Source organism: Bacteroides intestinalis (genome assembly GCF_003464595.1).
Lineage (GTDB): Bacteria > Bacteroidota > Bacteroidia > Bacteroidales > Bacteroidaceae > Bacteroides > Bacteroides intestinalis_A.
Genome location: NZ_QRZF01000008.1, coordinates 173,015 through 230,685, shown reverse-complemented (window position 1 = coordinate 230,685; position 57,671 = coordinate 173,015). Strand labels below are relative to the sequence as shown.

The window sequence follows — 57,671 nt, the reverse complement described above, 5'->3', positions numbered from 1 at the left end:
TTAATAATAACATATAGACTTTGCCCATTATCAAAATGCTCAAAGAAGTAACTTCTATTAGGATGTGGTTTCGACGATATTTCAATCGACGGATTATAACGAAACACATCATTATAATTCAACTCACTATACTCTACATCTTGCAATATGAATGGAAATAATTTATCAGTATTATTCAACATTAGTACACTATATCCTTTATCATCATCTAGTTGTGGCAGTATTTCATTCATACCCCATAAATCACCAATCATCACCTCACTACCACTTCTTAAGCATTTGGTCGGACATTGATAACACGATGGTCGCAAATACACATCGTACAAAAAGCCACGCATAAACAGGTTCTCAGTAAATGGTTCAGAAACTAAAACAGAGTTTTTTGATCCATTTCCGATAGTTGTAGAGAAGAGCAAAGAAACACTGAATTTTTTCCAGCCTAAACGTTTATCTCTAAACAAAACCTCCTCTATAAAAGCTTTTTTTTCACACTGACGTACAACCGTTTCATCCAGATACATTCGCCAAACCTTCGGACTAGGAACACCATGACAGATAAAATCAACAGTAAGAAGATTATTATATTCCTTCCGTAAGAAACGTTTCAACCCTGCTATCTGGCATGGAGTACCTGAAAACAAAACTTTTTTTCCCTGATCCAAGAATGATTTCGCTTTACTGAAGCAATCCCCCATTCTACTTTGCACATACTTTGACCCCCTAAAAGCAGCCAGTCCGTCTTTTGTAACCGTATAATCATGCACTACTTCCCAATTCTCATTGAATTTTGCACCGAAAACTACACCGCCTTCCCTTATTACAGTTTCTGCCAACACTGTAAAAATGCCACCGGAAGAACTTTTTTTACGGATTACTTCATCTTTGTTCTTTATTGCAAATACTTTTAACGGCTTACGCATAATTCCAGGATAAAGCTCCGGACAAACCTTCTCACATAACCCACAATTAATACAGATATCCTTTTCTATTTCAGGATAAAGAAACCCTTCATTATCCTCATTCATAGAAATACACTGCTTAGGACATATTTGAATACAGGCAGAGCATCCGCAACAGTCACTCTTTATCTTAATATCCAACATTGCGTATAGCTTTTTTCATAAAGTAAACAGGTTTAATCAATATAGGTATATTGATTATATACCTTTTCAATACCTCAGTCATATTTATAACACCTCTTCTTTTTAACAAAAAGAAATATAAATAGAATTCATTTTTCAAGTTATAATGAAATGCCAAGTCACATTTTATATGCAAATATTTATCTTGAACCATTTGGTAATATTCCCGCCTTTTTTCTATCGGCATCGAAATCCTATTCAATGTTTCGAATAGGATTTCTTTTATGCCATCACAACGAATGATACATTTTTCAAATGTATCATCTCCTCGAGACATACTATTTTTATATATAACATAATTATAGAGTGGCAAATCTATAAATGCAAATTTGCATTCATACAATAGCGGTAATAACATTTGATAATTCTGTCCTCTCTTTGCAGGATATATTTCACGCTGAGGATTAACATTCAAAAAAGCGGAAGATCTAACCATATGACATCCCGGACAAAAAATTATATCTTTTTCTAATATATAATCTTCAAATAGACCACATTCCCGAAAACGATTTCTTTTTTTCCCAGTTATATACCCTTTAGGAGATTCTAAATTATGTTCATCAAATAAATATGCATCTGAACGCACTAAATTATAATCAGGATGAGAATCCAAAAATTCTTTTCGTATTTTAATCGAATCTTTGGCCAGAAAATCATCAGCGTCCGGCCAACACAGGTATTCTCCTGTAAAATATTTCAATCCAGTGTTAACTGCACCTCCCAAACCTTGATTTTCTTGATATACATACTTCAAGCTAATTCCTGCATTTTTTAGTAATCGATCGTATGACAATATAACTTCTCTTGTATTATCAGTAGATCCATCATCAATAGTTATCAATTCTATCTTTTTATATGTTTGTTCCAAAATAGAATCAATAAGCCTAAAAAGAACTTTTCCCATATTATAACATGGTACTATTACACTTACTAAACCTTTATTCTCCATCAAATATTTATATTTAATTTCACTTTTGCTTTTTCCTCATTACTCAGTACAAAAAAATATGTAAATAATAGAAGGCAAAAAGATGAAAATAAAGTAATAACAACCAATCTAATAAAGCCTCTTTCCAATTGTAATATCAACCAATAAGAAGAACTATAAGTTACAAAGGCTATGAGCATCCCTTTCACTAACACACCTCGAAAATATGCCACAAACCGAAAATTGGGAACATACAAGTGTAATGTCCACATATTAAAAAGCATTCCACAGAAAACAGCAATCACATTAAATGCAAAAGCAATTTGCGGTTCTTGCCCCCAATGATATGCCACATAAGAAAATGGCAACACCAACAAATAAAGTGTCCCGTTTATAATAGAAGGACGCTTAATTCGTCCTGTAGCATGTATTCCTGTAACGATTACAGAAGAAAGATTAGCAAAAAGATTAAAAAGTAATACATAGCGGCACAACACAACTGTATAAGCGGGAACTATCCCTAACCACAGAGATAATACATATTCTGTTTCGACCAATAGTGGAATGGTAAATAGCAATAACAATATAGTAGTAAATATAGAAGTCTTTTCTATCAGAAAACACATCCGTGTATAGTCTGAAATTGCATAATTCTTTATTATTTGCGGACGAACAGCCATCAATACATTTCCGGCAAAAGCACCGACCGCGCCTTGTACCTGTGTGGCAATTCCACTGGCTGCATTAAGCACTGTTCCAAAGAATATATTCAGTAGAATACTCACTCCCTGTGTACGTACTAACGTACTAAAATTACCATATAAATCCCAACCGGAAAAAGAAAAAATAGGCTTTAGAAACTTCTTATTCCAAAAAAGTTTAAAACGGCATTCTCTCCATGTACGTCTGCTATAAATGACATAAATCATAAAAACTAATATAGCTACCAATAATTGTAACAACCCATAAACAATCAATTTATCAGCAGGAATAATTAGTAGCAGAAAAACTACAAGAAGTTTAAGGCAAACATTCAGTATCTCAACGAAAGCATATACATTCATCCGTTCATTGGACATAATCAACGCTACAGACGGAACTTGAATGACATTCAGCATACCCATTAATATAGTCACCTGATAAATAACATTCGCGGCAAACATTCTATCTGCTGGAAGCACCAGTTTGTGTTGTAAAAACCATAGCCCTATCGTTTCTCCCAATACGAATACACATAATGCAATCAGCAAATGTACCGTGAATGCCGAAGAAAAGACTTTATGCAACCGAACAAAATCTTCTCTACCTATCTCGAAAGACAAAAAACGTGATGTAGCACTACTCATTGATGCATTTAGAAATGAAAACATTGCCACAACCCCACCGACAACATTATATATTCCAAAGTCATCCACTCCCAATGTATTCAATATCACACGTGAAGTGTATAAGGAGATGCACGTGGAAAGCAACATACGTACGTACAAAAATATCGTATTTTTTGCTATTCGTTTATTACTCGATTCCATTTTCTACTATTATTCAATTCTTCCAGTATTCTCCATCCAACATCGAAGTAGTTACAAACAATTATCATTTTGAATCTTAATTTAAGTGCTTACTTCTCAGTTCTTTGTTCACAGAGTTTTATCATCTACAACTCAAAACAGCAACGCAGCAACTTCTTTCCACATCTCCCCGAACTCCTCTTCCGTAGCATACTCATGAAAAGCACTGAAGATGCGAACATAAAAACTCAGCTTAATATCTTTGCCATCCCGAACTCTCGTAATAGGTGCGACGACTGATATGACAGTCTTCACAAAGCTGTTTGATACTTACTCCTAAATTAAGACGGAATTGATTGATATACTCACCTAAATTCTCATGGTCACATGATTCTTCTGTTTCTTCAAGCATGGCTCTCTATAAAATTTAATGTTAAAATTCGATAATTATATTATCAATCGTACCAACATGTTGGTACGATGCTTTTCCCCTTTCTACGTAACTTCACCGCAGATTTAAAAACAACAAGCAATGAAAGCACTAAAAACAACCATTTCCATTACAGAACTGCAAAAAACAATCAAGATATGGAGAAGTCGAAAAATAACAGACTCCACTATACCCAAACTGCTCGATCTATACCTCGGAATGATTGCTTACATGAATGATAAGCACATCTATCCGGTAGAGAACTTCTACGACATCAAGATGTCACTGAGATTTTCCACCACCCAATCACTCATCGAAGCTGTAAAGACGAGTCAGTCTTTCAAATTCATTGTGGACGAGAATCAAAAACAGATTAAAGCCTTTTATTCTCCGCTATGCCACGACGAAAATTCTAAATTAGAGACAAAAGAGGATAACAAAACACCCCAATCATGTTAGCGTCCAATTTTGACGTGTCCCCCAAGGAAAGCCGCCACAAAGCGGTTTCCTTATAAATAACGTCAAAAAGGATATTGATTTTTAAGATTTGTTGTTAGTTCAATCCGATAGTCAAGGGCAATAAATGTTCATAATCCCTACGTCCTTTAACAATTTCGCTGAAAAATCTCTTGAAATAATCCAGCACAGACACACCCTGCATCTTACATGTGGAGATGATGGTATGATATATCGCTGAGACGCGGGCCATCCTGTCACTTCCGAAAAATAACGAGTTCTTCCGCTCACCGGCCAAGGGGCGGATAAAACGTTCGGCAATGGAATTGTCGATTGAATAAGAGCCGTCATTCAAGTAGGCGAACAGCTGAGTCCAGAAAGTATTCATATAATTTATGGCCTTGTCCATCAACTCTCCGCGGGGCGGATGATCATCGCTGAGCAGGACGTCAAGCTTGCTGCGTAACTTTATGATTATTTCTTTGGTCTTTAAATTATTCCGGCAAAGCCTTATCTGTCCGGGGGACAACCTGCCTTCTTCATACTCCCGCTCCAGTTTGTAAAGCTCACCTATCAGCTCCAATATGAATGCGGCATCCTTATCACCGCCCTGTTCAAACGCATACTTGAATTTAGCACGGGCATGAGCCATACAACAGAGATGTTCTATATCGACCATATGGTCATCCAGATACATATAGACATTGTAGCCGTCTGACTGAAGGGCTTTCACCTGACTGTCTCCCAGAATATGCCTCAGGGCATCCCGTCCCCTGGAACCGTCCTCGTAGCAATAGATAACCACTTTGGACAGTCTGTTGACCAGGCACCAGATGTATTTCTTCTTATAGCATCCTTCACGCTTTACCCGGCACCAGGTCTCATCACAGTTCACAATGGAATCCTTTTCCAAACAAGTATTCTTAAGATAACTAATCAGACCGCAGAAATGGGCGGAGCCTTTCTCCAACCAATTGGTCAGGCTCATACGACTCAAATGCATTGACTCACCCGACAACCTGTACATTTCACGATAAAGAGGGGTATCAAGAACATATTTGTTGAAAGCCAGATAAGCAAGGAAAGAACCGGAAGCGTGCGTTCCCGGAACAACGTCAATGATTTCAGGCTGCCCGATGAAAGGGAAATAGCCTTCGTGGATTTTCCCGTCCGGCGTCTTATAGCGGATAACCTCGTAATCATGCTCCACAAGCCTGCTTATCTGCTCATAGGCATATTTACGGAAACGTTTGATGATGATGGCGCCTGCGGGCAGCTGGCGGATATCACTGTCATGACAAACCGTATTGTCGGCACTCATGACACGGTAAGAAAGTCCCTGACGATAAAGACGGGCCTCTTTTGATTTTGTCTCCACGTCCTCTTCCCGCGCGGGAGCCTCACCATGCTGCGGCAAGGAGGAGCCGGGGGATTGGGGAGTACCGTCGAAATCATCCTTGTCACGGGTATGGTCCTCTTCGATCTCCCGCTTCTTTTTATAGATTCCCTTCTGGCTCTTAACACCATAAAGGTTCTTGTTGCGGACTTTTAGCTGCTCTTCCAAGGCTGTTATTTTTGACAACAGATTACTGTTCATCTCTTTATAATCGTCACGCTCTTTTTCTGCGGACATGGCAGCCTTCTGCAAAGACAACAGTTCGTCAACCTTGAACAACAGTTCATCTATCCGGGCCTCGTCACGTCGGATGCGTTCAGCGTCCCGATCACGGGCAGCCATCAGCTCTATTATCATTTTTGATTTTTCCTCCGGAGTCATATCTGAATATGGGTCTTCAAAAGGTTCGGGAGTCTCCTCACGTTCCTTCAGCTTCCTTGCGGAAGAAAGCAGTCTCATTCTTTCAAACTCATTCATATTCAGTAGCTTTGTTGCTTCAAAGATACAAAAAAACAATGAAATAAAAGAATATTTCCGCTACTTTTTACTTGTTAATTATTTGACTATCAACTTTTTAACAACAGGGGATTCCAACAAGAGAATGACATCCTGCCAATTGATTGAATAAATCTTTTCATCACCACTATAGCTTACATGCATAAACTTGTATCCGGGCCTGAAACGTCTCTCAAACATGCTGTAAGACCGTTGATCATAACTGAACAAACGAACCAGGCGTAAATCTTTGGACATCACGATAAAGACATCACCGTCTTCCGGTTCACGATCCAACTGTTGATGGATGATGGATAAGACCTTATCATACTTACAGCGCATATCGTGGAAATCACGGACAAAGAAAAAGCGGTTGAGTCCTGTTATATTCAACATAAGCCCTCCAGTTTCTCTACCAGGCTTTTCAAACCTTCGTAGCTCAAATTCTTCTGACTGATATGAACACCATTGCTCATGCGGATATCCAACAAGATTCGAAGTGCGGTAGGAGAAGGAAGCCGAGTACCCACTTCCGGATTGCGGTCGGGGAGTGGTGAAGACTTTTCCTCCATTCCTGCTTCCGTTGAGGGACCATCAAAAACCTGAACAGGAATTATCTTCTTTCGGGTATCCTTGTACCATTTCTCAAACAGGTTATAAGGTACTTTGTTGGACATACAGAATTTCTCAATCGAAACACCAGCAGGGAGGCCTTCAAATTTGTAGCGCAAAAAAAGACGCTCAAAATCATTGTAACTATACATAAACTTTGCGGTTGATTTAACGAAAGCAAAGTTCTGCCTTTTATAGCGTTTATCCTATACGTCATTTTTGGACGCTAACCCCAATCATCACTAAATTTACCACAAGCTTTTGCACAAACTCTTGCGGTGGATAATATATATAATATATATACTAAAGGGAACTCTTCTGACGAAGAGGTTTCGCCTGAAGGCGAAGCAACTTTAGAAGATAAATCTTCGAAGAAAGATATTATTACAGAAGAATCTTTGGCTGCCGCCAAAGAGTTTTTCCATCTCATCAACAGAAATTCAGCTCAGAAAGCGCAGATACTAACACCACTCATCAACTGGTTCCAGATGCATGAAGGACTTACCCGAAAACACGCGTGCGAAAATCTGGTCTATCTGGTCAATGAATTGCTGATTCCCTATTTCGCAGGACAAGCACGGTTTATGAAGTCGAATCATACCGGACGGCTCTGCTGGTTGAATAATCTACTGAAGTCGGCACACGGACAGCATTTGCTGAATGATGCGGCACGGGGCAGCAGGCAGAAACGGGAACAAGCTGCCCTAGAAACGAAGAAGAACCAACGCGACAATCATCCGGTCAATGAGTTTGAATGGACAGACCCGGAGACGGAAATGAGATTCTACGACGACAAAGATGAAGGGGCGGTGAATATTCCTGCTGATGCGGAGGCAAGACCTGCCGGAAATGCGGTTTGGAATGTGCTGAGCAAGGAATGGGTTTTACCTACCACCTCCCCCTGCGGGGACTCCTCCTTCCGGAAGGAGGAGAATTGAGATCGTTCTGCTTATAAAATCTACATAAATCATAATGAAACCATTTTATTATCTTTCTGACTTTCCCGAACGTAAGAACGCGGGACAGAATTTCGTTGCTGAATGTCCCAAATGCGGGAAAAAACATCTTTCAATTTCTAAAAAGACCGGAGCCTTTCATTGCTTCTACGCCGGATGTGACTTCAACGGAAAGCTGAAGGACTTCTGGGAAGAACGGCCGTACAGCGATTCATCGTTTACCGGCAACATCGGCGGAAACTATACAGGGACAAGCAAAACTACTCGCTACACCGATAAAGAGAATAATGCAGCACGTAGCAACAGCTCAACAATCAGCGGAAAAAGCACATCGGAAGTACCCATGATTCCCGAAGATTATAAAAAGCTCTCACCCGAAGTATTTTCCAAAATCAAACCCTTAACCAATGATCCGGAAACGAATGATCAGGATCAGTTGGCAGCCAGACGATATCTTGCAGACCAAGGTATTTCGTTAGAGAAAGCTATCGAGGCTCGTATCGGGTGTCTCACACACCGCTGCTATGGCAAGGACGATGAGAAAAAGTCCACCGGAACCCAATATCACTGCATCGCTTACGTAAACTATGTAAACGGACAGCCAGTAAATGTAAAATACCGTTCGTGTGATCCGTCAACCATTAAAATTACAAGCGACGAAAACGCAACCGGCACAGAAAATCCCGTCTGTTATACCAAGTTCTGGAGTCAGGATTCACCAACCACCCCTTGCGTACCTTACAATATCGACTGCATCAATCCGCTGCGGGTATCCGAAGATCATATTCCGCGACTGATTGTCACCGAGGGCGAAAAAGATGTACTTACTCTGCAAGAAGCCGGTTATCCCTGCGTTATCAGCGTACCCAACGGTGCTGCCAGCGATTTGGCCAAAACCTTTGAAGCTTTTGAACCCTGGTTAGATCAGGTACGAGACATCGTGATATGCGGAGACCGGGACTTGCCCGGACGTACACTCATCAAACATCTTACCGACTATTTCGGAGCCCGTTGTCTGCTCACCATCCTGCCCGGCGACTGCAAGGACATATCCGATGTACTTGCTACCTATGGCATCAATGTGGTGCGCGAAATCATCGAATCGGCAGAGCCGCAACACACCTCGGACATCATCACTGTAAGCGAACGGACTAGCGAAATTCTGGATGCTCTGCATGGAGAATATGACCACGGCTACAACGTGGGATACGGCCCATTGACGGATCACATCTTTCATCCCACCGATCAGGGCGGACTGATAATCACCACCGGGAAGCCCAACAGCGGAAAGACCGATTTCCTGAACGACCTCACCTGCCGGTTGATGGCCAAAACCGGACGTTACGTCTGCTATCTATCTTTTGAAGTGCCTGATAAGAACAAGCATATCGCCCATCTCATCCAGTTGATGTTGGGCAAAGTAAACACTGCCAATTACACCCGCGAGCAGCTACAACCCATAGTTAGTTTCCTGAACACACACATGGTGCACCTCGACCTGCATGAAATTTCTCCCACCCCGACCAACATCATTGCACGAGCGGACAGGGTGCGACGGACAGCTCCACTGAAATATCTGATTATCGACCCGTACCTCTTCATGGAAATGGAAACGGGACGCTACAGCACCGAAACGCAAGCCATAAAGGCTATGCTAACACAAATGCAGGCATGGGGACGCAACAACAACATTTGGGTAATCATCGTGGCACATCCGCGCAGCCTAAAAAAGCAGAACGGAAAAAACGAACTGGAAGACATAGATATGTACACCATTTCGGGAAGTGCCAACTGGGCCAATCTCGCCGATTTCATCTTTTCCATCTCCCGAATCAAGGAACAGGACCGGAGTTACACCCGACTCGATATGCTGAAAGTTCGCGACCAAGACCTGTGTCAGACAGGAAGCGTACTGTATGTTCGTCAGACTTGCGGACGCTACGATGAACGTGAGTCAGAAGAACAGATCGTGGCTGAAGCACAAGGCAAAATCATGACCAAAGACCGGAATCCTTGGCTTGGAGAAGTTGGAGAAGTGGAGAGTTGAGAATTGAGAGTGAAGGTACTTGCGGCTGCGAAGGCCGACACTTGCGGCTCTGTCAGCCAACACTTGCACAAGTGAACGGTAACGAAGCCGCAAGAATAAAACTCTCAATTCTCAACTTCTTCAAGGTCTCCCCAAATATTCAAAAATCAGGCCGACTTGCTTAGATGTAAAAATCTGCTGAGTCGATCTATAACCTGTTGCCTGCAAAGCAGAATACAACGCTTCATTAAAACGTATCCAGCGAGACAAACGGTTGAGCGCGGAACGCTCTCCTATTTCGGGTGCATAAGCACGCGCCAATTCACTCTTGGAGTAAGGACGCACCGGCCATTCTTCAATGGCAGCATCCGCCCCCTGATCACTCACATTTTTCTTCATTTTCCGATAACTTTTTAGATTCTTTATATGCTATAAAAGTACTAAAAAGTCACCAGATAACACTTATACTGAAGCAGGTTTATCACCGCTCAATGTCACTCATTTTCACACCTCTCAGAGGTTGTATCTTTGACTTGTCGGAAAGAAGAAAAAGTCCTTCCCCGGCAAAAGTTTAATTTTTAATTATTAATTTTTAATTCATCGCTTATGCCACTGAATTACAGTATTGCAATGCTCAAGAATCCTCAGAAGCAGGACGAAGAGCCCAAGGCTTATGCCAAGTCACAAATCACCGGAGAACTGACTCTGAAAGAGTTGGGACAGCAGGTAGCAAGCCAGACCACCGTTAGTAGAGCGGACGTAGCCGCCGTAATCATCTCCACTGTGGAGAATATGATTGGAGGCCTGAGAGCCGGCAAACAGGTGGACTTCGGAGACCTGGGAAAATTCCGGTTACAAATCAACAGTCGTGCGGCAGACACAGCCGAAAAATTCACGGCTGCCAATATTACCGGAGTAAACATCCAATTTGTTCCCGGAGAAGACCTGAAGGACATCTTTGCCGGAATGAGTTTCTCACCCGTACCTACACGTGCAGCAACACGTGCATTGCTCAAAGCTCAGAAGGCAGGGCAGACCACCGTAGATATTTCCGGTTCTTCAAACTCAGGCGGAAAACCTGATGGTGGTGGCGACACCGACGGTGACGGAGGTATTGAAGACGATCCGCTGGGATAGAATATAAAGGCGCAGCCTTTAGAAATTAAAAATGAAAGAATTAATAATGAAAGGCTGCGCTGCCAATCACTTATAACTAATAACTAAATAACAATTCGCATGGAAAAAAAATCAAAATCAACCTGGAGTGTTATCATCAAAGTTGTAATTGCCGTGGCTTCTGCTCTGGCAGGAGTACTCGGCCTTAATGCCTGCATGGCATAAAGGTATGAAAGCAGGCAGTTTCTATCAAAACTATCGGGAGGTACACCTCTTGGTAGTTCATTGTTCGGCAACACGCTGTGACAGACACTTCTCCGTAGAAGCTCTTCGCCGTTGTCATCTGGCAAGAGGTTTTGCAAGCATCGGTTATCATTTCTATATCACACGTGACGGTGAAGTACACATCTGCCGTCCGGTTCATCAAATCGGTGCGCACGCTACAGGATGGAATGATAAAAGCATCGGTATCTGTTACGAAGGCGGACTCAATGAGGAAGGGCAACCGACTGATACAAGGACGTATGCACAGAAATGCTCGTTGCTTGATCTACTACGACAATTGAAAACAGACTATCCACAAGCAAAAATACTGGGACATTATCAACTCAGTACATCTATTCATAAAGCATGTCCGTGCTTTGATGCAAAGAGTGAGTATCAAGAATTATAATCAAACGTCCCATTCTGAATTTAATAGAGTCCCACTGCAGAGAAGCATGATGGGACTCTACTTTACTATATCCAATTATGCCCCAACTTCCTCAAAAGGATAAGGATTCTCCTTGATATACTGTAACTCCTCAATAATCTCAACTTGCTCCAATGTCAATCGGGAAGTCTCCCAACTTGAAATTATAGCATGCGCTTCCTCAGCCAACTTCTCATCGTATACTTCACCATAACAATAAGTCAAAAGACGGACTTTCAAAAGCGAAGGCTTTAGTGTGGGAAGCACTGCAAAACTACGATCCAGCACCTTCTGAATATATTCCTGTTTATGCCCATTATCATACATGGTGGCATTGAAAGCCACTAAAAGCCCCAGACAAAGTTCGGCTTCAGCTTCAGGAGTAGAACCATGCTTTCCATACGAGTTCAGGGCCGATTCATAAACATCACGATTCAGACGGGTGAAATCATCGACATAAATCGGACGGTCATCCTGCCCCAGAGTGAGAAGACTGTGAGCCAGGGAAAATAAGGATGAAACTTGATCACTCATATATTTAATTAAGATTTATAATTTATGATTTATAACACTGAAATCAGTCAGTTATAGGCTCTACCAGCGAAGAGTGGATAAAGGTTGTGGCAACAGCCATGACTCCTTCAATATTCACAACTACGCGACGGTCGCGACGAATACGAACGAACTCACCCACAGCTCCTTCGAAAACACCGCCTATAACGCGCACTTTCTGACCTTTTATCAGTTGAAGTTCGGCCGGTTCCACATAAACAATCGACTCCTCATAGGTACCGGCAACAAGAATAAAACTACGCATCTGACTGTCGGGAATAACAATAGGAAGATGTTGCTCGCGATCCATAATATAGCGCATGGGGATATTCATACCGGCTTTATCTTTTAAAGCATCAATACGCTTACGGGTAGAGCGGATGAAAACAAGATTGTGCACAGCAGGAACAAGCCTACGAATGCGACGACCCTTTTTCACGATATAATCGCGACGCATGGGTATGAAATTCTCAATCTTTTCCTCGTCGAGAAAAGCTTTCAAAGCTAACTCACGGCTATAAGTGACTCGCACTGCAAACCAGTGAAGATGTGGAGAATGTGAAGTGATGTTCACGTCAGAATATTCTTTGGGGACACCGGAGTAGTGAAATACTTACCGATTAATTTATGTAATGCAGTTATTTTTAAGAAGTTATATTGCATTCATATTATTTCAAAGCGTTCCGCCATCACGGTCAAAAAGCAGTGAAACAGTTATGTGAAAAAGCTATTAACGAAGAGATTAAGGGGACTAAAATGTCTTTTAATCGTTCGTTTAATGTGCACCATTTTGAGCACAAAAAACAGATATCAGAAACTATAAAAAGGAGAAGATATTAAATATGTTAATAATCAATGATATGTTTTTGATTATCAATAACATGCCAACATAAATATCTTTTTAAATAAATATTTTTATTAAACATCTTGTTCATCTCAAAAATACCCTTTATCTTTGTGCACATTAAACGAACGTTTTTTATTCACCCTCCATTTAAAGCCAGAAATCATTACTAATCAACTACTTACAGCATATAAAACAGTTCATTCCATTCAGTCAATATCATTCTTGAATAAGAATTGGTAAATATTCAAATATGACTTTTATTACAGCTATAAATTTATTCCACTGATTTGCAATAATAAAAAGGCTATTTCGCTGTATTCTAAAAAAAGTCTATACTTTTGTAAGCAGGTATCAAGAATTAGATAATATGACAAAATTAAAAGTTCAAAATACAGAGATAACGATTCTGACCAACAATGAACAGGACTATATATCTCTTACAGACATGGCTCGTAGCCAAATGCAAGAACACATTATATTTAGATGGCTCAGTCTCAAAAGCACGCTTGAATATATAGGTGAATGGGAAATGCTATACAATCCCAATTTTAATTGTACCGAATTCGGTACAATTAAAAATATGGCAGGCAGCAATAACTTCGTTTTATCCGTCAAGACATAGATAGAACGTACAGGATCTATGGGTATGACTGCCAAGATGTGGCGAAAGCAACATCCCGACCTCAAAGGGAATATTCGCGACTATGCTTCCATCAACGAATTGATTTGCCTCTCGAATATGGAAAACCTCAATGCTGTATTCATCGACCAAGGTATTCCACAGGGTGAACGACTGATAAAACTCAATCAAATTGCCATTCAACAGATGAAGGTATTGGGGGGTGACGGTAATAGAGAATTATTAAAGTAGACACTTTTAAAGGAACTTAGCAGTATATATTTCATTTCAAATCATATAATAAAACCCCTCACCCCCCGTTATTTAGTAAAAACCAGATAACGGCATGAAATTAAAAGCCCTGCGCCTCATATATCTATTCCCTATATTCTTCCTGTTGTCCTTCAACGCTTGTGACGACATGGACGATTATTCGTCCGACCCGAAACATACACTTTGTTTCTCGCAGGATACGCTACGCATGGATACCGTTCTCACTGGTATTCCTACATCCACCCGTCAACTGAAAGTATACAACCCGAATAAGAAAGCATTGTTAATATCTTCCATAGTCCTTGCCGATGCCGGGAAATCCGGTTTTCGTATCAATGTGGATGGCATAAAGGGAAATCAATTCTCCGATATAGAAATTGCAGGAGAAGACAGCCTGTATATTTTTGTAGAAGCGACCCTGCCTCAGCAAGACAATGCCGACATCAGATTAATAAAAGACTCCATTCTTTTTCAACTGAATGGCATCCGGCAAGAAGTAAAGCTGCAGGCATATGCACAAGATGCTTTTACTTTCCGGGGAAAAGTAATTGAAAAAGATACACTGATTACATCCCAACGTCCGATACTGATTTATGACAGTATCAGCGTTGCCCCTGATGCACACTTAACCCTCACAGCAGGCACCCGTCTGTATTTCCACGGCAAGGCAGGAATGCAGGTACACGGACGCCTGTCAGTAGAAGGTACCCTTTCCGCTCCGGTTGTTTTCCGGGGAGATCGTACAGACCGGATGTTTCCCTATCTTCCTTATGACCGATTACCGGGACAATGGGGAGGCTTACGTTTTTACAAAACCAGCTATGAAAATCATCTGGTTTATGCGGATATTCACGGTGGTAGTTTCGGCATTCGTTGCGATTCTTCGATGACAGACCGCAGGAAGTTGACATTGGAATCCTCTCTCATACGACAAATATCGGGCAATGGACTGGAGTTGACGTCGTGTCAGGTAGTGGTAGGAAACAGTGAGATCAGTAATGCGGGAGAAAACTGCGTCAGCCTGTTAGGGGGAGATTATACATTTACCCACTGTACACTGGCAAATTACTTTAGTTGGAATGTACGGAAAGGAGCGGCATTGCAAGTCCGGAATGAACTGGATGATACTGCATATCCGCTTTCATCGGCTATTTTCCGTAATTGCATTATTGCAGGTTCGGGCACGGACGAAATTAACGGAGGACGCTCTAAAAATGAGAATATAGCTTTCAATTATTACTTCTCACACTGCCTCATCAACTCGATAGAAGAAGAGAATGACAAGATAGTCAATGTTATCTGGGAGAAGGATGATAATTTCATGCTGATGGATAGCCATACACAGGAATACAATTTTAATCTTGGTGAAAAATCCAAAGCTATTAATTGGGGAAGAAAAGAAGATGCCAGCGCCTACCCTATTGACAGAAATGGACACTCCCGCCTACAGGATGCAGCACCGGATGCGGGATGTTATGAATCTATGATCTTGCCATCATACTAAAAACGGTTCTCAATGAACATTAAACTATATATTACTTTTTCATTTCTGTTCACTCCTTTTTTCTTCCTTTGCGGACAAACGAAAAAGGACACCCTCTCTTTTCGTGTTGTCAGTTATAACGTTGAAAACTTATTCGACTGCCGCCACGATACGCTAAAAAACGACTATGAATTTCTGCCCGACGCAGTACGCCACTGGAATTATACGAAATATAAAAAGAAGCTGGATAACATAGCCCGCACCATCACAGCCGCAGGCGGTTGGACTCCACCTGCACTTGTTGCCCTCTGTGAAGTGGAAAACGACAGTGTATTACGCGACCTGACCCGGCGCTCGGTTCTTCGGGAAGCCGGATACCGCTATGTAATGACCAACTCACCCGACCAGCGGGGTATTGATGTGGCATTGCTTTACCAACGGGACTGTTTCAAACTGATTTCCTATCAGGGAATCTCCATACCTCATATATCCGGTAAAAAGAAATTTCGCCCTACACGAGATATACTACACGTTTGCGGGATGTTATTAAATCACGATACACTGGATGTTTTTGTAGTTCATCTTCCGTCCCGTTCAGGAGGTGCCAAAGAAAGCGAGCCTTACCGCCTACATGCTGCCCGGCAATTGAAAGCTGCGGCAGACAGCGTTTACCTTCATCGGTATCATCCGCAAATTCTTATCATGGGAGACTTTAACGATTATCCCGATAATGCATCGGTCAGCAAAATAGTCTCAGCGGAAACACCACCTCAAGACAAAAATAGTTTGCAGCTACAAAGATTCTATCACTTGCTTGCCCGTAAGGCCGCTACACAAAAAAACTTCGGCAGTTATAAATATCAGGGCGAATGGGGATTACTGGATCATATCATCGTCTCCGGCACGCTTCTCCAGCCGGATGCAGACTTTTGCACCAGTGAAAGTAAAGCCGATATCTTTCGTCCTTCTTTCCTATTGACGGATGATAAAAAGTATGGCGGTGTGCAGCCATTCCGCACTTACTACGGAATGAAGTACCAGAACGGTTACAGCGATCACCTGCCTGTATGGGCAGATTTCCGGCTCATTTATTAATCCGAATACTGATACAATTTCAAATCAAACTTCTGTACCATTACCAGCAAATGATCGAATATATCGGACTGAATGCGCTCATATTCTTTCCATACCTTGTTCCGGGAAAAGAAATAGACCTGAATAGGAACTCCATAAGTTGTCATTTCCTTCTGACTGATAATCAAGTCCAGATCCTGATTTACAACAGGTAGGCTACAAAGATAGCGTTCGATGTAAATGCGGTAAAGTTGTGCATTGGTAGGCACCTCTCCTTCCGCCGGCTGATAGTCCGCCATCAAAGGAACTTCCTTGCGAATGGTGTCCAACATCTCAGGAGTACAAAACTTCAATGTGGTCATGTCCAGATAGATATTCTTATCCACACGACGGCCACCACTCTCCTGCATGCCGCGCCAGTTCTGAAAGGAACCGTTCACTAAGGTATAAGGTGGAATGGTAGAAATTGTGTTATCCCAGTTCTGTATCTTCACGGTGTTGAGGGTAATCTCTTTCACAATACCATTGGCAGATCCGTTGGGTAAAGCAATCCAGTCGCCGATACGCAGCATTTCATTGGCAGAGAGTTGCACTCCGGCCACAAATCCCAAAATACTATCTTTAAATACCAACATCAATACTGCTGCCGAAGCACCCAATCCGGCAAAAAGGGTTGCGGGAGATTTATCGATAAGAATAGATATGGCAATGATAGCAGCCACAAAGAACAGCAGTACCTGCAATACCTGGACAAACCCTTTCATCGGGTGATTCTTACTATTGTCTTTTTGATTATGAAAATCCAGAAAAACCAGTAATAGTCCGTTCAGCGCAAAGGCTAATGCAGCTACAATGTACACGGCACACACCTTCTGAGCCAAGCCTAACAACTCTACTCCATGCACAAAAGTATGGGGCAACAGGAAATAAATCAGAATGCCCGGCAAGGTATGTATCAGGTGAGGAACGACCTTCCTCTTCATTAATAAGGTATTCCAACGATGGGGTGAACGATTTGTATAATGCTTCATACCGCCCACAAATATTGCTTGGAATAGATAGTCTAATCCTACAGCTATAGCAATAATCAATATGGCGATGATAGTTTCATCAAATGTATTCGCAAATTTGGGATCTACTCCCCAACCTACAAGGGTTTTATTCATCCACCCTCCTAATGTCGTCATATATTCCTCCGATTTTAGTTGCTTATAAAGATAATAACAGATAAAGGGGGCAGGTTGTTTAATGAAACTTTTTCCGAAAACTTTCTTTCCGTGTCAGTGCTCTCCATCAACCCGCGGGATTACCGTATCCGGATTGAACGTGCCGAAGCCATCTACCGCCAAGCAAAGGTAGAGTACGAACGTATCAGTGCGGTCAATAAACTGGAAGATACCCGATAGAAAACTGCGCGCCACTTTCCCCATAACCGGAAGAAAGTGGCGCGAAATACTTTAAATATACAAATTACAGAATTCTAATATCCCTCATTCTGTGACATATACCTATTCATATCCAGTTCTCTCTGAGGAATTGGAAATTTCAATCTCCAAGCAGGTACATCCAAGAATTTTTCAGCAATTCCATTACGTTTCAAAAAAGCAAAATAGGTACCTGTACCTTTCAACTGCGACTGCCACGTATTTGCTAAACGTTCCATAAAGCCATCACCTGATTTTGCAGCAGACAACTTTTCTGACGAATATGCCGGAGAACCGATATTAGCTACTATTACCTTGTTCAAATATTCCTCAGCCTGCGCAGAATTGCCTAAACGGAATTCACACTCTGCTAAATTCAGCAAGACTTCTGTATAACTAAAACAAATATTGGCTACCATATCATTTTGATTGCCAGAGGATGCCTGGAATGCAGGTAGTTGATAAACCAAATCTCCCAATTGATACCTACCACTATTTATCACTTCTGCCAACATAGACTTTGCCTTACTCCAATCCTCTTGCTCCATATAAATACGCGCCAGCAGTAAAGAAGGTAAATCACGGGAAGGAAAGAAACAATCATTTACCGTAGTCTGTGCCACCTTTTCCCCAGGTAAATAGTCACGTGAGCGCAATAATGGCTCTACAAACAATTTCAATAATTCCGCTTTTAAAGTTGCAGGCATGCCTGTGTATGAATCTGTTTGAAGCTTATTTATATACACTGCCTTTCCCCATAAATTTACCATTTCATAATATAACAAGAAGCGGTGCATTTCCATCAAGGCTACGACAGCTGTGCTATCAGAAGAAGTTATGTCATCATTTACAGCATTCTCCAACCCCATATTTATTATCAAGCTCCTGTTTATCGTAGTATAACAAGCATCCCATGCATTTGATACATACGAATTATAAGGATTTAAAGTATGATTGATAAAATCTAAATATCTATTATAGCCTTGTTCCTTTTCGGACTGGCGGGAATAAAGTTCTTCGAGTGTACACATCTGTTGCAAAGCTTGATAGGAAAAAGTACAGATACTTGTAAACATTGCCGCACCATTTTCGGCCAATTGTAACTGAACCACTTTGGTCGGATCAGGATCCTGCCGAATAATCAGTTGCGCCTCTTTATTTTCATACTCACCATAAACCTTTACTGCTACAGAAGTAGCTTTCGCACTCACTGCCGGATCTACTTTAACTTCCAGATATTGGCCATCAGCCGACAGAGTTGCCTGATAAGGAATTCCCGGCTTATTTTTATACTCAAACAAATCCTTACTCCAAATAGAATCATCCGTCATATCATTGCTTGGTTCATCTCCAAGCTCCCCTTCCGGCCATAATAACTTCCATTTACTCATTTTCACAGCCACATTGGCTTCTATCTTGATGCGATAAGTCCCACCTGCCATAGGCACGTCCAACTCCGACTCTTCCAGTTTCACCGTAGTCGGTTTCCCGGCCTGCCATATCTTCAGCGTATCACAGTCTTTCCCATTCTTACTTTTAATCAATACTCTTCCGCGACGAGGTGAGAAGTTCTCATTTTTAGCAGCTTTCAGATAAACTTTGCGAAGTTGCAAACCACGCGCTGCGGCACTTTCCGTAATCCACTGACAAGTATCTGCAGGACGTATCTCTACATCTACATTAGCATTTACATCTATAGCAATAATGGTATCATTGGGAGTTTTAAGTTCGATATTCTTATTATCAATCACAACAGCATCCTTCTGTGCCTGTATCACAGTCAAAGTATCGGCTATTGCAGTATTTTCTTTATTATAGAAGATTATTTTTGCCCGACGACTTTCATTCGTCTCATTAGGGCTGATTGTATAATAAATGGTATGACTGGACATTCCACGATTCATGATCGCTTCTTTAATCCAGTCTGCATCGGGCATCTGAATGCCATATGTGCAATTACTACGCAACTCTACTTTAATAGTCTCTCCCCGGTCGCCAACAGGATACTCATTTTCATTCAACAGTATGATGTCGCCACCATGTTGGTATACTTTTACCGGCTTTGTCAGTTTACCATCAGTGATGTATATTGTTCCTTCACGTTTATCCCGTTCCCCATTTGCCTCTATCTTGAAACGAATGATAGAAGTACTCAGCCCACGAGTAGTAGAAGGTGCAAGCTTTATCCAATTTTGGCAATCGTCTGCAATTACCGCTTTGTATTCCACATTCGCTTTGACCTCTATATCTATAGTTCCTCCCTCCTGTTTCACTTCCATGCGTTCGCTCGACACAAGCAGAGCATCTGTCTGTTTCTGCGAAATCATTAATGTCTTTTTTACCTTACCGGCATTGATAGTAATGGCAACACTACGTTCGTCATAAGTCTCATTTTTATCGACACTAATGGAAACATCAGCTTTCTCTCCGGCTTTTCCACTGGTAGGATAAATCCGATACCACTTTTCACCATTACGAGTTTCTGCAGCAGTAATGCTCCAGTCCTCCGTAGTTGTGAACTCTAAAGACTGAGTATCTGCATCTTTTGTAAAGTTCAGTCCTTTCTCAAACAGCGCCTCCGTTTCAGGGGGCAACGAAATAGTAGTTTGGTCTTCTACAGCATCATCACTGCAAGCAGCCAGAAATACCAGACAGATAAATAACTGCCATGTGTTCTTCATAAACAATCTCATTTTCATATATTATTTAGTGTTCTATATAAGTTTGCTCTCATTCATCTATATAGCCCGACAAAAGTATACAAAGAAATCTGCAAAAGAAGTAAAATTCAAAAATAATTCTCACTGCGCAAAAACATTGCGCACCTCTATACAAATCTTTGCATCATCAACTTAAAAACATTAGAGTCTGTATAGATACCATTGTACATTCTGCATAAGGATAAAACAACAGTCAGTGAAGAAAGGGTCTGCTTTCAAAGTATAGCTGAACTTTTAACACAACAAACAGCCATTGTTTCAATTTATTGGCGTATATTTGAAAATTACACTTATAGACTAACTAAAAAATTAAAGGTATGACACAAATTAAAGAACTACTAAGAATCGGGCTATTTGTTATTATAGTACTTTGCGGCGCTTCAGCATGTAGCAACGATGATGGTGATGATGAACTCGCAAAGGATTACAAATTAAAAGAAGTAGCATGGATTATGCAAGATGATGAAATTAAAATCATTAAGCAAACGATACCAGGTTTCTTTACTGATAATAACACTGATGAAGAAATGAAAGTAACAGTCAAGCCAACAGCAGAAGTAAAACAATCTTCATGCTTCTACACAGATGATACAAAGTTGTTTCAACTTTTAGCCCAAACCCCTTATGATATTTATGTCCCAGATGGTTCTACTCTCCTCCCATCAGACCATTTTTCATATATAAATAGTGGCCCTAAAACACTCTTTTCGTTGGAGGAACAATATATTCCCCTTATGGTAGAAATAACTCATGAATCGACTATACCTCCTCATCACAGACTGATTTACAATCACGTCATTAGTTTGCGAGAAGTAAATGCTACTTACCGCGCCTGCTTCACAGAAATTAATACTGGTGAAGAGTTGCAAATCACAGGAAAGTGGACAGGCAAATTCTTTATACAAAATGAGGGAGAAACATTGTTAGAAGAAATAAAGTAAACAATAAACTACTTATCTTTCAATACATACCCTTTCTTCATCAACGATTCTATCTTCACCGAAGAGTCGTTACGAAGTGCCTTGCGCAAATAAGTAATCTGTACATTCAGCGCCAGAGAGTTTGCATAAGAGGCACTGCTCCAGACTGTATTCAACAACAAGTCACGGTCCACAGACAAATTAAGGTTCTTCGCCAACAAACGGAGAATCTCTGCCTGACGGGAAGTTATAAGCACTTTATTATTTCCCGTTCGTATTTCATTGGTACTGTAATTGAAGACAGATTGGCCGAAATGATAAGTCTCCTCCTCCACCGTATCGGAAAGCTGTGAAGCGAAACGTTCACGAATACGGGCTATAAGTTCTTCCGGATAAAACGGTTTGGCAAGATAATCATTCGCACGGAGCTGGAAACCTTGCAGACGGTCGGCCTTATCACTACGGTCGGAAAGGAAGAATATGAGTACATGCTTATCCGTCTCGCGAATACGTTCGGCAACTTCAAAGCCATTGTGACCGGGCATATTAATGTCGAGTAACACCAAATCTGGTTTCACAAGAGGAAATTGCTCGATAGCAATGCTTCCGTTCCCGGCATAAGTTACCTCGTAACCTTCTTTTTCAAGAAAGCGCTTCAGCAGCATTGAGTATTTCAAATCATCGTCGGCAAAAAGTATCTTCAAAGGTTTCATCTTATTGAGGTATATTAATTTCTATTGTCGTTCCCTTACCCGCCTGACTATTTAAAGAGATAGTCCCATGGTGTGCCTCTACCAGCAATTTTACATAACTCAGACCCAGACCGATACCCGGTAATGAGCGATCAGGAAGATTACTGCCCCGGTAGAATTTATCGAATACACGATTCTGTTCGGAAACCGGAATACCGATACCATCATCGGATACCCGTATTACCAACTGATGATCCTGCAAAAGACAATCTACAACGACGTGCACAGAAGTACCTGAATACTTCACAGCATTCTCTATCAGATTACTGATGATGTTGGAAACGTGTACTGGATCTGCCGTCACCAAAGTCTCCGTACTGAAATGTGTCTCAATAGAAACATCTTTATCCTCTGGAATATGATAAAGGCGGACAAGCTTTTCCAGGCTCGCTTTTATATCGAACGTACGAACGGAAAGTTGTGTATGTTCATCATCGGCACGCGTCATATCGCGCAACTTCGAGAGATAAGCCGACAGATTATCCAGTTCGGACATAGAATCATGGATCACTTCGTCCATTGCTTTCTCATCCGTTCGCAAAGACTTGTCATTCAGGAAAGCAATACACATTTTCAGAGCCTGTACAGGCCGTTTCAATTCATGTATCATGGTGTTTACAAAGCTTTTTCGCAATTCGTCAATCCGGCGTTGCTTCAGGATGGTTTTTATCTGAAACAGCAGGCAAAGCCCCAATAGGAAAATCAGACAGATACTGCCGGATAACTGCCACCCCATACGCACAAGTACTGCATGAGGCGAAACCTTCACAGTAACAAGAAGCAACTGATGTTTCAGGGGATTATAGGGATAGCTTACTTCGATATACGGATTGAACAAAGTGCCTTGCCGCTTCAGTTCGGCATTCCACTGGTAAGTGGAATCTTCAGAAACTACCAGATGCGTAGTAAACCTTTGTTCGTCCAAACGTATGGCAAGCAAGGAATCAAATTGCTGCAATGCAAAAGGTATATCCAACTCCAAACGATAAAGATTAATAATGGAGTTCAAGTTCGGAGCATCTTTATCGGACATATTGATCTTGAATGAATCCTTCACAATGATCCGTTCTTCCGGCAAAAGGGTGTCTAACGCCAATGCCCATTCCCTGCGCTTTGCCTCTTTCTCTTTAGCATCCGTACTGGCAGAATCCTGCTGTTCTATTTTGAGGGTTTCTATATTCACCTGTCCCACGCTCTCCAGCTCCCGTCCTTTCAGAACCCCTAAAATTAATTCGTCGATAGTGGTCCGTGCTTCCAAATCAATAGATTTACTTAGTTGATAGAAAAACATATTGCTGCTACTAAGTACCTTCTTGGGCTGGGGAGCACGGATAGAGTCATACTGTTGGGTGGTCTGCAAGATGCGATCATAGATATCATTGATCTGTTCATCATTCATGTACTCGTATTGGTTACGTAGCCAGTAAGCCTGTCCGCATGTAATGAGCAGCATCGCTACAATGGAGAATATCCAAACTATCTTAATCCGTCGTTCCATAATTATTCCTCTTTTTAAGGCCTTTTTCAAAAGGACCTTCATTTGGTACCGGCAAAGGTAGAAGTTAGCTTGCAAATATAAGTACGTGCGAGGCAGATATTATATGCTGCGTAATATTTCAGTAATAACTTTCGCCCTCTTCTGAAGCAAAATCCGCATAGTTTTGCAGTACAATAATCGCTGGAAGCAGCATGTCAAACCTCTAAAAAAGTAAAAACTATGAGTGCAAGAATTATTTTCCTCAATCTGTGTCTCGCCATGTTATGCGCATCACAAGCAAAGGCACAAATTATTGTTTCTGATGGAACGAAAATACAGAATGATACCATCGGCGACGCACAACTCCTTGTGCAATATGAAACGCGCTGCATCATCAATCCGGAGAAACCGGAAAATGTTACGGAAGAAACCATGATGCTGGAAGTAGGCAAAAATCTCTCCAAGTTCTACAGTTACACCAAGTATGTATGCGACTCCATACTGGCAGTGGATTTCGCTAACAAAGCCTCACAGGAAACCATCAATGAACACTTGAAGCAATATGGGCAAAGCAAATTGGGTGAACGTACCTTCAAAGGCTACCCCACTGGAAAAGTAACGACCCTCGATGAAGTGGCAGGCATGACGCGCCTGCGTTGCGAAGAAGCGGAAGAACGTCCACAATGGAAGATACTGGCAGAAAACGATAGTGTCCTCTCCTACCTTTGCAGCAAAGCCGAATGTCAATTCAAAGGCCGGACATGGACGGCATGGTTTACAGCAGAAATCCCCGTCAGCGAAGGTCCCTGGAAGCTTTGTGGACTACCTGGACTGATACTGAAAGCGGAAGACAGTGAAGGGCATTATTCATTTACCGCTGCCGGTATGGAACAGTGCCATACATACAGGCCGATACTCTTCGACGGAAAGAAGCATGAACCGATGAACCGCAAAGCATACAACAAAGTGCACGAACGTTATTATGCCGACCCGGTAGGATTTATCACCGGAAGCATGCCTAATGTCACTGTTAAAGTAAGCGATGAACAGGGTAATGCAACCAAGAATCCGAAGAATGTTCCGTATAACCCGTTGGAACGGTAATATTTTTCCACACCCGTAATCGTTCGTGAAATCTGTCGCATGCTGAATGCATTTCAGTCCTATACTGAACCCTATTCAGTCGTATAGTGAATACCATTCAGTCGTATACTTAAATGGCCTCTTTTTTACGCGTTGATAATCAATAAATTACAAAGGCATCGTAATCGTACATAAATTACAACAATCCTCGGTTGCCAAATAATCAATTATTGCAGTGTATGAATAAAAAACTTATTATTCTATTTTTTCTGTTTCTCTTTAGTTTCTTGTCGTCTACCTACGCCCAGACATTGAGCGGCAAAATAACAGATGCAGAAACCAATCAACCGCTGGAAGCAGTCATGATCAGTGTATTACGCGGAAATACAACGATAGACTATGCACTAACCGATGCCAAAGGGCAATTTTCTTTGCCGTGGAAACATAGCGGGACACTGCAACTCAATATTTCTTTATTAGGTTATAAGAGAGAAATGCGAAATATCAATGCGGCAGGAACCCTGAATCTCAGCCTACAAGCGGAAGCTATTGTGCTGAAAGAAGTACAGATACGTCCGGGGCGCATCAATACTCGGAAAGATACGGTAAGATATGATCTGGCACAGTTTGCTTCCTCTAAAGATGTGCATATCAAGGATGTATTGAAGAAACTTCCGGGCGTGGATGTCGATGAAAATGGACAAGTTAAGTACAAAGGGAAAGCCATCGACCACTACTTTGTAGAGGGAATGGACGTCACAGGCGGACGCTACAACCAGATCAACAATAATCTGAATGCCAAAGCTGTGAAAACGGCTGAAATCATGGAAAACTATCAGTCCGTAAAGGCTCTGAAAGGAAAGATCAACTCTGAAGAAGTGGCACTGAACCTGAAACTCGATCCGAAAGCGCGGGATCAATGGATAGCTAACACTACACTGGGCGCCGGATGGAGCGATGACAATGATAAACTCTTATGGGAAGGAGGGCTGAATGCCCTTCAACTGGGCAAAGGTAAGCAGAGTGTCTATAATTACAAGACAAATAACAATGGCAAGGACCTCAGCGACGAACAGACAATATTGACAGGAAGCGGTTGGCAGGAAGTGCCACTTTCCGGTTTTCTATCACAGCCGGGCATCAGTGCACCGTTGGATAAAAAACGCTTATTGTTTAATGAGACGCACACCCTGAATGGCAACCGGATGTACAAATGGAATGAAGATCGCAGTTTACGTATGCAAGCCGGATACACCCATGACGTGATCCGGCAACAACGGGGAAATACGCAAATCTATTATCAGCCAACGGATACCATACAAATAGATGAAACTTATCATTATCGCCTGAGAAGTGATGCCGCCAATCTGGAACTTCGTTATGAAGATAACAGCAATCGCAACTATATATCCAACCGCTTCACAATGGATGGAGAAATAAACCATGGACGTTCGGAAGAACTCGGACAAACTCTACGAACTTCCCGGCTAAGTGCGGGAAATTATTTCAATCTCATCCGGAACCGGGAAAATAGTACCTGGGAATTCCGCTCGGCAACACAGTATGCTTATCAGCCCGCATCTTTATTACTTGAAGAAGGAAAAAGCAAATTCAATCAGCACAGCTTCTATACTGATAATAGTGCGGCATATCTGCGCAAGTACAACGGTTTTACCCAGCAATACAAAGCAGGAATACAAGGGGAACGGGCTACAATGGAGTATATTCCGCTGACACAACCTGATGACTTCAACGCCTCTAACCTGTCATTGTATTTCAACCCCTATTTCCAGTTGCAACGAGGTAAATGGCTGGCTACACTTTCGCTACCCCTAAAAGCCCAGCGATACTTCTCACAACAACGTTCATTCCTGTTCTTCAATCCGTCCACGTACTTGCGTTACAAACTGGATTATCATTGGACGTTCTCTCTCTATGGCAGTCTGAAACGTTCGGCAGGAGATTTCTCCGACCTATATCCGGGACTTTACCAAACCGACTACCGCACCTGGCGAAGCGGTAACGGCCTTTTTCCAACAAGCACTACGCAGACTTATAATCTTTATGGTGAATATAAAAATACCGTGCAGGAATTCTTTGTCACAGCCTCGCTGACCTACAGTCGCAGTAACCGGAATACCCTCTTTGAGCAAAGTGTTTCTGAAAATGCAATTGTCTACACCCGACGTGAGCTGCCGAATCACAGCGATAGTTGGAACCTCAGCAGTACCTTGTCCAAAGGCATATACGACTGGCATCTGAAAACCTCTCTTACCCTGCTGCTCAGTCGTAGCAACGGGGAGCAACTTACGCGCCTGACTGATAGCGACCAACAAAGTCTTTTGCAAACTTACCGTTATGATTATCTGAAAGCAGAACCTAAGATTATATGGTCGCCCGCAGATCTCTTCGAAGCAGAATATCATGCGACATTGGGGTATGGTGGTAGCAAGATAGGAAGCGATACCCGCCTCAGCCCACTGCTGGACTTTGTACAACGGCTACACCTCACATTCAGCATCGGACAAGTGGACCTGCGCCTTTCCGGCGAACATTACCGGAATGATTTAGGAGAGCATACGCATCTCAACACAGTGTTTGCAGATGCATCCCTTATCTATAAAAGAAAAAAATGGAGATTGGAAGCAAGTCTCAACAATCTCTTCAACAAGAAGGAGTATGCTTACACGACGTATTCAGCCACACAAAGTTATACTTCGCGACTGAATATACGCTCGAGGGAAGCCATGGTAACGGTAAATTATCAGTTTTAATCTATAATACCATTACCGTGGAATAGATGAGTATCCCCAATATTGTTAATCCTCCAACCAATATCGGAGCATAAATATGGGGAATTTTCTTCATGGTCTTATATCCACTGACTTTCAGGAAGAGGCGATATACAATGTATGCTGCAATCAACCCGATAAGCGCACCTGCCAAAAGGTCACCCGGATAATGTACTCCCAGGTAAATGCGCGAATAGCAAGTTAGCAGTGCCCATCCCATTATAAACACAGTGAGCCATCGCTTACGGAAAAGGAACCAGATAAAGAATGCCAGCCCGAAAGTATTGGCAGCATGACAAGAGGGAAAACCATAACGCCCACCCCGATAACCATTTACGATGTGTACCATATCGGATATCGGATTTTCCAGATTAGCCGGGCGAAGACGCTCCACATAAGGGCGTATCAATGTTGCACCTGTCTGGTCGGCAATGGTAATGACGAGTGCTAACCCAATCATACAGAACAAAGTCACTTTCCAGTGGAAATTGCGCAGCATGACATACCAGATAGCAGCATACATAGGAACCCAAATCCATTTACCACTATATGCACTCATAAAATAATCAAAGAACGGACTGTGCATCCGGTTGATGGAAAGGAATATATCAGTATCAATATCGACTACCTGATTCAAAATGTCTAATAGCATCATCTTGTTTTATCTTTTAGCAATGTCATCATACAATTTCTGTAAATAAGCCTTGCCCGGCAGCAAGTTCTCTCCTTTCGCAGTGCCTTCATCTACTGCTACAGCATCTGCTTCACAGTTAAATATCAGCAGGTTTTCCGGTGTTACCATACCGAAAAGGTCCGGAACTGCAAAAAAAGCAAAGTGAGGAGAAGCAGGATTCAGCATGTCTTTGCTGAATACAAACTTCTGATGAGGCAAGGATAATTGTGCCAACAGAGTAGCAGCAATATCATGTTGTGAACCGTACACATCAATACGTCTTGGTTCGCTAATTGCACCGCCAACCAATAACAGAGGTATCTGATAGCGGTCTACCGACTGATTATTCAATTGTTCGGGATATGCCCCCAGATGGTCGGGCACAAATACTATTACCGTATTCTTCCACTGCGGCAATTCACGGAAACGCTTCACAAAGTCACCTACACAACTATCAGTATAGGCAAAAGCATTCAAACGATCATTCGCCAGACGACGATAGGGAACCTCAAAAGGTTCGTGGCTGCTGGAGGTCTGCAATACCCGGTAGAACGGACGGGCATTATCTGCCGTAGCCGTATCCGCCGCTTCAGCCTTTATATCTTCCAACAGACGATTGAAAACAAGATGATCGTGTGCCCCCCATTTACTCAAACGCTCTGATACGGAGAAGTCCTGATCTGAAACAATACCTTCAAAACCGGAAGACATCAGGTAAGAACGCATATTCGTAAAGTCGGCATCACCCCCATAATAATATTTGGTACGGTATCCGGCATCACGCAGGCTACCTGCAATAGCAGGAAGATTCTGGGTCTTGCGGGGGTACTTCATAATACTGGTGGTAGGCTGTGCAGGATAACCGCTCAGAATGGATACCAATCCACGGTCTGTACGGAAGCTATTGGCAAAAAAGTTCGTAAAGAGAACTCCTTCGCTTGCCAGGCTATCCATCTGTACGGCAATATCCGGCTCGCCACCCAGAGTAGTCATCAACTTGGACGAGAAACTCTCCAGTATGACGAAAATAACATTCGGACGTTCTGTTTTGAATAAAGCTGTACGCAAAGTATCAGGAACTACCGCAGTACTATCCAGTACCTGCGGATCTACCAGCTTCTTCATCAGTTCATCTGCCTGTGCCGCTTCCATAAAACGGTATTGTTTACTGAAATCTTTTTGCTTGGAAAGAGATTCCATCAAGCTGAACGCCGGATTGATAGCCGCATGATTCAGTCGCTGGTTAGAACTGAAATAGGCTTTACCGGTATTCATTGTAGAAACGGTGAATCCACCGCGGATAGGAATAAAAAGCAGGGCAGTCAGTAACAACATGACACCCGATACGGACAGGCGGCGATAAGGTAACTTCAGTCCCTTCCAAATACCTCTCTGTACCCAAAGGAAAATGACGTAAAGTAAGGATGCATATACGATCATGGCTACTATTCCACCTATCATCTGCCATATATTCATACTTGCAAATGCATCTTTAGGAGAAGAGAAGAAATAGAAGAGCGGCGTGGCATCCAGACGGAAACCCCAATACTCATATAAACCTAAATCAACAATGAAAATGACAGCGAGTAAAATAGCAATGAAGAAATAATAACCATTCCAGATACTGCGGAGCGTCTTGGAAAGTGTCCAGGCGGACGCAATAAAAAGTAATCCGGGGATAGCCGTTAGATATCCGGCCAGTGAGAGGTCAAGGGGTAAACCATTCCAGATAACCAGGAAGGGATCTGTCCAGGAAGTACCTGCATACAAAGAACTGTAGTAAAGTATAAATAACGGTTTCTGCAATATAAAGATACAGACGAAAAGGATGTACGTCTTTATCAATCCTATAAGCCTTTCTTTCATCAGCTTTTTCTTGTTTTATATTTATATTGAGCGCAAAAATAGTTGTTTTATTCTATTTTTCGCGAATAATGTTCAAGAAAACCGTGAAAGAAAGGCTTATAAGAGTATTTTTATTATCCGTTTACACGTTTATAGTCTTCCAGGAACTTTTTCAGTCCGGAATCCGTCAATGGATGATTAAGCAGGCCTTTAATGGCAGACAATGGACAAGTTGCTACATCGGCACCTACTTCAATGCATTGCATAATGTGTGCTGTATGACGAATAGAAGCCGCAAGAACTTGTGTGGTATAGCCGTAATACCGATACATCTCCACAATCTTACCTACCAGTGCAATACCATCCTCACAGATATCGTCCAGACGTCCCACAAACGGAGATACATAAGTAGCTCCCGCTTTGGCAGCCAGTAAAGCTTGTCCTACAGAAAATACCAATGTACAATTGGTACGGATACCTTTGGAAGTGAAATATTTGATAGCCTTGATACCATCTGCAATACAGGGAACTTTTACTACGATATGCGGGTTGAGTGCAGCAAGCTCTTCGCCTTCCTTAATCATACCTTCATACTCCGTAGCAATAACCTCGGCACTGACATCACCTTGTACGATGTTGCAGATTTCCACATAATGTTTCCGCTGATTATCTACTCCTTTGATGCCCTCTTTCGCCATAAGCGAAGGGTTGGTGGTTACTCCATCGAGAACGCCCATATCATAGGCTTCCTTGATCTGGTCTAAATTTGCAGTGTCAATAAAGAATTTCATGGCATAAACTGTTTATTGTGATTAAAATATAAAGCGACATAAAATGAAATATCAAAATATGAAGCATATATAATTAAAAACAGATAGTTTAGTTAAATGTTTTCAGTTTATACCGTTTTATCCCAATAAAGAGGAAAACAGGGTAATAAGCCAATAAACCCCGGCTGCCAGAAGGCCACTCACCGGAATAGTCAACACCCAGGCAGTCATCAGGCTTTTCGTTACCCCCCAACGTACAGCAGAAAGCCGTTTAGTAGCGCCTACCCCAATAATAGCTCCGGTAATTGTATGTGTAGTGCTAACCGGAATCTTTAAAAACTCCGTAAGATACAAGGTAAAGGCACCAGCCGTTTCCGCAACAACACCTTCCAGAGGTGTCACCTTGGTTATCCGGGTACCCATTGTCTTCACAATCTTCCATCCACCGGACATCGTGCCAAGCGAAATAGCAGTAAAGCAGGAAAAAGCGACCCAATCCGGCAAATCCTCAATACTGTTTATGCCCATACCCAGCCCTTCTGAATGAGCAGCTATCATAGCTGCTGCTATAATACCCATTACCTTCTGTGAATCATTCAGGCCGTGCCCTATACTGAACATTGCCGAAGACACCAGCTGTAATTTCTTAAACCAGACCTCAGCCGTATGGGGATGTGCACGTCGGCAAGCATATAAAACCAATAAGGTAAATCCGAAAGCAACAATCATTCCTATCAAAGGAGCCAGAAAAATAAAAGCTGCGATTTTCAGAATGATATTGAGTTGAATGGCATCGAAACCGTGGGCCATAATGGCAGCTCCTGCGAATCCGCCGATAAGGGTATGCGAAGAAGATGAAGGAATGCCTCTCCACCAGGTAAACAGATTCCATGCAATGGCAGCAATCACTCCCGATAAAATAATCGGTAGTGTGATATACTGTTCCAGCACAGTCTTAGACACTGTGTTGGCTATACCGAAACCTCCAATCAGATACTTGGCAATAAAGAATGCAACAAAATTAAAAAAAGCTGCCCATATTACTGCCTGAAAAGGAGTAAGAACTTTGGTTGATACAATAGTAGCTATTGAATTTGCTGCATCGTGGAAGCCATTGATATAATCGAATATCAGAGCCAGTACAATAATTATCACTAATAATTCCATGTTCTCAGCTTCTTCTATGCGTATTTTATAATCAAATTCTTTAATATCTTACCCACCTGCTCTGCCACATCGGTCGTTTTTTCCAGTTCATGCATGATCTCTTTAATCTTTATGAGTTCAATGCAATCTTTTTCTTCTTCAAAAAGTTTCGTGATAAAGAGCTCATATACATCGTCCGCCTGATTTTCTATATCATGTAGCTTATTGCAGTATCCACGTAATGCCGCCGGTTTTTTGCGAAAAGTTTCCAATTCATCCATTGCTTTACCAATGCAAACAGCCTCTTGCTGAATCAAAAGACTAAGTTCCTTTCCACTATCAGAGATCGGACGGGGATTATAAATATGAATACGTTTGGCACAGCTATTTATTCCATCTATAACATCATCCATAGTTGATGCCAAGGCATGAATATCTTCACGATCAAAAGGAGTAATAAAAGTGGTTCCAAGTTCGTCAAGGATTAAGTGGGTTAATTTGTCTCCTTCACGTTCCAGGTCTTTTATTCTTTTATAATAATCAGCTCTCTCTTCCGGCGTATCATGTTGCAGACTTTCAACTAAAAGAGCCGATGATGCAGCCAGAATCTCAGACAATTGTTTCAACAAAGGAAAGAATTTAGGTTCTTTGGGAGTAAACCTACTAAAAAAGGAATTTTTCATAAGAATAAATGTATCTAATTATTTCTGTTTCTTTGATTTCATTTTTGCTCGTACCACTTCTATTATGGCAGGTAATATAGAAATTACTATAATTGCTACAATCAGCAATTTAAGATTTTCTTGCACCACCGGAAGGTCTCCGAAGAAATACCCGGCATAACAGAAAAGCGCTACCCAGGCAGCTCCCCCTATCAAATTGTACACCATGAAATAGTAATAATGCATCTTCCCCATTCCAGCTACAAATGGAGCAAAAGTGCGCACAATGGGAACAAACCTTGCTATAATTATAGTCTTACCACCATATTTTTTATAAAATTCATGTGTCTTATCCAAATGACTTTGCTTGAATATTCTGGAATTGGGATTATTAAACAGCTTACGCCCAAAGAGATGCCCTATCATATAGTTACAGGAATCTCCCAACACAGCAGCGAAAAACAAGATAAGAACAAGGATATTTACTTCAAGCGGTGTTCCAGGTAACGAAGCTATAGCTCCCGCCACAAAAAGTAATGAATCTCCCGGAAGAAAAGGCGTAACCACCAACCCTGTTTCACAAAAAATGATTATGAACAATATTACATAGGTCCAGGTATGATATTCCTGCACAATAGCTATCATATATTGATCAATGTGGAGAATAAAATCTAATATAAATTCCATTACATATTGATTATTAACAATAAAGTATATACATATTCCACAACATAAAAATAGCTCTCCCGCTACTCCTTATGACAGAAATATATATGAATTGATATAATTAATGAAAATATAAAGCACAGAATGCCTTATAAGAGAAAGAAGATTTAAATAATAATACGCCTTAAAGCATAGATATAATATCTACTGGAATATTGAGTAAGAGAAAGATGATATGGAAAAGAAAACTTCTTTTCTTCAGGAAGTAAAACTTTTATAGATTTAACAATCTTGGCTACAACAGAAAATGCATTGAATCTCAGGACTTGTGAAGAAGGAATATTACTACGTGAAACAGATGTTGTTATACTGCCAATAGCCTTACTTGCATATTCCCCTCCATAAACAATCTTTTTACATCGCTCTGCATTCGCATTGGATAAGTTGCATTCCGGTCTACTCTGTTGCAATTCTGTTACACGAAGTTCTTTGTACTCCTTCATATCATTGGATACAGACTCGAATCCCGATACAAGGAATACACTTAACAATATGCAAAATAAAAATATATACTTCGCCATAACGGCTGCAAATATAAAAAGTATTTTTCAGAGATGAATCATTTTAGCCCTTTATCTTGCAAACTGATTTTATTCTTTTCCGGGCAATGCATACAAAAAGAGCGGATCGTCATACATATAACACAACTGATATAATATCTTCCCATCTGATATCACCCTGCCCCAATGATCAAGTTTATAACGCGCTACCGGATTACCACCCCAATCATATTGTTCCACAAAGATATATCCGTCACCTTTACCGTTTTCACGCGATACCTGAAGTGGAGTACGTCCGCTATAAGTCAGAAAGAAGTAATCGTCAGTAGCAGATATTCCCCAATAATAAGTCACATTATCCGGACCTAATGTAAGTACATCATTCTTGGCATCCACACCATCAACATCAAAAGTAATATCCCGTACAGTTTGGGCAGATGTATCCATTACCAGGATTTTACGAAAATATTTATAAGCATATACCATCCTATTACCGGAAGGAGAGACAATAAAATCACCGATATACGGACTCCAGGAACGATGTTTCTTACTAAAAGCAAGATTATATATTTGTTCCGCCTGCAAACTGTCTCCCTGATAAACAGTACGGATTATAGCCTTTCCTCTCGGCACATTATCAGCATAATAGAAAGTATCCCGTGAAACTGCACATACCTGCCGGTCTGAATAAGAAGAACCTTTGATCGATTTAAAGGTAAAAGGAAAAGGTTTCAATACCCCCGTCGTATCAGTTTCAAATAGTTGCATAGTACCCGTCTCATAAACATATGTACCGGGAGCAGACACACCAGAAGATACCAAATGAGGAAAGTTAAATTCATTAGGTCCATTTCCTCCTATTCCGAAAGAAGTGATATAACGAAAATCCGGTAAGCGGTACCAGTGGAAGAAACAGTTCAGACCTTCGTCTGCCGGTTTCACTACTTCAACCGTTCCATCCGGGCGACGGGTATAGGACATGGCCGGACGATTCTGCAAAAGGAAATATCCATCTTTAATCAGCATCTCCGGTTCTGACATTTTGAAAATGGGACCTTCCTCATCCAGTATCTGATGAGTAGCTGCCAATTCTATTAGTTCTCCGAAGTCCTCATCTTTTAATGTCACACTTCCAGCCACCAGAGGAGCATCTTGTATTATTTTTGGAGTTTCTACAACAATCGTATCGTTCGCCTCTTGTTGCTTCTGCTCCGCCCGCGACTTGCAGGCAGAGAGAAACAATAGAGACAGCAATATAATGTAAAGTAAGTGTTTCATTTATTATTTCAACTTAGCGTACAGAATATAATTATTATCATTCTCATGAATACTATCTGCCAGTTTCTGCATATGTTCCCGGTCGGCAGCAGGAATATCTTTAACACTTTCCAGGTATTTTTCCAATGTTTCTTTCAAAGCCACAGGTTCCATATTAGCTGTATAATATCCATTTGAACAACTGTACGAAAACCAGGGAATAGGCATATTCCCCAGATAGTCATTCTCTACTTTATAGAAAGCACCTTTCAAAGATTCTTTGTCCATGATAAAATCAGCTGGCACATCTGTTGTAAAATGATTTTCATCCAACTGTTTTTCTACAGATGTACTTCCCAGAAAATGACGTGGCAATTCCTTGTAATCATGAATAGGAATTTCTTTCTTAGCAAAATCCATAGTGAAACGAGGATTCAAACGTCCGTTGGCATAATGATAAAGACTGTCCGGACGACGTTCCCAAAATACAAAAAGAGAAACATCAAAGTCTGCACCATTTTTATTGCTATACACTTCATTGCTAAAGTCCGGTTTTATAGCTAAATGGCGTGAACGTATCGTATCTTGTATTTCTCCATTGAACTTCTGAGTCCATGCCACATACGGCAAATATTCAAAAGGCAGAAGGAATACAGACAACAAAGAATCTTTCGTATTTGCTTTAAAGACACCTTTCGGCACCAGACCGGGCAATGGAATACTCTGTACAGCCTGTCCTTTCAAATCATAAGCCAACAAAGATTTAGCATTCCACGGAAGTAAATAGATACGCCCGCCAGCCTCATCAATCTGGGCATCATAAATCAACTGATACTCACCGGGCCCCTGACCGAAAGCCCCCACATTAGCCAGAAATTTCCCTGCTTTATCGAAAAGTTTAAAAGGAGTCTGATCTTTACCCCATACCAATATATAATTATCAGAAACAATCACATTTCGTACAGGCACCAATGCTTCATCCCGATTATCCAACTTCACAATCTGCAATTCATCTGCAAAGTAACTCAATGGAAGTACCACAGTATCTTTCAATGCCGACAGATTACAAACCCAGATGGAATCTCCATTTATAACCTCCACCGAACCGGCTATCGGCTGTGTATCCAATGCTGAACTTTTCTGACTTTGACCTCCATTCGAACAGGAACTCAGCCCCCCAATAAACAACAGGCTTGCCAGCCATCCAGTACTTTTCCATTGCTTGTTTTTCATATTCTTATTTTTTATGTGAAACAATGAGACAAAGGTAGCTGTCTTAGGGAGGAGAAGCAAATTATCTTATAGACAAAACCGGCAGATCACTAAACGAATAAATCATTGATTTTAAGAATTATACATCTTTTACACCTAAAATAAGTATAGACAAAAGTTCAGAAACGGCGCAAAAAATCATCCAGAGTTTCATTGTTTTCAGTCAGCCCCAACTTATCGCGTTTCATGCGTTGCTTCTTACGACTAATCGAGGTACGACTAATACAATAGATATCTGATAAATCCTTGATGCTAACGTTAATTTTCACCAGGCAACAGAAATATATATCCTTCATACTTAATCCCGGGAACGCTTCTAATAACCTCACAGTAAATCGATCATAGCTTCCATCTACCGTTTGACGTATGTCTTCCCATTCTTCATCAGATAAAGCTATACGTCTATTTTGACTATCACTCTCTTCTTCGGAAGCCTCTTCTTCTTTCTCCAAAGAAGGGATTTTATGAAATGACTTCATTCGTCGGAAAAGTGATTCGCGAAGCATACCCTCTTTTTCACGTAGCATATTCAACTCCTCTGATTGCTGCAATAACTGCTCTGTCTGGCTCAGCCGCAGAGATTGCTCACGCCAAAGCTGCTTATACATCTGGCGTTTGCGACGCTGCCAGACAATATAACCTACCGCAAATGCTACTACAAAACAAAGCCCTAAACTCAAAAGCCAGATTTCACGCCTCTGCTTATCTATTTTCAGACGATTCAGCTCATTTTCGAGCTTAGCTTTTTCGTATTGTGTCCGATTCTCAAAACCTTCTTCTCTCCTCAACTCATTTACAAGATGCTCATTGGCAGCAAGTGCTGCATAGAAAGAACAGCTATCTTTTCCCTGCGAAGAATACAACATTTTCAACCGTCTGGATGCCTCTGCAGCAACCCATCGATTTAATGATATAGATGCTGTACGGTAATAAGTAACAGCCGAATCGTATTCATTGACACCTGCCCAAAGATTTCCTTTTGCCAAATGATAGTAAGGAACTACCTTCCTATCATTCATATTCTTCCGTATTAAATCCAATACTAACACTCCTTCCCGAAAACGTCCGGCAGCAGCATAAGCTTTGGCCACTTCCTGGCAAATAGAGCTATATTGCCATTCATCTGCCATACGACTGGCTTTCAAAAAATAGGGCACAGCCTCGTCTAACATCCCTCTTGACGAATAAATAAAGGCAATGAAACGATTCACCTGCGCTTTGTCCCCCTCACGTTTAAAAAAGTTTTCAGCCAATTGCATGTAAAACAAGACACTATCCATATTGGCGGAGCTATGAGAAGCTGCTCTTCCTTTATTAAACAGATTCAGACCAATTGCAAAAGAATCTGGCACTACCCGTGAAGGAGCAGTATCCAATGCTTTTCCCCCTCTCCCACAAGAAAGAAGGACAATTAGCATCAAAAGCAAGAGTAGCAGTTTCTTCATAGTATTGAACGATTACCGATTACGCTTCAGGAATATGCGATCTGTAATAGTAGCGGGCAACTCCCTTTCATAGTGGGTAACCATAATCATGGTTTTATCCTGCCGACGGCAAAAGGCTTCGATAATTTTCTTCACCCGGCGACGGTTATAAGTATCCAGACCATGCAAAGGCTCATCCAGTATCAGCAATTCTGGATCTTTTACGAAAGCTCGTGCCAGTAGTGCCAAGCGTTGCTCACCACTGGATAATTGCAAGAAAGGTTTGTCTTTTAAGGCAGCAATACCGAAAATATCCATCCACCATTCACAAACAGACATCTGTTCCACCTTCGGACGTTTATACAATCCAATGCTGTCATGCAGGCCGGAAGCAACAATCTCAATAGCCGGCAAATTCTTCAAATAAGCACGATGCATTTCAGGGCTGACATACCCGATGTGTTTCTTTATTTCCCAAATACTTTCACCCGTTCCCCGTTTTCTCCCGAACAGGCTGATATCACAAGCATATGATTGGGGATTATCAGCGCATACAAGACTCAATAAAGTCGATTTACCAGCCCCGTTTTCTCCACTCAATGCCCATTTTTGTCCACGCATCACCGTCCAGTCCAGTTCTTTCAAAATGGTGCGGTCGCCATAGCGGATACTGACTTTATTCAGCTTTACCACTTCGTCGGAAACATAATTGGTATTATCATATGGCAAGTCGATAATGCGTTGTTGCAAATCTTCGGGTACAGGTATATCTGCATTCCGGAATATGGTAAGGTATTGATCACGTGGCATCATCTGTCCTACTGTACGATTTGCTATTGGCAGTACTTTATCTATATATGCAGGAACATCATCCATCATAGAGAGTATCAGGATAAGTTGCACGGCAGACCGTTTAGCTAATCCTTCCAGCAAGGTATTCAGCAGCTCACGGGTTTGTGCATCCAATCCAATGAAAGGATTGTCCATGATAAGCACACGAGGAGCGGTAAGCAGTGCTTTCACTAACTGAAATTTGCGCAACTCACCGCTGGAAAGAAGAATCATCGGCTTATCCAGCATAGGTTCGATGCGAAATAATTCAAAAAGTTCTTGTTTTAAGGCCTCATCCCTAACTGCTCCCAACATATCCTTAACTAATGGTACATCATCATGGTCATGAGTATTCCAGCGTTGTTGATAATAATAATTAGCATCCGCCGAACCGTATGTATCACGGAAAGCAATGTATTTGACATTATCATAAACCGTTTGTGATGCGGAAGGAGAAAAGTCATAAGTCAGTGTCCCTTCTTTCAATGGATATTTCCCGATAAGCATATCTACCAAAAGGCTCTTTCCTGAACCGTTAGGCCCTACAATAGCAATGTGTTCGTCTGCAGGAAAAGATATGGAAACAGGTGCAGCCAATCGTACAAGCGGATTACGGGCCACCCCTCCCTTCAAAGATATAGTATATGATTGCATCATTGGAGACATATTTTGTTTTGTAATGCCACAAAGATACCAAGTTTTCCGGTTTTACTTACTCAAACAAACAGACTGTTTGTACAAATTGTCTATTTTTAAACAAGTAATATGAAAAACAATCCATAATAAAGGAAACATTTTCCAATGGAAATTTGTTTTTCTAATAAATCAACGATTAATAAACAGATCCAAAACATGGAAAAGACATTCATAAAAAAGTATTGGCCCACAATCATAGGAATAATAATCGGAGCAATAGCAGGCTATTTATATTGGCGATATGTAGGCTGTAGCACAGGTACTTGTCCGATAACCTCTTCTCCTTGGAACAGCACATTATGGGGAGCGGTTATGGGTGGCTTGTTAGGCAATATATTCCAGCCGAACAGCTTGAAGAAGAACGAACAAAACTAATAATATAAAATCATTATGGAACAAGAATTGGCAGCAAAACGTATCCCGAGGCAGGTTTATGACTTCTCCGGCATGTTCTCTTTAGCCCTCCGCCTGGTGGTAGGCTGGACTTATTTTTCAGCTTTTTGGAGACGGTTAATCCTGGAAAATAAATTAATAGAAGATGCTCCCGGATATATTGGTGAGAAATTCAACCACTTCCTACCGAATGCATTAGGTATAAAACCAATCATTGAATATCTGGTAAGTACCCCGGATGTACTTTGGTGGGCCATGGTTCTCTTTACGATTATAGAGGCTATCGTCGGCTTATTATTCATGCTGGGCTATTTCACAAGATTGGCAAGTATAGGCGTTATCGGCCTGGCTGGCGGAATCCTCTTAGGTTCCGGCTGGATTGGTTCTACTTGCCTTGACGAATGGCAGATCGGCGTATTGGGTGTTGCTGCAGGCTTTACAGTTTTCATGACAGGCGGCGGTTATTATTCCCTCGACAGGATATGGATGCCTAAAACTCCTTGGCTAAAGACACGCAAATGGTATCCTTGGATAGCATCCGGAGAATTATCTATAAAGGAAAGTATAATCAAGAAAATAGTAGTAACAGGCAGCATAGCTATTCTGGCACTTACCCTCTTCACTAATCAGGTATTTCATGGTGGAGTATGGGGCGAACTGCATAACAAATCCGTAAAACCTAAAATAGAAATTTCGGATACCGGATTCAATAATGGTCAACTAAAATTTACTCTGTCGAGGGTAGAAGGAATTGACGTCTATGGTTCTTTCTTAATCGGTATCACTTTAAAAGACCATGCAAATAACATCATACTGGAACTAAATGGTGACGAATTGGCTAATTTCCCGATGAGTGATATACATAACAAATATGTTGCTAAAGTAAAACCAGGGAAGTATAGCCTTATAATTCCATTAGGAGCCAAAGCAGAAATCAATATCGGAAAAAACATCAATGATATACCTGCCGGAACATATAAACTTGAATTAACTGATATTAGTGGAGCAACCTGGGAAGCCGATATTACTAAAAAATAATATTACCCAATATTATCAATACCCGGAATTCTTACGCATATACCCGGATAAAAAGAATTCGCCCCTGTTAGTATTATTACTTACAGAGGCGATATTCTTATAGATACTTATTCTTATTTATAAATAATAAGTGCAGATTGTGCCGGAACCAGCACTTCCGAACCATAAAGTGTACCCAGTCCATTTTCATTTATAAATCCATCCTTACATACCACTGTGTATTTGCCTTCAGGCACAACCAGCTTTGCCGGCTCTTTACGGGAATTCAGTGCCACGATAATATCTTCCCAAGCATCTCCATTAGCATTCTCCTTCAAGCGATATGCAACCAGATTATTACCCTCTACCGGAAGGAATTCCAAATGTTTGCGCACCAGTTCCGCATCTCCCATACGGAAAGCAGGATGATTTTTACGCAACTGTATCAAACCTTTATAATAAGCAAATACATCAGCATATTCAGCTTTGCGTTTCCAATCGATCGCATTGATAGAATCAGGACTCTGATAACTGTTATGTACCCCTTTCTTATCACGCATCACTTCTTCGCCCGCATAGATAAACGGTATGCCTTGTGAAGTAAATACCGCCGTCTGTGCCAGTTTATCCAACTTGACAAGTTCCTGCGGTGTAATGCCTGGAATACTCGCGTTCAGTCTGTCTACCAGACACATATCATCATGACAAGATACATAGCTGATCATCTGCGTCGGCTGTTCAGCCCATGAAGCCTTACTGTAATTCACTGAGTCATTATCCACCTGCGGATGCTTGATGGCTCCCACAATACCAAACTTAATACTCTCCTCTCCACCAGGAAGTCCGGCAAGGAAAGCGCCTTTGTGGTTGTCATTGAATGGACCACGCAGAGCATCGCGCATTTCATCGGAAAATGCAGCAATACCGGGCATCCGATACGTATTCATCTTCATAGCCAGAGAGTCCTCCGGCATCTGGGGAGCCTTAGCCGCCCAGCCTTCACCATAAATAATGATACTCGGATCAACCATCGTGGCAGCCTTACGGATTTCATTCATCGTTGTAATATCATGAATCCCCATCAAGTCAAAGCGGAATCCATCAAGATGATATTCGTTAAGCCAGTGCAACACAGACTCTACCATGTATTTCCGCATCATAGGACGGTTACTTGCCGTTTCATTACCGCAGGCAGAACCATCAGCGAAGCTACCGTCCGGCATCTGGCGATAGAAATACCCTGGTACCGTACGTTCAAAATTACTCTCAGCAGTATTAAATGTATGATTATACACTACATCCAGCACTACCCGGATGCCAGCTTTATGTAAGGCCTGCACCATTTGCTTGAATTCCTTAATACGAATAGAAGGATTATAAGGATCAGTAGAATACGATCCATCAGGTACATTATAATTCTGTGGGTCATATCCCCAATTATATTTATTTTCATCCAATTTCGTTTCATCCACCGAAGCATAGTCATAAGACGGCAGAATGTGAACATGTGTCACACCCAGTTCTTTCAAATGATCGATGCCGGTTGCCAATTTCTCAGGGCTAAGTGTACCTTCTTCCGTCAGTGCCAAGAATTTACCTTTATGCTGAATGCCCGATGAAGGATCAATAGAGAAGTCCCGGTGATGCATTTCATAGATAACAGCATCGGCCGGAGAAGCCAAAGCAGGTCGTTTATCTTGTGCCCAACCCTCAGGATCGGTAGCTTTCATATCAATGATAGCAGCACGTTTTCCATTTACCCCTACTGCTTTCGCATTGATACCCGGAGTGTCTCCCAACCATTTATCCTTGATCTTCACATTAAATGTATAGAATTTCCCGATCAAGTCATTTTCCACCTTTGCCGTCCAGGTTCCTTCCTTATCAGATACCATAGAAACAGTCTCATAAGCATGACCGCCATCACCTGCATCAAACAGCATGAGGCGTACTTCATCAGCAGTCGGCGCCCACAATGTAAAATTCGTAACTTCGGGAGTATACTCCATTTCCGTCAAGCTGCCCGAACGAACGGGATACAACTCATAAGACGCGTACTCATTCTTTGTCGGGGCACAGCTGACAACTGTCGCCGTAGCTACTCCAATCAAGGCAAGTTCATTCAGTTTCATGGTGGTTATTTTAAGTTTTAAGTATTAAATATCATATCTTATTTCTTCACTTTATCCGGATTCTTGGCTATAAAGTCTTTCCATCCGTGATATCCTTTCTCTACTGTGGGACGCCCCATTTGCAGAAAATGGCAATAAGCAGCGGCTAACCCGTCCGTAGCATCCATAAATGTAGGCATATCTTCCTTTGCAAAATGAAGCATACGTTGCAGCATATCTGCTACTTGCTCTTTGGAGGCCTGACCATTTCCTGTGATAGCCATTTTTATTTTAAGAGGGGCATATTCCGTAATAGGGATATCACGACTGAGGGCAGCAGCCATAGCAACTCCCTGAGCACGCCCCAACTTCAACATAGATTGTACATTCTTACCGAAAAAGGGAGCTTCGATAGCAAGTTCATCAGGCAGATAACTCTCGATGATACTCAACACCCTTTCGTGTATATGGCGAAGTTTAAGATAATGGTCACCGAGTTTACGCAGGTCAATGATCCCCATAGCAATCATCTCAGGCTTTGTCCCCACCACACGCAGCACTCCATATCCCATAATGGTAGTACCAGGGTCGATACCTAAAATTATCTTTTCTTTGACCGGTTGTATCACTCTATTACCTCCATCAATGTAGGAAAGCCAACCACCTTATCCTGGAATATTTTAACCAGTTCTTCGTTCAACTTCACCCCTTGCTCCATGTGCCAGCGGTGCAGAATGCCAGAGTTTTCCACTTCAAACTGAAGGGAATAGCATGTGCTCCCCTCTTCACGATGGCTTAGTACACGGACAATACGCGGCGTATGCAATGCACCGGTTTTCTCTACTTCGGGTAAATAGAATTCTTTTATCCAGATCAGGAAGTTATCTTCCTGTCCTTCTTCCACTTGATAGGTTGTATTATAGATCAGCATATTTTTTCTTTCACTTTGTTTCGCAAACATAGCAATTATTTCAGAATAATGCATTATATTTGCGCCACCAAAAAGAGAGAAAGCTCGCAAACGTTAGCGAAAGATCAAAAAGGGGGGTTAGCTCATCTGGCTAGAGCGCGACACTGGCAGTGTCGAGGTGATCGGTTCGAGTCCGATACTCTCCACAAAAATATAAAAGGGATATATCAGAAAATATGATATATCCCTTTTATCATTTTATTCTATTTCCTCACCTATCTTTTATGAATCCGCAACACCGTAAATGAGTAAGCCGGCATTTCATACTGAAAATTTTCATCTATTTGCATAGTCCCTGATACCGGACATACCTCCCTATCCTGCGGTTTGCCAACCAATACAGTCTTAGTGACCGTAGTATTCCAATCATTTTGTAAAGGCAACTTCACTGATGTCTTTACGCTTACCGGAAGCATATTCACTAACTTCAAAATGAGATCACCATTAGTACCTTCACGTACCACAGACACGCCAATACGTTTTTTCACAGCACCCTGTACATTATCCAACGAAACACTTGAAGCTATATATTCATTCCCGGAATTCTGTCCATACATCTGCTGGACATAATAACTCACGGTAGGTTTTACTTCTGAATTATTAAAATAGATCAGATCAGGGCTCCACTGAATATGTTTTTCGTTTGCCAATAGAGGAGCATAAGAAGTCATTGAAACGATATCACCATTGCGTTCAATAGCTGTCAGATACAGAGCCTCAGACAATGCGGTTTCCATATTACAAACACGACCACGGGCGTGAGCCGCATATTCCCCAAGATATACTTTGGATTTAGTCCGGTCATAATGATCATAATAATCCTGATTATTAACCAGCCAACCGGGTGTGACATAATAATGCTCGTCTACCATAGGGACTCCCAATTCCGTAGCCAATGCCCATCCTTCATCATAATCCGTGCCCTCAAAGAAAGGGCCTACTGTTCCGACAACAATTATTTCCGGATATTTTTCCTTAATTGCATTAAAGATCATAGTGAAACGTTCCTTAAATACACCACTTATCACATCTTCGTTACCAATACCGATATACTTTAGGTTGAAAGGCTCCGGATGCCCGGCTTCCGCCCGTTTCTTTCCCCACACAGTTTTCTTCGCATCGCCATTGGCATATTCTATCAGATCTAGAATATCCTGGATATATGCCCCCATCTCTTCCAACGGAATTCCACACTGCTGTCCATAGCTGCTAATCTCATCAGTGGAATGGCAACTGGGAGTACGGGAATTCTGGCAAGGTACACCGGCTGCAAGTACCGGGAGCGGTTCCGCCCCTATATCTTCACAAAATAAGAAATATTCAAAATAACCCAAACCACGTGTTTGGTGATATCCCCAAGTATTCCGTTTGGGTTTACGTGATTCAAGTGAACCGATGGATCCCTTCCAGTCATATATATTATCAATGCCATCACCATGTGCCACACACCCACCGGGAAAACGTACAAAACGTGGATGAAGATCGGCAAGTGTCTGTGCTAAATCTATCCGTAAACCGTTTTTGCGTCCCTTAAAAGTATTTTGTGGAAATAGAGAAACTATATCCACCGCGTATTTACCTATTGATTGAGGACTAATGGCTAACCATGCATCTGCAACATCGGCTGATGCAGTAAGCACTGCATGCTTTTTCTTCCAATCGTTTCCAGATACAGTTATCATAGCCTGAGCTATTTCTTTACCCTCTTTTGTAACCAAAGCCACTTTAATTTTTCCTTTTTTCCCATCAAGCATCTTTCCAAACAGAGAGAAATCATACTTTTCTCCTTTTTTCACCATGATGCCGTCAAAACCGGAATTCAAAAGGGTCACTCCCTGTTCCTGTACTTCAAGTACCGCATAATGCGGATTATTAGGATGAACCGGACTGTCTGTCTCTATAGATAAAGGAACATTACTTCCCTTTAAGCTCCAGGAATGTGTGGCATTCCAACCCTCCTTGTCGCATTCATCGGGTGTATATTCAAAATCACGATTTTGCACCAACTCCGCATATAAACCTCCATCCGCCGCATAATTAATATCTTCAAAAAAGATGCCGATCAGATGTTCACTGATAGCTTTCGACTCATCTGCATTAATCTGGATGGTAGCAGTCACAGGATTCAAATCAGCAAAGCGAACAGTATCTTGTTCTGCACTTTCTTCACTTAACATCTGCTGATAACTCTTATATCCGGTATAACGAAGTAACTGTTCAACTAAAGAATAAGAAACTTTCTGTACCCAGCCACTGAGATTGCTTCCATCTATCACAAGTTGCTTCTGTATAGTCTTCTCTACATTCTGCAACTCATACCGAGTAAGTTCTTCTGTCTTAAAATGACTCTGATATCCCCATTTCAATAAATCAGGCGAATCAGCATATGCCATTGCTTTACCACTTGAAGTCAACGTCCAGATACAACGCCATGTTCCATCTGTTTTGTTTTGCATCAAATGAGGATTAAACATCTTCTTTTGCATTCCCCATGGACCAAAATCACACTTGATGAATTCAAAGCCACTGGCAATGCTTACCCATGAACCACTATCATGGCTCCAAGCCAACTTTAGTCCACTACTGCCATCGGCAGAAGCATAAGAAAAGAGATAAACAGAATCAGGAATATTCACCACCCTATCCGTTCCGGCCCTCACAGGAAGAGCCATTATCCCCAATAAGCATATATATAGAAATCTTATTAATTTATTCATAACATTCAATTTATATATCAGATATTATTTACGACCATAAGTGTTTAACAAAGCTTCTTTTTCTTTTTGAGTTATACTGATGATGGAACCGTGCCGTATCTTCTCAGGAAACTCTACTTTATCATTATAATAAGGATAACTCTCATTCGTTATTCTCGTCCAGTCCTTGAAGTCAGGCGATGTCCAAAGCCCGAAACCAGAGCTTCTCCCAAAATAATCCCACACAACGGCATAACCACTTCCATCATAAAACGAAAAAGCAAATGGTCCCTCCACATTTTCCGAAGTTAATTCATACGGATTCGTATAAGGCCCCTGTGCATGGGCAGATGTAGCAACCCATATACCGTTATTTCTATAAATCAGATGATAGGTATCTCCTACTTTTATAATATTCGCATCGAGTATGCCTGTTCCATCAAGGCTATACAGCACTTTAGGCTTCGAATAGTTGATAAAATCTTTTGTAGTGGCATAATAAATGGCTGCTGTATTCCAGTCATCATTCAACTCCGCTGTCCAATGAACAAAATAAATATCATTCTCTTCATCATAAGCAAACTCAGGAGCCCATGTTTTGGTAGCCCCCTCTGGAGCTACATCTACAAGACGCTCGTTCTCCCAATTAATAAGGTCTTTGGAATCCCATACCGTAAAGGGATGGTTTTTCCAAGACACAGTAGCCACTAAATGATAAATTCCACTTCTATCTCGTATAATCATCGGGTCACGGAGTAGTTGATCATCATACGAAGCTGCTAATACAGGCTTTTTATCATTCAATACCCGAAAGATAAATCCATTTTCAGCTAATGCATAATACATGTGTTTATCATCATCTCCTTTCATATAAGCAGCCAAATAAGCGACTTGAGGATTATCAACGTTATCCTGTCGCTGCTTACACGAAGAGAAAGCAACGAGGAAAAATACCATTACCCAAACAAAAACTTTTCTATTCATAAGATTATTATTACCAGACAATTATTTATTGAATCCCGGTTGACCTTTTATGATAATACCTATCAAAAAACATTCATTATAAAAAAATACGGTCAACCGGGATATTATTAAAATAGCATAGTTTAGTTAGTATAGCCCGGATTCTGTTCAAGAATACCGCCAGCCTCTGTTATAGCAGTTTGTGGAATAGGGAATAACACACGGTAATCCTGTGCATTCGTGCCACGTTCACGTGCCCGGCTGATATAAACTCCGTGACGTATCAGGTCTTGCCGACGCTGACCTTCGCAATAAAGCTCGTGACCACGTTCTTCCAACAGGAAGTTGCGGAAAGCATCTTTATTGGCAAGCGCTGAAGCCGGAATTTCAATCCCTGCACGATCAGTTGTTTGCTTTACGGCATTGACGGCGTTCTGGGTAGGTCCATTCAGCTCATTTTCCGCTTCAGCATACGACAATAATACTTCTGCAAAACGAATCACCGGATGTGCTTTCTGAATACCATAATTATCAAACTGCGTATCTGTAAATTTAATAGGAATAGCCCCTCTCATTGTACTACGATTCTTATGAGAACCGTCAATAGCATCAAATTCGCATAGTATAGTATTCTTACGTATATCCTTATCCTCAAAAGTATCATAAAACTCCCAACGCATACAGTATGCCTGCCAGCCCGGCTTGAAAGAATCTTCCCCCCCTCGTATGTAAGATTTTCCCAAATGATTATAACCCCGCTTAAAGTCACTGGGCAATATCTCCGTCACATAAAAATTATCAGAAGCTAAATTGGCAGGAATAGACCAGATATGCTCAGAAGTCCGGTCAACGTTGAATACATCTTCATAATTGGACATTAACGAAAAGCCCATACTCATAAGTTTTTCCGCATCCGCTTTTGCTTTAGCCCATTGTTTCTGGTGCATATAAAGTTTCATACGAATACCGTAAGCAATAGATTTAGACATTCTGCCCCAGTTATCTGCATCAGCATTATACTTTTCAGGAAATGAAGTCGTTTCAAGTGCTTCGTTCAGATCTTTTTCTATATAACCTACATAAGTATCCAATGAAGGACGAGGTTCAATCGTATTATCCATTAACTTTTCCGGATCAAGTTTAACATTTACCGGACCAAACCAATCTAACAATGTATACATATAAAATGCTCTCAAAGTTTTAGTCTCTGCAATAAAACGATTACGTATATCTTCCGTCGCACCACTGCTTTTACTGATCTGATCGATTATATCTGTTGCCCGCGCCACAAAACGGATAATATTATATGTGTTGGTCAGAGCACCGCCAGTAGACGGACCTACATTAAATTCATCATATACATTGCTACTATATGCACAAACCATATCTGTAGTAATCATCCCCGAAGGATAATATGCAGCCAGGTCAGCATTGAACAATGCATTATACCAGCCTCCGGTACCGCCGTCACCATACCCCCAGTTAGTGGTGCAAGGAAGATAAATACCTGTGACTGCCGCATCCATATCTCCTTCAGTTTTAAAGAAATTCGATGGAGACATATCCGTAAAGTTTTTGGTTTCAAGCAAATCGTCACATGAAGTGAATAGTGAACATCCCAGAAAAGCACTTAGGATTGTTGTAAGAAATATCTTTTTCATAATGTTGTTTTTTCGTTTTGAAGATTAGAAATTCAAATTAAAGCCAAAGGACAGGGACAAAGCCTGCGGATATGGATTATCCGTACCAAGTTCAGGATCGAAACCTTTATATCCCGTAAAGGTGGCAACGTTCTGGGCATCTATAAAGAAACGGGCACCCTGAATAAACTTACTGGCAGTAAAAACAGATTTAGGTAACGAATATCCCAACGTAACATTTTTCAGCTTCACATAACTACCGTTCATCAGATAGAAGTCATTAGTGCCGGTAGGATTAGAGCTATCATACGGATTCGTTGCAATTCCCGGCATCCAACCTGTCCCATTTTGGCTATTCCACACTTCATTCAAAACAGCTATGTATGTATTTCCAGGAGCACTGCCACTATTTCCAAGAGCGGAAGCGTCGGGAAGCTGTCCACGTGATTTCTTGTTTCCGAATGATCCATAGAAATAGAAGTTAAGGTCAAATCCTTTGTAACTGAGTGTATTGCCCAGACCGGCAAACCAACGGGGTCTCTTATTACCCAATTTCACTACATCTTTAGAGTCCAGTACATTATCTCCATTCACATCCACATATTTAATATTGCCTACATTCGCATTTGGCATATAACTTGGAATATCCTCTTTAGAAGTAATGATTCCATCTGTTTTCCATCCGTAAATAGCATCCAATTCATCCTTTTCACCAATATAATCGGCCAATGCAACCTCAGGGTTACGTTTTACCCAACTTGCCTTAAAATAGGACAGGTTAAAGATTGTTTCCCATTGCAGATACTTGGAAGTAAGATTATTACTATGTAATGAGAATTCAAAACCCTGACTTTTCGTTTCACCAATATTGGCAGCCACACGTCCAACAGCATTATTCGATGGTAACTGTTGATAATCCAATAAATCTTTCACCCCGCGATGGAAAAATTCAATAGAACCATTGATACGCTGATTGAATAATCCGTAATCAATACCAATATTCAAAGTATAATTCGTCTCCCACTTCAAATCGGGATTTGCAATTTGTGTCAAAGCCAAACCTGTACGAACGGTATTGCCTATCAAATAATTATAACCGGACTGGTAAAGAGAGATAGAATTCACCCCTAATACATTTTCATTACCCACAGCCCCATATCCTACGCGTAGTTTCAAATCACTGAACACAGTTTTATCCTTCATGAAGGCCTCTTCATTGATACGCCATGCCAATGACACACTTGGGAAAATTCCCCACTTATTATTTTCTGCAAAATAGCTTGAACCATCCCGACGTGCAGTAAAAGTAACAATATAACGATCCATCAGCGAATAATTCAAACGAACGAATTGCGACAGCTTGATGCGCTCATTCTTCCATGAGCGAAGGCTTTCCCTCTCTTTATCCGAAGCTATCCCCACGTTATTGTAACCAAAAGCATCTGTAAAGAAATCAAAGGCGGCAAGACCAAAACCATCATCCGCAGTCTTGTAATAACCGGCGCCTAAAACTGCCGATATACGATGGATATCCGAGAATGTCTTATTATAATTCAGGAAAGCCTCAGCACTTAAGTTCATCACTTTTGCATTTCCCAGATATGCAAAACCTTTATCCAGTGCTGTTTGATTAGACTTAACCGGAATATAGAATTTACGGACACTGGACTGACTATCATAACCACCAACACCACGCAAAGACATTCCATCAAATAACTTCAATTCAAAAGTAGGTGCTATAAAAATACGCTCCGTCGTAGTTTTATCTTCCACTTCATTAAAAGAAGCCGGATTGTTGATGATCTTATTGTAAGAGCGGGTATAGTTTCCATTTTCATCTTTAACAGGAATATCCGGTGCATAACGGAATGCATTGACCAACATATTATCTCCCTTACCAGCATCTCCTACAGAAGTACTATGAGCGGTAATATTAGAATAACTCATCTTAATGCCGGCTTTGAATATCTTACTGAATTCCTGATCCAGATTCATGCGGATGCTATGACGAGCCATATCCGATTGCTTCAACATACCTACATTATCATAAAAATTGTAAGAGAAATAGTATTTCGTTTTCTCGGTGCCACCATTTACCGACACGTTTTGATCGACAATATATCCCGTACGGCTTACTTCATCCAGCCAGTCTGTCTCAGCCGTATAACCGTCTACATTCTCAAAGATCGGAGTGTATCCATTCCAATCAACAGCGTTATCGCCATATACCCCCATCTTATTATTGTACAGGTAATATTCTTTTGTCCAAAAGTTAGTTTGTTCACGAAAATCATGTGCTCCAAGCACTTTCGGATAATCTTTCTTTAACTGCGCCGTTACCACACTACGATATTCCACTTTTGGTTTACCACTTTTACCACTTTTGGTTGTAATCAGGACAACACCATTCGCCGCAGAAGCACCATAAATGGCAGCAGCTGATGCATCTTTCAGTACTTCAATGCTTTCAATATCACTCGGATTGATACTATTCAACGGATCACGATCCACCCCCGTTTTATAGTCAATACCGGATATACCAGGATCAGCTGTCGAGTTGTTTTGCAGAGGCACCCCATCTATTACATACAACGGTGCATTACTTCCATTCGGAGATACCGAACCACGGATATTGATAGCAATTCCGGCACCCGGCTGAGCCGAAGTCTGGATAGCACTCATACCGGTGACTTTACCTTGCAACATCTGGCTTACGCTGGATGAACTGACAGTGTTCAGTTCTTCGGCTTTCACAGAAGCAATGGCTCCGGTAATATCTTTCTTCCTCGATGTACCATAACCAATTACTACTACTTCATCTAACGTCTCACTGTCCTCACGGAGTATCACTTTAAGTGGCCTGCCAGCCTGTGCAGTGACTTCCTGCTTTTGATATCCTATATAAGAGAAAACCAATACATCCCCCGCTTTTACACTGAGTGTAAACTGACCTTCAATATCAGTAATAGCTCCTGTCGATGTACCTTTAACAGATACATTTACACCGATTAACGGTTCTTCATTGGCATCCACTACCGTACCTTTTACAGTAATCAATTGTTGAGTGACAGATAATACCTCGTTAGAAGTTGCATACATGCCGATGAATCCTGTCTGTAGGATTCCGGCCATACATAAGGCAAAAATTCTGTGTTTTTTCATTTCATGATAGATTTTTAATTAATAAAACTTGATGCTGCAAATGTAAGGGCCCACCTAAAACATCCTAAAACGATATCAGACAAAACACCACTAATTATCGGACACGATGAGAAGATAATGAAACTTTAAGGACACAAAATGGACAATAGGGATGCATCATGCTGACAATCAATACATAACAAAAAGAAGCCGGGCCACATTTTATTGTAGTCCGGCAAAGCATAATTAAAAAAACAGGTGTTATTATCTGACTATTTCTTCCATATATGCTTTCGGTGTCTTACCGTATCTCTCCGAAAAACACTTCGCAAAATAAGATGCAGATGAAAAACCTACCATGTACATGACTTCATTTACTGTAAACTTCTTCTGGCTAAGCAGCATTGCAGCTTTCTTCAACCGGATGGATTTTATATAATCAACCGCAGTATTCCCCGTCAGTAATTTCAATTTCCGATAAATCTGCTTTTCATTCAATCCTGAAAGTTCAGCCAACTTCTGAACATTCAATGCCGGATCTTCCATATGTTCCTCTATAAGTTTTGTAACACTTGCCAAGAATTTCTCATCCGGAGTCTCTGTCATTTTCATTTCTTCCTGCGATGAATCTTCCTTTTGCGATTGATAAGCTTTCCTCACCAGCAGATCTTTATTGGCGACTATCTGGTTGATTCTTGCTATCAAGTGTTCTATCTCAAACGGTTTTGCCAGAAAAGCATCTACCCCCAGTTTATAAGCGTCCAGTTCAGTCTGCTTATTGTCTTTTGCAGTAAGCAGTATAATAGGAATAGTAGCAGTTGTCAAATTACGCTTCAGCAATCGACTCATTTCGATGCCATCCATAACAGGCATCATAATATCCGCCACAATAATATCGGGCAATAGTTGCATTGCAGTTTCCAGACCGGAATTTCCATTGTGAACAACTGTACACTGCATGCCTTTCAGATTATCCGCTATAAACCGGGCGATTTCTATATTATCTTCCACAATCAATACCCGCAAGCCTCGTTCGTCTGTCAGATTGGTAGCAAAAGAAAGCCTCTTCACATCTTCCGTTCCGAGAGCAGGCAATAACAGAGTAAAAGTAGTCCCCTTACCGATTTCCGATTCTACTTGAACCTCACCATAATGTTGTGTCACATATTTCTTTACCATTGAAAGTCCGATACCCGAACCATCTTTATTAACTTCCCGGCTTTGCCTGGATTGATAAAAACGATCAAAAATATAAGGCAAATCTTCTTGAGAAATTCCCAAACCTGTATCAGAAACACTTAACTTCAACAACATTTTTTGAGAATCCGATTGCTGTATTTCCATTGTTATGCATATTCTCCCTCCTGCCTCTGTGAATTTATAAGCATTCGACAACAGATTATTCAGAATAGATTCCAGCTTCAAAGGATCAGCCTCTATATAAATGGATGCAGCATGAGATTCAAATTCAAGGGAAATTCCTTTAGTATCACATGCTTCCCGATAAGTGGACGCAACACTCTGCACAAACTCAACAGCTTCCAAATAGGATAATATCGAAGGAGAAGAATCTGAAAAATCCTCTTTAAAATTAACAATCTGAACCACCATAGAATTCAGTTTCATCGTGTTTTCCTGTATAGTTTGCAGCAATGCTTTCGACTGGCTATTCCTGGTAGTGCTCAGAAGTTTATTAATAGGACCCAATATCAGACTAAGAGGCGTTTTCAGTTCATGCGACATATTAGTAAGGAATTCCATTTTCATTTGCGATAATGCCAATGTCTTCTGTTTGTCCATTTCTGTAATATGAAGCTTTGTTTTCACCCTATAGTAGTTAATACCTGCAATGAATAATACTATGATTACAGCAACAACAAGCAGACGAAACCAAACTGTATAATACCAAGGTGCCTGCACTATGATATCCAACGTCCTGATGCTCTCGATATGATGAGATTGGGCAACTTGTTTGCCTATCTCCAAATGATAAGTGCCATATCCCAAATACGAATATTCAACCAACGAATGATATGGATTCAATGCCTTCCATGATTCATCGAGTTCCTTTATCCTATAAAAATATCCGGACTGACGTTCATTCTCCCGTAGTAATTTCCCGATAGAGAAGCGAAAAGCCACACTATTCTCTTCCGGATACAAATTCAATTGCTTGCAATAGGAGATGTCTTTATCCAGCAAGAAACGCCCATTCACTTCCCGTCGGGGAGAAATGGCTTCTCCATTGACGTATATTTCTGAAATGATAGCAGCCGGCTCAATACTACGTTCATTCTTCAGACACTCATCCGGATAAAGCACCAGACAATGATCTATTCCTCCCAACCATATCAAGTGATTCTGCCGGTCATAATAGCAATTTTTATACTGTGCAGCCGCTAAATCCACAATGTGTTCAACCACATGTGTTTGTTTATGGATGACCCCTACACTACGACTTGTCAGAAACCAGATATAATCTCCACATGAAGTCATATTGTTAATTTCTCCATACTCTTCCGTATAACTGCTCACATCTATTTCTTCCAACAGATTATCCTGTGGATTCACTTTAAAAAGAGCATCCCTATGCGCACCCCATATTTCACCATTTTCATCACAAAAAATAGCTTTAATGCCCTTACAAGGAATGGAAGTCAATTGCTCCGGAAAATGAAAAGCTTTATTTTCCCGGTTATCTATTTTATACAACCGCCTTTCTGCATTTACCCAGATATTTCCATTTACATCACAAAACATACCCAGGCATCCATCGTATTCCAACTTGAATGTTTCGTTCATCACACAATAGTTACAGGCAGCAGGAATCAATTTATTGGAATGCGTAAACAAATCTTCTCTTTTCACACCAAATATACCTCCAGAACAGGTTGCCAACCAGATATTTCCTCCCAAGTCTTCACTGATACCATAGGTCCAGATAGCATTTTTCCCGCTATTCTTAATCTTCTACATTACAGAATACGAATTTCTTTTCTCTATCATCAAACCAGGCAAAACCTCCATCTGTACCAATCCAGATAATTCCACTCCTATCTTCATAGATTGTTCTTATGGTATTATTGGGAATTCGATGTTCGCCCTGCTTCTTGAAAAAGATGGATTGTCCGGAAGATACATTATAATATCCCAATCCATTCGTCCCTCCAAACCAATAATTCCCATGACTATCATGCAGAATACGATTGATCCAGTTTCCCTCAGTCGTATTGATAAGATCACTCCAGCCAACCCTTAGAAAACATGTTTCTTTGGGTATAAACGAAATGCCACCGTCCACTCCCAGCCATTTATTACCTTCCGTATCTTCAAAAAGACTCCAGACACAATCATTCAACAGACTACCATCACTCTGTGTATTGTGGAAATAGTGCATCCATTTTTGCGTCCCGATATTAAAGGTGTACAAACCGCTATTCGTTCCCACCCATAATGAACCGTCCTTCTCTTTCATCAGTACTTTTACTGATATTCCCTCCAACTCCGGTATTCGTATGGATTGATGTGTCTGCAAATTACATTTCAATAATCCCCTGTCACTTCCCAGCCAAAGAATACCGTTATCATAAAGCATGCAGAGCAACATATCGTCTTTTACTGAAAAATTATTCAAAAGAATAGGTTCCCGTCTGGCATGTGAAAGTTCAAATGAAAAGAGTCCTCTTGTATCGGTCAATAAAATGAAAGTCCCATCAGGTAAAAGTAAATGTTGTATCATGCGATAACCGCTCCAGGAGTACAAAACATCTGATTTCTTCTCGTCCATATTCAACCGGACTATCCTGTTTACACAGAACACCAACACCTCCCGTGAATTGATTTTATGCAATCCGGTCACCTCATCATGCACAAAACCTTCAATGGAAGTCAGTTCCAATGTTTGCAGATTAAACAAATATAAGCCTTGTCGGCTTCCAATCAAATATTCAGTTGGCGATAAACTGCAATAAACGCTATATGCTCCGATACCTGGCGTTTTTCTAACGAATGATTCACCATCAAACATCATAAGTCCATTTGAACTCCCCCAAACTCTTCCGATAGAATCCTGGAAGAAAAAATCAAAATGATCAATATCCAAACTTTTATTTACGAAAGACCTGGATTGAAAAAGCGTTGAGAAATCAAAATGAGACTGGCTGCATACCGACAGAGATTGGAAAAAGAGAATAAACAGGAATAATATCAAACGGGTTTTCATAGCAATTAAATTACTGGTATACGATGCAAAAATAACATTTTACTTTATCTTATTTACTTAATTCTATGAAAAATTTTATTCTCACAAAAGGATCAATAGTCAACAATACCAACCTATTTATTTTATAATCGACAAGCGAAAAGGATAAAAAGAGAAATGATTTATTCAAAGGCCATTACCCGAATAAATCATTTCTCTCTTTTAATTTAAAAATATGGTAAAAACTAAACGCTTATCACTGTAGTTTAAACGTCACAGGTACTGTAAACTTGCAGCGTACAGGCACACCACGTTGTTTACCAGGTATCCATTTCGGCATGGTAGAAATTACACGGACTGCTTCTTTGTCCAGATAAGGATCGACACCTCTTATCACTTTCACATCTACAATACTTCCGTCTTTATTGACAACGAACTGCACCGTTACACGACCCTGAGTTCCATTCTCTTGTGGAATAGTAGGATATTTGATATTCTTGCCCAAGTACTGTAAAAGACCGGCTGTGCCACCATCAGGAAATTGCGGATTTTCTTCCACAATCACAAAAATTTCATCTTCTACCACCACTTCTTCATCCACTGTAACCGGTATGTGCTTAATTACTACATCTTCACCTGTTTCCTCCGAAGATGCAAAATTCGTTTCTTCTGCAGTAGCGTCATCATCTATTATCGTCAAAACATCATTAATAGGAGTTACCTGAGGAGGGGGTGGAGGAGTTACTTCAGGCTGCCTTGTAAGAGGGATCTCCATGTCCTGCTCAAATACATTCTCGGCGATACGACCACTCGTATCAACCCTGATGTCACGAGTCCATTCGAATGCAACGAACATGAAGGCGAGTACAGTTACATAACCGACAAGCAGCCACGTTGGCCTCTTGTTTTCCAGGTTTGCTTTGGGTGTTTTTTTGGTTTCCATAGTTTACAAATTAGTTACCGCA

The 57,671-nt window shown here is 41.1% G+C and carries 49 protein-coding genes, 1 tRNA gene and 1 pseudogene (1 of these 51 cut by a window edge); 16 read left to right on the top strand and 35 right to left on the bottom strand.

Annotated features, from left to right (window positions below; all coding sequences use genetic code 11):
* The 4 genes from DWW10_RS13555 to DWW10_RS13540 form a co-directional block, all read right to left on the bottom strand.
* Nucleotides 1-1,103, bottom strand: the 5' portion of a protein-coding gene (locus DWW10_RS13555) for a Coenzyme F420 hydrogenase/dehydrogenase, beta subunit C-terminal domain (RefSeq protein WP_022394089.1). The gene continues 70 nt to the left of window position 1, outside the view; only the first 1,103 of its 1,173 coding nucleotides appear in the window; it begins with the start codon at nucleotides 1,101-1,103; its stop codon lies off the left edge, out of view.
* Nucleotides 1,090-2,091 carry a glycosyltransferase family A protein gene (locus tag DWW10_RS13550; RefSeq protein WP_022394088.1) on the bottom strand — a complete coding sequence of 334 codons (1,002 nt, stop codon included), beginning with the start codon at nucleotides 2,089-2,091 and terminating at the stop codon, nucleotides 1,090-1,092. The genes DWW10_RS13555 and DWW10_RS13550 overlap by 14 nt, the downstream gene beginning before the upstream one ends.
* A complete protein-coding gene (locus DWW10_RS13545; RefSeq protein WP_022394087.1) occupies nucleotides 2,091-3,599 on the bottom strand; it encodes an oligosaccharide flippase family protein in 1,509 nt (502 codons plus the stop codon). The genes DWW10_RS13550 and DWW10_RS13545 overlap by 1 nt, the downstream gene beginning before the upstream one ends.
* 232 nt (nucleotides 3,600-3,831) lie before the next feature.
* Nucleotides 3,832-3,990, bottom strand: a complete 159-nt coding sequence (locus DWW10_RS13540) for a helix-turn-helix domain-containing protein (protein WP_022394086.1) — start codon at nucleotides 3,988-3,990, stop codon at nucleotides 3,832-3,834.
* A 120-nt stretch (nucleotides 3,991-4,110) separates the two neighbouring features.
* On the opposite strand from DWW10_RS13540, the gene DWW10_RS13535 reads away from it, so the two are divergent.
* Nucleotides 4,111-4,467, top strand: coding sequence for a hypothetical protein (locus DWW10_RS13535; protein ID WP_022394085.1), 357 nt, complete (start codon nucleotides 4,111-4,113; stop codon nucleotides 4,465-4,467).
* 94 nt (nucleotides 4,468-4,561) lie between these two features.
* Here DWW10_RS13535 and tnpC read toward each other — a convergent pair whose 3' ends face one another.
* The 3 genes from tnpC to DWW10_RS13520 form a co-directional block, all read right to left on the bottom strand.
* Nucleotides 4,562-6,337, bottom strand: a complete 1,776-nt coding sequence (tnpC, locus tag DWW10_RS13530; RefSeq protein WP_022394084.1) for an IS66 family transposase — start codon at nucleotides 6,335-6,337, stop codon at nucleotides 4,562-4,564.
* 78 nt (nucleotides 6,338-6,415) lie between these two features.
* Complete coding sequence (gene tnpB, locus DWW10_RS13525; protein WP_022394083.1) at nucleotides 6,416-6,751, bottom strand: IS66 family insertion sequence element accessory protein TnpB; 336 nt, start codon at nucleotides 6,749-6,751, stop codon at nucleotides 6,416-6,418.
* Nucleotides 6,745-7,119 (bottom strand): hypothetical protein, encoded by a 375-nt coding sequence (locus DWW10_RS13520; RefSeq protein ID WP_022394082.1) that lies wholly within the window; start codon nucleotides 7,117-7,119, stop codon nucleotides 6,745-6,747. Before DWW10_RS13520 ends, tnpB begins: the two co-directional genes overlap by 7 nt.
* 126 nt (nucleotides 7,120-7,245) lie before the next feature.
* Here DWW10_RS13520 and DWW10_RS13515 point away from each other — a divergent pair, with 126 nt between their 5' ends.
* Together DWW10_RS13515 and DWW10_RS13510 are read left to right on the top strand one after the other, a co-directional pair.
* Complete coding sequence (locus DWW10_RS13515) at nucleotides 7,246-7,905, top strand: hypothetical protein (protein ID WP_409012366.1); 660 nt, start codon at nucleotides 7,246-7,248, stop codon at nucleotides 7,903-7,905.
* A gap of 34 nt (nucleotides 7,906-7,939) precedes the next feature.
* Entirely contained in the window at nucleotides 7,940-9,970 is a 2,031-nt protein-coding gene (locus tag DWW10_RS13510) for a bifunctional DNA primase/helicase (protein WP_022394080.1), read from the top strand.
* A gap of 120 nt (nucleotides 9,971-10,090) precedes the next feature.
* On the opposite strand, the gene DWW10_RS13505 is transcribed toward DWW10_RS13510, so the two are convergent.
* Nucleotides 10,091-10,348, bottom strand: coding sequence for a DUF4248 domain-containing protein (locus tag DWW10_RS13505; RefSeq protein WP_022394079.1), 258 nt, complete (start codon nucleotides 10,346-10,348; stop codon nucleotides 10,091-10,093).
* Between the two features lie 207 nt (nucleotides 10,349-10,555).
* Here DWW10_RS13505 and DWW10_RS13500 point away from each other — a divergent pair, with 207 nt between their 5' ends.
* The 3 genes from DWW10_RS13500 (at nucleotide 10,556) to DWW10_RS13495 (ending at nucleotide 11,738) form a co-directional block, all read left to right on the top strand.
* Nucleotides 10,556-11,086 (top strand): HU family DNA-binding protein, encoded by a 531-nt coding sequence (locus DWW10_RS13500; RefSeq protein WP_022394078.1) that lies wholly within the window; start codon nucleotides 10,556-10,558, stop codon nucleotides 11,084-11,086.
* Nucleotides 11,087-11,185: 99 nt separating this feature from the next.
* Complete coding sequence (locus tag DWW10_RS26050; protein WP_022394077.1) at nucleotides 11,186-11,290, top strand: smalltalk protein; 105 nt, start codon at nucleotides 11,186-11,188, stop codon at nucleotides 11,288-11,290.
* A 4-nt stretch (nucleotides 11,291-11,294) separates the two neighbouring features.
* A complete protein-coding gene (locus tag DWW10_RS13495; RefSeq protein WP_022394076.1) occupies nucleotides 11,295-11,738 on the top strand; it encodes an N-acetylmuramoyl-L-alanine amidase in 444 nt (147 codons plus the stop codon).
* A 75-nt stretch (nucleotides 11,739-11,813) separates the two neighbouring features.
* Here DWW10_RS13495 and DWW10_RS13490 read toward each other — a convergent pair whose 3' ends face one another.
* Both DWW10_RS13490 and DWW10_RS13485 read right to left on the bottom strand, forming a co-directional pair.
* Nucleotides 11,814-12,290: a UpxZ family transcription anti-terminator antagonist gene (locus tag DWW10_RS13490; RefSeq protein ID WP_022394075.1), complete on the bottom strand. Its 477-nt coding sequence runs from the start codon at nucleotides 12,288-12,290 to the stop codon at nucleotides 11,814-11,816.
* Between the two features lie 43 nt (nucleotides 12,291-12,333).
* Nucleotides 12,334-12,882 carry a UpxY family transcription antiterminator gene (locus tag DWW10_RS13485; protein WP_022394074.1) on the bottom strand — a complete coding sequence of 183 codons (549 nt, stop codon included), beginning with the start codon at nucleotides 12,880-12,882 and terminating at the stop codon, nucleotides 12,334-12,336.
* A 640-nt stretch (nucleotides 12,883-13,522) separates the two neighbouring features.
* Here DWW10_RS13485 and DWW10_RS13475 point away from each other — a divergent pair.
* From DWW10_RS13475 to DWW10_RS13465, 3 genes and pseudogenes are all read left to right on the top strand, one after another.
* A pseudogene (locus tag DWW10_RS13475) lies at nucleotides 13,523-14,026 on the top strand (KilA-N domain-containing protein).
* A 94-nt stretch (nucleotides 14,027-14,120) separates the two neighbouring features.
* On the top strand, nucleotides 14,121-15,551 hold the full coding sequence (locus tag DWW10_RS13470; RefSeq protein WP_022393827.1) for a hypothetical protein: 1,431 nt from the start codon (nucleotides 14,121-14,123) through the stop codon (nucleotides 15,549-15,551).
* Nucleotides 15,552-15,563: 12 nt separating this feature from the next.
* Nucleotides 15,564-16,625, top strand: coding sequence for an endonuclease/exonuclease/phosphatase family protein (locus DWW10_RS13465; protein WP_118487080.1), 1,062 nt, complete (start codon nucleotides 15,564-15,566; stop codon nucleotides 16,623-16,625).
* Here the strand turns inward: DWW10_RS13465 and DWW10_RS13460 are convergent.
* Nucleotides 16,622-17,791, bottom strand: a complete 1,170-nt coding sequence (locus tag DWW10_RS13460; RefSeq protein ID WP_022392777.1) for a mechanosensitive ion channel family protein — start codon at nucleotides 17,789-17,791, stop codon at nucleotides 16,622-16,624. The genes DWW10_RS13465 and DWW10_RS13460 overlap by 4 nt on opposite strands.
* Before the next feature lie 90 nt (nucleotides 17,792-17,881).
* Here DWW10_RS13460 and DWW10_RS26455 point away from each other — a divergent pair, with 90 nt between their 5' ends.
* Nucleotides 17,882-18,010 (top strand): hypothetical protein, encoded by a 129-nt coding sequence (locus DWW10_RS26455; protein ID WP_259320486.1) that lies wholly within the window; start codon nucleotides 17,882-17,884, stop codon nucleotides 18,008-18,010.
* 74 nt (nucleotides 18,011-18,084) lie between these two features.
* Here the strand turns inward: DWW10_RS26455 and DWW10_RS13455 are convergent, their stop codons facing one another.
* Nucleotides 18,085-20,709, bottom strand: a complete 2,625-nt coding sequence (locus DWW10_RS13455; protein ID WP_259320484.1) for a BACON domain-containing protein — start codon at nucleotides 20,707-20,709, stop codon at nucleotides 18,085-18,087.
* A 356-nt stretch (nucleotides 20,710-21,065) separates the two neighbouring features.
* On the opposite strand from DWW10_RS13455, the gene DWW10_RS13450 reads away from it, so the two are divergent.
* Nucleotides 21,066-21,689, top strand: a complete 624-nt coding sequence (locus DWW10_RS13450) for a hypothetical protein (RefSeq protein WP_022392779.1) — start codon at nucleotides 21,066-21,068, stop codon at nucleotides 21,687-21,689.
* Between the two features lie 8 nt (nucleotides 21,690-21,697).
* On the opposite strand, the gene DWW10_RS13445 is transcribed toward DWW10_RS13450, so the two are convergent.
* Together DWW10_RS13445 and DWW10_RS13440 are read right to left on the bottom strand one after the other, a co-directional pair.
* Nucleotides 21,698-22,381 carry a response regulator transcription factor gene (locus tag DWW10_RS13445; RefSeq protein WP_007664359.1) on the bottom strand — a complete coding sequence of 228 codons (684 nt, stop codon included), beginning with the start codon at nucleotides 22,379-22,381 and terminating at the stop codon, nucleotides 21,698-21,700.
* Nucleotide 22,382: 1 nt separating this feature from the next.
* A complete protein-coding gene (locus tag DWW10_RS13440) occupies nucleotides 22,383-23,918 on the bottom strand; it encodes a sensor histidine kinase (RefSeq protein WP_022392780.1) in 1,536 nt (511 codons plus the stop codon).
* A gap of 219 nt (nucleotides 23,919-24,137) precedes the next feature.
* On the opposite strand from DWW10_RS13440, the gene DWW10_RS13435 reads away from it, so the two are divergent.
* Together DWW10_RS13435 and DWW10_RS13430 are read left to right on the top strand one after the other, a co-directional pair.
* Nucleotides 24,138-25,001: a GLPGLI family protein gene (locus tag DWW10_RS13435; protein WP_022392781.1), complete on the top strand. Its 864-nt coding sequence runs from the start codon at nucleotides 24,138-24,140 to the stop codon at nucleotides 24,999-25,001.
* A gap of 218 nt (nucleotides 25,002-25,219) precedes the next feature.
* Nucleotides 25,220-27,754 (top strand): carboxypeptidase-like regulatory domain-containing protein, encoded by a 2,535-nt coding sequence (locus tag DWW10_RS13430; protein WP_118487076.1) that lies wholly within the window; start codon nucleotides 25,220-25,222, stop codon nucleotides 27,752-27,754.
* A 1-nt stretch (nucleotide 27,755) separates the two neighbouring features.
* On the opposite strand, the gene DWW10_RS13425 is transcribed toward DWW10_RS13430, so the two are convergent.
* From DWW10_RS13425 to DWW10_RS13375, 11 genes are all read right to left on the bottom strand, one after another.
* Nucleotides 27,756-28,427, bottom strand: a complete 672-nt coding sequence (locus tag DWW10_RS13425) for a phosphatase PAP2 family protein (RefSeq protein ID WP_022392783.1) — start codon at nucleotides 28,425-28,427, stop codon at nucleotides 27,756-27,758.
* A 6-nt stretch (nucleotides 28,428-28,433) separates the two neighbouring features.
* Nucleotides 28,434-30,311 (bottom strand): LTA synthase family protein, encoded by a 1,878-nt coding sequence (locus tag DWW10_RS13420; protein ID WP_022392784.1) that lies wholly within the window; start codon nucleotides 30,309-30,311, stop codon nucleotides 28,434-28,436.
* A 113-nt stretch (nucleotides 30,312-30,424) separates the two neighbouring features.
* Entirely contained in the window at nucleotides 30,425-31,081 is a 657-nt protein-coding gene (gene fsa / locus DWW10_RS13415; RefSeq protein WP_007664365.1) for a fructose-6-phosphate aldolase, read from the bottom strand.
* A 117-nt stretch (nucleotides 31,082-31,198) separates the two neighbouring features.
* Entirely contained in the window at nucleotides 31,199-32,227 is a 1,029-nt protein-coding gene (locus DWW10_RS13410) for an inorganic phosphate transporter (protein WP_022392785.1), read from the bottom strand.
* A gap of 14 nt (nucleotides 32,228-32,241) precedes the next feature.
* Entirely contained in the window at nucleotides 32,242-32,889 is a 648-nt protein-coding gene (locus DWW10_RS13405) for a DUF47 domain-containing protein (protein WP_022392786.1), read from the bottom strand.
* 18 nt (nucleotides 32,890-32,907) lie between these two features.
* Complete coding sequence (locus tag DWW10_RS13400; protein WP_022392787.1) at nucleotides 32,908-33,555, bottom strand: DedA family protein; 648 nt, start codon at nucleotides 33,553-33,555, stop codon at nucleotides 32,908-32,910.
* Between the two features lie 146 nt (nucleotides 33,556-33,701).
* On the bottom strand, nucleotides 33,702-34,037 hold the full coding sequence (locus tag DWW10_RS13395) for a hypothetical protein (protein ID WP_259320483.1): 336 nt from the start codon (nucleotides 34,035-34,037) through the stop codon (nucleotides 33,702-33,704).
* Nucleotides 34,038-34,184: 147 nt separating this feature from the next.
* Entirely contained in the window at nucleotides 34,185-35,372 is a 1,188-nt protein-coding gene (locus DWW10_RS13390; protein WP_022392789.1) for a BF3164 family lipoprotein, read from the bottom strand.
* A gap of 3 nt (nucleotides 35,373-35,375) precedes the next feature.
* Nucleotides 35,376-36,584, bottom strand: coding sequence for a 6-bladed beta-propeller (locus DWW10_RS13385; RefSeq protein ID WP_022392790.1), 1,209 nt, complete (start codon nucleotides 36,582-36,584; stop codon nucleotides 35,376-35,378).
* 158 nt (nucleotides 36,585-36,742) lie between these two features.
* On the bottom strand, nucleotides 36,743-38,068 hold the full coding sequence (locus DWW10_RS13380; RefSeq protein WP_022392791.1) for a tetratricopeptide repeat protein: 1,326 nt from the start codon (nucleotides 38,066-38,068) through the stop codon (nucleotides 36,743-36,745).
* Nucleotides 38,069-38,080: 12 nt separating this feature from the next.
* Nucleotides 38,081-39,532, bottom strand: a complete 1,452-nt coding sequence (locus tag DWW10_RS13375; RefSeq protein WP_182021407.1) for an ATP-binding cassette domain-containing protein — start codon at nucleotides 39,530-39,532, stop codon at nucleotides 38,081-38,083.
* 198 nt (nucleotides 39,533-39,730) lie between these two features.
* On the opposite strand from DWW10_RS13375, the gene DWW10_RS13370 reads away from it, so the two are divergent.
* Nucleotides 39,731-39,949 (top strand): DUF6132 family protein, encoded by a 219-nt coding sequence (locus DWW10_RS13370; RefSeq protein WP_022392793.1) that lies wholly within the window; start codon nucleotides 39,731-39,733, stop codon nucleotides 39,947-39,949.
* A 15-nt stretch (nucleotides 39,950-39,964) separates the two neighbouring features.
* The gene (locus DWW10_RS13365) at nucleotides 39,965-41,005 is read left to right on the top strand and encodes a TQO small subunit DoxD (protein WP_022392794.1); all 1,041 of its coding nucleotides are present in this window, start codon (nucleotides 39,965-39,967) and stop codon (nucleotides 41,003-41,005) included.
* Between the two features lie 113 nt (nucleotides 41,006-41,118).
* Here the strand turns inward: DWW10_RS13365 and pulA are convergent, their stop codons facing one another.
* From pulA to DWW10_RS13350, 3 genes are read right to left on the bottom strand one after another with little or no spacing between them, the layout of a single operon-like run.
* Entirely contained in the window at nucleotides 41,119-43,116 is a 1,998-nt protein-coding gene (gene pulA, locus DWW10_RS13360) for a type I pullulanase (protein WP_022392795.1), read from the bottom strand.
* A 38-nt stretch (nucleotides 43,117-43,154) separates the two neighbouring features.
* A complete protein-coding gene (gene ruvC / locus DWW10_RS13355) occupies nucleotides 43,155-43,724 on the bottom strand; it encodes a crossover junction endodeoxyribonuclease RuvC (RefSeq protein WP_022392796.1) in 570 nt (189 codons plus the stop codon).
* Nucleotides 43,721-44,026 (bottom strand): DUF4286 family protein, encoded by a 306-nt coding sequence (locus DWW10_RS13350; RefSeq protein WP_118222565.1) that lies wholly within the window; start codon nucleotides 44,024-44,026, stop codon nucleotides 43,721-43,723. The genes ruvC and DWW10_RS13350 overlap by 4 nt, the downstream gene beginning before the upstream one ends.
* A 111-nt stretch (nucleotides 44,027-44,137) precedes the next feature.
* Between DWW10_RS13350 and DWW10_RS13345 the strand changes: the two genes are divergently transcribed.
* A tRNA-Ala gene (locus DWW10_RS13345) sits at nucleotides 44,138-44,211 on the top strand.
* Between the two features lie 69 nt (nucleotides 44,212-44,280).
* Here DWW10_RS13345 and DWW10_RS13340 read toward each other — a convergent pair.
* The 7 genes from DWW10_RS13340 to DWW10_RS13310 all read right to left on the bottom strand — a co-directional run bounded on the left by DWW10_RS13340 (nucleotide 44,281) and on the right by DWW10_RS13310 (nucleotide 57,649).
* Nucleotides 44,281-46,782 (bottom strand): alpha-L-arabinofuranosidase C-terminal domain-containing protein, encoded by a 2,502-nt coding sequence (locus tag DWW10_RS13340; protein ID WP_022392798.1) that lies wholly within the window; start codon nucleotides 46,780-46,782, stop codon nucleotides 44,281-44,283.
* A 24-nt stretch (nucleotides 46,783-46,806) separates the two neighbouring features.
* Entirely contained in the window at nucleotides 46,807-47,745 is a 939-nt protein-coding gene (locus tag DWW10_RS13335) for a glycoside hydrolase family 43 protein (RefSeq protein WP_022392799.1), read from the bottom strand.
* A 122-nt stretch (nucleotides 47,746-47,867) separates the two neighbouring features.
* The gene (locus DWW10_RS13330) at nucleotides 47,868-49,385 is read right to left on the bottom strand and encodes a RagB/SusD family nutrient uptake outer membrane protein (RefSeq protein ID WP_022392800.1); all 1,518 of its coding nucleotides are present in this window, start codon (nucleotides 49,383-49,385) and stop codon (nucleotides 47,868-47,870) included.
* Nucleotides 49,386-49,409: 24 nt separating this feature from the next.
* Complete coding sequence (locus tag DWW10_RS13325; protein WP_022392801.1) at nucleotides 49,410-52,526, bottom strand: SusC/RagA family TonB-linked outer membrane protein; 3,117 nt, start codon at nucleotides 52,524-52,526, stop codon at nucleotides 49,410-49,412.
* A gap of 243 nt (nucleotides 52,527-52,769) precedes the next feature.
* The gene (locus tag DWW10_RS13320) at nucleotides 52,770-55,373 is read right to left on the bottom strand and encodes a hybrid sensor histidine kinase/response regulator transcription factor (RefSeq protein WP_147350472.1); all 2,604 of its coding nucleotides are present in this window, start codon (nucleotides 55,371-55,373) and stop codon (nucleotides 52,770-52,772) included.
* 94 nt (nucleotides 55,374-55,467) lie between these two features.
* Complete coding sequence (locus tag DWW10_RS13315; RefSeq protein ID WP_022392803.1) at nucleotides 55,468-56,727, bottom strand: ligand-binding sensor domain-containing protein; 1,260 nt, start codon at nucleotides 56,725-56,727, stop codon at nucleotides 55,468-55,470.
* A gap of 235 nt (nucleotides 56,728-56,962) precedes the next feature.
* Nucleotides 56,963-57,649: an energy transducer TonB gene (locus DWW10_RS13310; RefSeq protein ID WP_022392804.1), complete on the bottom strand. Its 687-nt coding sequence runs from the start codon at nucleotides 57,647-57,649 to the stop codon at nucleotides 56,963-56,965.
* Nucleotides 57,650-57,671 lie beyond the last annotated feature (22 nt).

Bases quoted from the DNA above. Each gene is read 5' to 3' on its own strand.
- DWW10_RS13550 (WP_022394088.1), bottom strand. From the start codon at position 2,091: ATGGAGAATAAAGGTTTAGTAAGTGTAATAGTACCATGTTATAATATG.
- DWW10_RS13545 (WP_022394087.1), bottom strand. From the start codon at position 3,599: ATGGAATCGAGTAATAAACGAATAGCAAAAAATACGATATTTTTGTAC.
- DWW10_RS13540 (WP_022394086.1), bottom strand. From the start codon at position 3,990: ATGCTTGAAGAAACAGAAGAATCATGTGACCATGAGAATTTAGGTGAG.
- DWW10_RS13535 (WP_022394085.1), top strand. From the start codon at position 4,111: ATGAAAGCACTAAAAACAACCATTTCCATTACAGAACTGCAAAAAACA.
- tnpC (WP_022394084.1), bottom strand. From the start codon at position 6,337: ATGAATGAGTTTGAAAGAATGAGACTGCTTTCTTCCGCAAGGAAGCTG.
- tnpB (WP_022394083.1), bottom strand. From the start codon at position 6,751: ATGTTGAATATAACAGGACTCAACCGCTTTTTCTTTGTCCGTGATTTC.
- DWW10_RS13520 (WP_022394082.1), bottom strand. From the start codon at position 7,119: ATGTATAGTTACAATGATTTTGAGCGTCTTTTTTTGCGCTACAAATTT.
- DWW10_RS13510 (WP_022394080.1), top strand. From the start codon at position 7,940: ATGAAACCATTTTATTATCTTTCTGACTTTCCCGAACGTAAGAACGCG.
- DWW10_RS13505 (WP_022394079.1), bottom strand. From the start codon at position 10,348: ATGAAGAAAAATGTGAGTGATCAGGGGGCGGATGCTGCCATTGAAGAA.
- DWW10_RS13500 (WP_022394078.1), top strand. From the start codon at position 10,556: ATGCCACTGAATTACAGTATTGCAATGCTCAAGAATCCTCAGAAGCAG.
- DWW10_RS26050 (WP_022394077.1), top strand. From the start codon at position 11,186: ATGGAAAAAAAATCAAAATCAACCTGGAGTGTTATCATCAAAGTTGTA.
- DWW10_RS13495 (WP_022394076.1), top strand. From the start codon at position 11,295: ATGAAAGCAGGCAGTTTCTATCAAAACTATCGGGAGGTACACCTCTTG.
- DWW10_RS13490 (WP_022394075.1), bottom strand. From the start codon at position 12,290: ATGAGTGATCAAGTTTCATCCTTATTTTCCCTGGCTCACAGTCTTCTC.
- DWW10_RS13470 (WP_022393827.1), top strand. From the start codon at position 14,121: ATGAAATTAAAAGCCCTGCGCCTCATATATCTATTCCCTATATTCTTC.
- DWW10_RS13465 (WP_118487080.1), top strand. From the start codon at position 15,564: ATGAACATTAAACTATATATTACTTTTTCATTTCTGTTCACTCCTTTT.
- DWW10_RS13460 (WP_022392777.1), bottom strand. From the start codon at position 17,791: ATGACGACATTAGGAGGGTGGATGAATAAAACCCTTGTAGGTTGGGGA.
- DWW10_RS13455 (WP_259320484.1), bottom strand. From the start codon at position 20,709: ATGAAGAACACATGGCAGTTATTTATCTGTCTGGTATTTCTGGCTGCT.
- DWW10_RS13450 (WP_022392779.1), top strand. From the start codon at position 21,066: ATGACACAAATTAAAGAACTACTAAGAATCGGGCTATTTGTTATTATA.
- DWW10_RS13445 (WP_007664359.1), bottom strand. From the start codon at position 22,381: ATGAAACCTTTGAAGATACTTTTTGCCGACGATGATTTGAAATACTCA.
- DWW10_RS13440 (WP_022392780.1), bottom strand. From the start codon at position 23,918: ATGGAACGACGGATTAAGATAGTTTGGATATTCTCCATTGTAGCGATG.
- DWW10_RS13435 (WP_022392781.1), top strand. From the start codon at position 24,138: ATGAGTGCAAGAATTATTTTCCTCAATCTGTGTCTCGCCATGTTATGC.
- DWW10_RS13430 (WP_118487076.1), top strand. From the start codon at position 25,220: ATGAATAAAAAACTTATTATTCTATTTTTTCTGTTTCTCTTTAGTTTC.
- DWW10_RS13425 (WP_022392783.1), bottom strand. From the start codon at position 28,427: ATGATGCTATTAGACATTTTGAATCAGGTAGTCGATATTGATACTGAT.
- DWW10_RS13420 (WP_022392784.1), bottom strand. From the start codon at position 30,311: ATGAAAGAAAGGCTTATAGGATTGATAAAGACGTACATCCTTTTCGTC.
- fsa (WP_007664365.1), bottom strand. From the start codon at position 31,081: ATGAAATTCTTTATTGACACTGCAAATTTAGACCAGATCAAGGAAGCC.
- DWW10_RS13410 (WP_022392785.1), bottom strand. From the start codon at position 32,227: ATGGAATTATTAGTGATAATTATTGTACTGGCTCTGATATTCGATTAT.
- DWW10_RS13405 (WP_022392786.1), bottom strand. From the start codon at position 32,889: ATGAAAAATTCCTTTTTTAGTAGGTTTACTCCCAAAGAACCTAAATTC.
- DWW10_RS13400 (WP_022392787.1), bottom strand. From the start codon at position 33,555: ATGGAATTTATATTAGATTTTATTCTCCACATTGATCAATATATGATA.
- DWW10_RS13395 (WP_259320483.1), bottom strand. From the start codon at position 34,037: ATGAAGGAGTACAAAGAACTTCGTGTAACAGAATTGCAACAGAGTAGA.
- DWW10_RS13390 (WP_022392789.1), bottom strand. From the start codon at position 35,372: ATGAAACACTTACTTTACATTATATTGCTGTCTCTATTGTTTCTCTCT.
- DWW10_RS13385 (WP_022392790.1), bottom strand. From the start codon at position 36,584: ATGAAAAACAAGCAATGGAAAAGTACTGGATGGCTGGCAAGCCTGTTG.
- DWW10_RS13380 (WP_022392791.1), bottom strand. From the start codon at position 38,068: ATGAAGAAACTGCTACTCTTGCTTTTGATGCTAATTGTCCTTCTTTCT.
- DWW10_RS13375 (WP_182021407.1), bottom strand. From the start codon at position 39,532: ATGCAATCATATACTATATCTTTGAAGGGAGGGGTGGCCCGTAATCCG.
- DWW10_RS13370 (WP_022392793.1), top strand. From the start codon at position 39,731: ATGGAAAAGACATTCATAAAAAAGTATTGGCCCACAATCATAGGAATA.
- DWW10_RS13365 (WP_022392794.1), top strand. From the start codon at position 39,965: ATGGAACAAGAATTGGCAGCAAAACGTATCCCGAGGCAGGTTTATGAC.
- pulA (WP_022392795.1), bottom strand. From the start codon at position 43,116: ATGAAACTGAATGAACTTGCCTTGATTGGAGTAGCTACGGCGACAGTT.
- DWW10_RS13350 (WP_118222565.1), bottom strand. From the start codon at position 44,026: ATGCTGATCTATAATACAACCTATCAAGTGGAAGAAGGACAGGAAGAT.
- DWW10_RS13340 (WP_022392798.1), bottom strand. From the start codon at position 46,782: ATGAATAAATTAATAAGATTTCTATATATATGCTTATTGGGGATAATG.
- DWW10_RS13335 (WP_022392799.1), bottom strand. From the start codon at position 47,745: ATGAATAGAAAAGTTTTTGTTTGGGTAATGGTATTTTTCCTCGTTGCT.
- DWW10_RS13330 (WP_022392800.1), bottom strand. From the start codon at position 49,385: ATGAAAAAGATATTTCTTACAACAATCCTAAGTGCTTTTCTGGGATGT.
- DWW10_RS13325 (WP_022392801.1), bottom strand. From the start codon at position 52,526: ATGAAAAAACACAGAATTTTTGCCTTATGTATGGCCGGAATCCTACAG.
- DWW10_RS13315 (WP_022392803.1), bottom strand. From the start codon at position 56,727: ATGAAAACCCGTTTGATATTATTCCTGTTTATTCTCTTTTTCCAATCT.
- DWW10_RS13310 (WP_022392804.1), bottom strand. From the start codon at position 57,649: ATGGAAACCAAAAAAACACCCAAAGCAAACCTGGAAAACAAGAGGCCA.